The sequence below is a fragment of the Roseinatronobacter ekhonensis genome (genome assembly GCF_900499075.1).
Taxonomy (GTDB): Bacteria; Pseudomonadota; Alphaproteobacteria; order Rhodobacterales; family Rhodobacteraceae; genus Roseinatronobacter; species Roseinatronobacter ekhonensis.
Window position 1 is genome coordinate 1 of record NZ_UIHC01000004.1, and the last position, 56995, is coordinate 56995.

Sequence of the window (56995 nt, forward strand, 5' to 3'; positions counted from 1 at the left end):
TCAATCGTAGCCGGATCAAAGCCGACCGGCGTGTAGTAGATCGAGGAACGGCTGATTTTGAGCAGCTTGCACTGGCGCGTAAGGCTCAAGCCAGTGTTCTCTTTACGGATCATCTTTCGGCGTTCAGACGGGCTCATCGCTTCAGCCCTTGTGACAAAAAATCGTTTTCCACCGCAAGCTTGCCGATCTTGGCGTGAAGCTCTTTGATCTCGCCATCCTTGTTCTCAGCCTTCTTGACCTTGTCTGAGAAAACGCCTGCCATGCCTTCAATCGCTTGCCGTTTCCATGTGCTCACCTGCGTCGGATGCAATTGCCGCTTGGCCGCGATCTCCTGCACCGTCTTGTCACCGCGCAGCGCCTCAAGCGCCACAGCAGCTTTAAACTTGTCTGAAAAGTTCCGTCGCTTTGTCATTCTCGTATCCATTCGTGCGCGTTGGATACATCTTAGCACGCTGTCCAAATTTGCCGGACCACTTCAATAATGCCGATCGAGGAACTCTGCGCACGCGCAATTCAGGAACTGAGAGAGGTTGCCGACGGGCTACGGACCGCCGATATCGCCGCCAATGCGACCGACCGCCGTATGATGCTTCGCTCTTTCGCTTTGCTTTCGGACGGCAAGGCGATCGGAACGGACGGATACCTGCAGCTCGATCCGGTCATTCGCATGCTCGAAGAGCAATTCGATGCTGAGCCAATCGATATCTTTCAAACTTTCGATGGACATAACGATCCCGAAGAAGGTGCGGTCGGAACTGTCGTGACTCACCGTATCATGAGTGATCTCGGCGAGGAAATTGCCATCTGGCTTCGGCGTCTACGCGCTCTGTGTAAGATGTTGCAAGTTGCGGAGTCCCGCATTTCGGCGGAGCGGCTGATCAACCGCCGCATGCAGTTCTGATCGGCAATACTGAGAATTGGCATGGTCGGCGCAACATCGGCGCGCGGTCCGTGCCATTTTTATGAACGAGCGCTGCGCACTGTGTCCGGGGCCCGAGGCATCAACCTTCCGCCCAAGTCTTGCGATGATCCGACGGATGCATGACGCTCTTAGTGTTTGACGTCCCGAACGGTGACGCAGTGCGATGCAGGGCACATCATCGATGATCTGGATGTCGCTGACGTAGAGCTGAAGAATTTCTTCGCTCCGAAGTCCCATGCGCACTGAAATAAGCGATGCCCAAAACATCGGATCACCGGCTTCATCGAGCTGCTCCTGGAAGATCGGTGAGCGAAACAGTCCGTCGAGCTTGCCAGACCACGTCAGGCGCTCATTGTCCTGGGCTAATCCTTCAAAGCACGAACAGCGTGATGAGCCAGGCAGGCCCGAAGCATGAAGCCATTGGTAGAGCATGGACGCTGTTCAGAAATTAGTCATGCAGGGCGAACAGGAAGTCGCGCCAGCAAGAGGGCGTGCCGGTCAGTCTATGAGACCGAGCGTGCGGGCCCGGGTGACTGCCTCGGCGCGGCTGTGGACCCCGAGCTTCTTGTAGGCGCGCTCTGCTCGTTGCTTCGCGGCTGCCCGTGAGATGCCGAGTTTCTCGGCGATGACCGCGAAGGTCAACGGGGTAGGGAGGTAGCGCAGGACCAGTGCCTGAGCCATGGTAATCGATGCCGCCTTGATGGTGGCGGCACCGTCTGCAACAGCCTCGGCGGCTGCTTCGTGGGCAGCGGTAGCGATGAGGTCGGCCGCGATCAAGGCGTCGACGGCCTCGTTGGCGGCTGCTTCCTCCACAAGCCCTGCAGTGATCAGCGCTTGTATGGCGCGTGCGGCGGCAGCACCGCCGATTGCTTCGGAGGCTGCGATAGACTCAGCTGCATGGGTCTGTGCCGCCAAGGCAAGGAGCAATGCGCGGGCTTCGGCGGCCTGTGCTGCAGCAATCTCCGTCGCTGCCTGCTCCATCGCAGCGACCTCAGCGCCGACCAACAGCCCGGTTTCGGGCGTGAGGAATCCGTCTCCCAACAATGTGCCACCGGTCTCGGCGATCACGTTGAACAGTGGCTGAGCCCAACTGTGCTCAATGAGCAGGAATGCGAGTGCCGTACCTGGCGCAAGGGACTCGGTCAGTGCCCAGGCGCCCGCCGCATCGAAGCCCGAGAAGCCATCGCTCTCGTCGGTTTTCACGTGATTGGCACCGTCAAGTGGGATAATGCTCGCCAGGAGAACGCCGAAGTCCTCGTTGTCGCCGATGACGAGGCACTGGATCGTGCCGTCCTCGTCCCTACCAAGGAAGAGCATGTCGATGAGGCGCAACATTCCTCAACCTTGCAGTCGATCAACCTCGGCCAAGACCCGGACTTCGCCGTCGGCGCCGGGACCGAAACCCACCGCGATCACTTGCAACGGACCAGACATTATCAAACTCCACAGCGTGATTGCCGGATATTGCTGGCTGCCCTCTCCGCTCGCCTTGATGCAGATCAGCCTGGGCGCGACGAAACTGAAAGAATGTTTCTATAGACGACTGGCAGTATCATGGGCTGGGAGCACAGCGCCGCCCCGGTCTCGAGATCGCGCTCCAGGGCGATCTTGAAACAGGGATCATGGCGCAGGTCAGCAGCGTCATTGCCGTCTTGATAGCCAGCCGCCATCATCATGATCCGGAAGAGAATGATAGCCTGATTGCTGTGCTGCACCTTGCTTGGATCGCGTGGGTCGTCCATGCAAGAGGCCATCAAGCCCGCCAGACCTTGTCGGCGCTCGATTTGGCAGCCCTTCTTTTCCCGCCATAGGGACCGCAATTTTTGAGGCAGACTTTCAAATTTCCACGTATGCCCTGCTGATGCGAGGAAGTTTGGCCTCGCTATTGCGTAGCATATCTACCTGTTCCTCAATTACTCCTTTCCCGCTTGTCTGCAAATGTTCTGCACGCTGCGCGGTGGCGCTCTTCAATGATGGCGGCAATATCCGAAAGCATCATGAGCCGCGTAGCTTTCTGGCTTTCGTCGAGTCGAAAATACGGTATCCGGACGTCACCAGCGTCAGCTTTCTTGGCCAGTGTATCGGCCTCATATCCCCAGTATTGTGCTGCGGCCTCAAGGGGGATCACAGGGACACCGCCGAAGTGAGCCAAGAGCATTTCGAGTGTTGTCATCGTTGCCTCCGAATGTCTGCTACGGAGGAAGTGGGATCACCCGGATTGACGCGGAAAGGTTTTTCTGGCTTCGGTAGGTAACGTGACGTCACAAGAAGGTATTGTCGGAGCGCCAGGCGCACCGACCTTCGTTGTATTACAAGCAATCAAATGGCAGCCCAGTATTCCAGAACCCAGTCCAGCCAGACCCAATTCTTGAATTTGTCACCCTTCTTTTCGACGTTCACGTAGCGATCCAAGCAGTCGCGCGACTGATGCCCGGAGGTTTTCATGACGAAATGGTCCCGTTTCCCCTTCTCGAACAGGCGGCTGATACCTTCGTGCCGGAGATCATGAAAACGGAGATCGTCGATCTCGGCACGCTGCCGGTGGCGGCGAAAAGCGGTTCCCACCGACCGCGGATTGTAAGGGAAGATGAACTCTGATGTCCTGGGCATGGACAAAATAATTTTCAACGCCTGCGGAGTGAGTTTCACCCAAACATTGTTGACCTTCTTCTTGCGAGGGTGCTTCATCTCCCGAACCAAGATCTTTCGGTCAGTGACGTTGAGGTCGCTCCAGCGAAGACGGCAAATTTCACTGAGGCGGCGACAGGAGAAGATGGCGAACACACTTATGGTGATGACGGGTATTTTTTGCCTCTTGTTCGCGAGGACTGCATCAAAGATCCGGTCAAGCTCTTCGAGCGAGGGACGCCGTTCACGTGCTTCGGACCGTGCCAAGATTTCGTCATGCCACAAGACCTTCATGGCGCGAACGACGGCACCGTAGGGGACATCCTCGTCGCGTTCAGCTGCCCACTTCAACGATGAGGCCAGCATTGTCATGTAGGTCGCGGCGGTTTGCGGCAACATCTCCAACTTGAGCAGGTCCTCTGCGACGTCTTGGAACCATTTTAGGTCAATCGTTGACGCAGGTACCTTGCAGCGTTCGTGATTGATGAGGAAATTGAGATTCTGAGTTGCGCTCGATTCGACGCTTCGCCCCTTGTCCTTCCTCTTCTGGATGAGATCGCAAACAAGGGGTCCCGTTTTCGCACCGTCCTCTTGCGAGGGAGCGAGCAGACCCAGTTGTATCTGGGCCAACGTGTCATCTCGCCACTTCTTGGCGTCCTCAAGGCTTGAGAACGTCTTGCTTACATTGATTGGCCCCTCTTCGGTCCTACGACGAATTTGCGCGCAGTATCTTGGCAGACCGTCCTTCGGATCTCGGGCCGAAATGAAGGGCTCGTCCGAGCAGTCTTCTGCCGCGGGCAGGCTATGCCCTTTCTTCGAAGTTTGAGCCCGCTTGGTCTTATTCGAACTCCGCGATGCACTCTTGTTGCTCTGCCCGGACCTCTCAACAGGTGGCGTTTGGGCGGGCACTCCTACATGTGAGGAAAATGGAGAGCCCGCCGCGCGGCCACGGGAGATTTGCTGGAGCAGAGTTGCGGAGCTAACTTGGGTCGTATGAGACATAGTTGTCCCTCTCTTGTTGATCATCAAGAATTTGGTGTCATTCCGATCTGGCCGAAAACTGCGGGATTAGGGTAAGTTCATGCGCCGCCAGATTCGGACGGTCAGCTTGTCCGTGGCGGGGCTCTGGTTCGGACGTGACGGGCGCGGCGGATGTTGCTACTGGGTAGCAAGCGATGTTGGAAAACCCAGAGAAACCGAGGGAAACCTCCGGGAATCACAAGAAATGCCAGTAGGTGGATGCAAGTCGAGGTGTTGTTTAAGAATATGAAATTAAACGCAAAATCCGCTTCACGGCTTGCCGTGGCACCCATGATGGACTGGACTGACCGGCATTGCCGGTTTTTTCACCGTCAGCTCAGCCGCCATACGCTTTTATACACCGAGATGGTGACTGCGCCGGCGCTGGTGCGCGGGGGGGCGCTGCATTTGCTTGCGCATGACGTGGCAGAGAATCCGGTCGCGTTGCAGCTTGGCGGCAGCGATCCCACCGAGCTGGCGCAGGCAGCGCGGTTGGGGTGGGACGCGGGCTACCCGGAGGTCAACCTGAATTGCGGCTGTCCGTCCGACCGCGTGCAATCGGGCAGTTTCGGCGCGGTGCTGATGGAAAACCCCGCGCTTGTGGCGGAAATCTGCGCCGCCATGATCGCCGCCGGTCCGGCCGAAGTGACGGTCAAATGCCGCATCGGGGTGGATGACCAGACGCCGGAAGAGGTATTGCCGCGCTTTCTGGACGCAATACGCGCGGCCGGTGTGACCCGTGTCACGATCCATGCGCGCAAAGCGTGGTTGCAGGGCCTGAGCCCCAAGGAAAACCGCGATATTCCGCCACTGGATTACGCGCTGGTCACGCATATGAAGGCGACGTTTCCCGACATGCACATTGCCGTCAATGGCGGGGTCGAAGATCTGGACGCCGCGTCCGGTTTTCTGGATGCGGGACTGGACGGCGTGATGGTGGGTCGTGCCGCCTATCACCGGCCATGGGACATTCTGGCCCGCGCCGATAGCCGCATTTTCGGGCAACCCGATCCGGTGCAGACCCGTGCCGACGCTGTGGCCCGGATGCTGCCTTATATCGAGCGGCAGATGGGGCAGGGCACACGTCTGGCACAGGTGACGCGGCATATGCTGGGGCTGTTCGCGGGCCAGCCGGGCGCTCGGCAGTGGCGGCGGGTTCTGTCGGAGAACGCGCACAAGCCCGGCGCGGGGCCGGAGCTGTTGGAAACCGCGCTCGAAGCCGTTGCGCAAACCGTCTAGCGGCGCAGCCGCGCCAGCAAAGCCGCGTTGATATACCCATCGGGCGGCAGACCATTGGCGCGCTGCCACGCTTGCACGGCGGCGACGGTGGCAGGGCCGTGCCGACCGTCTATTCCAGCCGTATCATAGCCTTGCGCGTTCAATATGCGCTGAACTTCGGTGCGTTCGGCCAGCGACAGGGCACGGTCCCCGCGCGGCCATTGGCCTTGAAGCGCGCCGCCGCCCGCCAGCCTGTCGGACAGGTGCCCCAAGGCCAGTACATAGGCGTCGGAAATGTTGTATTCTTTCAGCACGTCGTAATTGCCATAGGCCAGAAAGGCGGGACCGTCTGCGCCGCCGGGCAGGACAAGCCGCGCAGGTGCTTGGGGCAGGCGGTCTTGCACCGGCGCAAGCCCCTGCACGGCCCAGTCGGTGCGGCGCTGGCCGGTCAGCCCAAGGTCAAACCCTTGAGGCAGTTTCACTTCCACCGCCCAAGGCTGGCCACGGGTCCAGCCGCGTTTGGCAAGGTAATTGGCAGCCGAGGCAAGCGCATCGGCCGGGTCATCGGCCCAGACATCGGCGGGGCCAGTGCCATTGGCCGCAACCGCATAGGTCAGGTAGCTTGATGGCATGAATTGCGTATGCCCGAACGCCCCGGCCCAAGACCCGATAAACCGCGCAGGCGTGACCTTGCCCATCTGCACCATACGCAAGGCCGCAATCAACTCCTCCTCGAAGAAATCTGCGCGGCGCCCGTCCTTGGCCAGCGTGGCCAGCGAGGCCAGAATCGGTGTGCCGCCGCGGTTCGCACCATAAGAGGTTTCGATACCCCATATGGCGGTGACAATTTCGGGGGGCACGCCGTAGCGCTGCTCTATCCGGGCCAGCGTGGCCGCATGTCGGGCCATCGCCGCGCGCCCCGCGCTGATCCGCCGGGCGGTCACGGCACCGTCCATATAGTCCCAGACCCGCGCGCCAAACTCGCTTTGGCGGCGGTCCAGCGCGACTGTCTGGGGCAGGTGGCGCAGATAGGGGCGGGCTGTGGCCAGCGTGGCAGGCGTGATCCCTGCGGCTTGCGCGCGCGCCTCCAACCCGGCGCGCCAAGTGCCGAAATCGCCGCTGACGGGCGCGTCTGGCCGCGCTTGCGGGCGCGCCGACCGCTCGACATTGGCGGCGACGCAAGCTGGCAACAAGGCCAGAACAAGGACAGGGAGCAGGGCGCGCATAAAACCTCCGTTCAGATGGCAGAACGATAGCGATATACCGCCGATTAACCAAGGATCGCTTAACACTCCTGCGGTTTTCCGCTACATTGTTTCAAAACATAAACATAGAGCAGCCCAATGATCGTTTCCCGCCGTGTCTTTGTTGCCGGTGCCGCCAGCCTGTCGCTTTCCGCCTGCATGGGCGGTGGTATTCGGGCCACCACGCCGCGCGCCACCAGCCCTATGCGCCCGCAGCCCAATGCCGCTTTTGACGCGTGGCTGAACGCTTATGCAGGCCGCGCACGCAGTGCCGGAATTGCGCCGCAAGTGGTGGACCGCGCTTTGGCAGGCGCGGGGTTTCTGCCCGATGTCATTGCGCGTGACCGCCGCCAGACGGAATTCACCCGCACGCTGGAGGATTATCTGGCCATAGCCGCATCGCCCGAACGGATCGCGGGCGGGCGCGCGGCTTTGGCGCGCCACAGCGCTACCTTGCGCGCCATCGAGGGACGTTACGGCGTACCCGCCGAAGTGTTGACCGCCATCTGGGGGTTGGAATCGCGCTATGGCACTGAAAAGGGTGATATTCCGGCGGTTTCTGCACTGGCCACACTGGCCTTTGACGGGCGGCGCGGTGAGTTCTTCGAAAGCCAGCTCACCGCCGCGCTGCGCATTCTGGAACGCGGTGACACGACTTATGCCAATTTGCGCGGGTCATGGGCGGGGGCAATGGGGCACACCCAGTTCATCCCGACCACATATCAGGCCTATGCGGTGGATTTCACCGGCGACGGGCGGCGCGACATCTGGGCCGATGATCCGACCGATGCGCTGGCATCCGCCGCCAACTACCTGTCGCGCATGGGTTGGCAGACGGGACAGCCTTGGGGGCAAGAGGTGCGCCTGCCGGACGGGTTCAACACCGGGCTGGCCGGGCGTGGCGCCACCCGCGGCGATTGGGCCGCACTTGGCGTGCGCGCGGTCAGCGGCACTTTGGCCAATGCGCCTGCATCGCTTATCCTGCCCGACGGGCCACGTGGGCCGGCTTTTCTGGTCTACCGCAATTTCAGCGTGATCCTGCGCTATAACAATTCCGAGCTTTATGGCATCGGGATTGGCCATCTGTCCGACCGCTTGCGCGGGGGTGGGCCAATTCAGGGTGATTTTCAGCCGGATGCAAACGGGTTGCGCTTGGGCGACCGGCAGGAATTGCAACGCCTGCTGACCCGCGCGGGGTTCGACACCCAAGGCGCGGATGGCGTGATCGGTCCCAATTCCGAAGCCGCGATTCGGGCCTACCAGCGCGCGCGGGGAATGCCGGTCACGGGCCAGCCCTCGCGGGCGCTGCTGGAAGGGTTGCGGCGCGGCGCCTAAATCTGCTTTTGCCACCAGCCGCGCCCGCCGCGCGGGTCCACATAGATCACGATCACGTCGCCCACCGTGTGGGCCAGCGCCAGATCGGGGCGCGAAATCAGGGATTTGCCCGCCAAGCCTGTCGCATCCTGCCATGCCACGCGGTAGCGCGCGCGCCCGTTCACCCGCAGCGGCAGTTTGCGGATTTGCGTGACGCGTGCCTCGCGCACCTCGCCATGCAAAAGCGCGCGCCGGGCAGAGCCGACGCGCCCCCAGCCCCAAACCAGCCCCCCCAGCGCGACCAGATCCAAAACGCCGCCCGCCAGCCCGAAAAACACCACACCCAACATGTCGTGCTTGGGGTCGAGCGTGTTCCGCTCCGGCTGGTTCCAGATATAGGTGACGGGCAGATAATCGCCCTCTTGCGTGGCAAGATACACCCCGCGCCCAACTGACTGGCGCGTGGTGATGACATCGCTATAGCCCTCGGGACGAAAGCTGTGGGTTAGGTAGTAGGTGAGCGTCTGATCCCCGTCGGAATCGCGCCGCCGCACGATCTCGCGCGCGATCACCTCGGTTTCGCCGACCACGCCGTCGCGCTGCAATGCCCGGTAATCGGTCCATGACACCCAGGCGACCACCGTGAACGCCAGCCCCAACACCAGCGGCACCGCCAGCCAAACAAGGCCAAGCCGCCAGAACAGGCGCGGGTAGGAAAGGGGTTTGCGATCCATCATGACGCATATCTTGCCCATACGCGCGCAAAAGCCAAGCGGGGCTTTTCCTTGGCGGCATCGGGCGCTAAACACAGGGCCGAACCGACAGGCAAGGGCGCACCCATGGGCATGGACAAAACATTCGACGCGGCATCGGCAGAGCAACGCATCGCAGCACTTTGGGACCGCGAAGGCGCGTTCAAAGCGGGTGCGAACAAGCGCCGCGACGACAGCTTTTGCGTGATGATCCCGCCGCCCAATGTGACCGGCAGCCTGCATATGGGGCACGCGTTCAACAACACGTTGCAGGATATTCTGGTGCGCTGGCACCGGATGCGCGGGTTCGACACGCTCTGGCAGCCGGGGCAGGACCACGCGGGCATCGCCACGCAAATGGTCGTGGAACGCGGTCTGGCCGCCGAGGGCAAAAAGCGCACCGATTTCACCCGCGAGGCGTTTCTGGCCAAGGTCTGGGAGTGGAAAGCGCAGTCGGGCGGCACCATCATCAACCAGTTGCAACGGCTTGGCGCAAGCTGCGACTGGTCGCGCAATGCCTTTACCATGTCGGGCGCTCCGGGTGCTCCGGCTGGTGAAGACGGCAATTTCCACGATGCCGTCATCAAGGTGTTCGTGGAAATGTACAACAAGGGCCTGATCTATCGGGGCAAGCGGCTGGTCAACTGGGACCCGCATTTCGAGACCGCGATTTCCGATCTGGAAGTCGAGAATATCGAGACTGATGGTCATATGTGGCACTTCAAATACCCGCTCGCGGGCGGGGTCACGTATCGCTATGTCGAGAAGGACGAGGATGGCACGGTCGTGGTTGACGAAGACCGCGATTATATCTCCATCGCCACCACTCGGCCCGAAACCATGCTGGGTGACGGCGCGGTGGCGGTTCATCCGTCGGATGAACGCTATGCGCCAATTGTCGGGAAACTCTGTGAAATTCCGGTTGGGCCGAAAGAGCACCGCCGCCTGATCCCGATCATCACCGATGAGTATCCGGACCCCGAGTTTGGCTCTGGTGCGGTCAAGATCACGGGGGCGCATGACGCCAATGACTATGGCGTCGCCAAGCGCGCGGGCATTCCGATGTACCGGTTGATGGACACGCGCGCGCAGATGCGCAGCGACGGCGCGCCCTATGCCGAGGCGGCGGCAATTGCGGGCGCTGTGGCGCGCGGAGAGCGGGATGTGTCAGAGGCAGAGGCGGATGCGCTCAACCTTGTCCCCGACCACTTGCGCGGATTGGACCGGTATGAGGCCCGCAAGGCGGTTGTTGCGGAAATCACCTCCGAAGGACTGGCGGTGATGACCACGCCCGACGACCCGCGCTTGGGGTCGGCCGCCGCGAAACCCGCCCCGGCCGCAGAGCCGGGGCCTCCGGGGGCTGACCAAGAGGTCCCGGATCAGGTCCGGGACGCGCTGGTGCCTTTGGTCGAGGCGAAGAAGATCATGCAACCCTTTGGGGATCGTTCGAAAACCGTGATCGAGCCGATGCTGACCGACCAGTGGTTTGTCGATGCAGCAGATGATCGTCTTGTAGGCCGTGCGCTGGACGCAGTGCGCGACGGGCGTGTCAAAATCATGCCCGAGAGCGGCGAGAAGACTTATTTTCATTGGCTGGAGAATATCGAACCGTGGTGTATTTCCCGCCAGTTGTGGTGGGGGCACCAGATTCCGGTTTGGTATGGGCCGAAGGTTTCCGATGAGGGCGAACTCATCCGAGATGAGTCCGAGATTTTCTGCGGTGTAGATTTCGAAGAAGTTAAGCTAAATGCAATAGCCTTTTACAAGGATCGTCTCGGCTGGATTGACGAGATTGAGGAGTTTGACAGGGATAAACATCCACACATGTCAGAAGCGTCTACAGCCAATCTATGGAACTTTCTTAAAGTTCCTGAAACTGCGCCAAGACCGCAGCCGAAAAACTGGGCCTTCGCATGGCAAGAAAGGAAGCTTAGGATCGGTCGCGACCCCGACGTCCTCGACACTTGGTTCTCCTCCGGCCTCTGGCCCATCGGCACGCTGGGTTGGCCCGATCAAACCGATGAACTGAAACGTTTTTTCCCCACATCCGTGCTCGTCACCGGCCAAGACATCCTGTTCTTCTGGGTCGCGCGCATGATGATGATGCAGCTTGCCGTAGTGGGCGAGGTGCCGTTCCGCGATGTCTACCTGCACGGGCTGGTCCGCGACGCCAAGGGCAAGAAGATGTCCAAGTCCTTGGGCAATGTCGTCGACCCGCTCGAGATTATCGACGATTACGGCGCCGATGCCCTGCGCTTCACCAATGCCGCCATGGCCAGCCTTGGTGGCGTGCTGAAGCTGGATACGCAGCGCATTGCGGGCTACCGCAACTTTACCACCAAGCTGTGGAACGCCTGCCGCTTTGCCGAGATGAACGGGGTTTGGGAGGGGCATAGCACCCAAGCCGCCGCCCCGCAGGCGCAGGCGACCGTCAACCGCTGGATCATATCCGAGACCGCGAAGGTCCGTGAAACGGTGGATGCCGCGCTGGACGACTACCGCTTCAACGATGCCGCCAGCGCACTATACGGCTTTGTCTGGGGCAAGGTCTGCGACTGGTATGTCGAATTCGCCAAACCGCTCTTCGATGGCGAGGACGCCGCCGAGACGCGCGCGACCATGGCTTGGGTTCTTGACCAATGCATGATCCTGCTGCATCCGATGATGCCGTTTATCACCGAAGAGCTTTGGGGCCTGACCGGCGCGCGCCAGAAGCTGTGCGCCCATGCCGACTGGCCGGAATACGGCGCGGACCTTGTCGATGATGCGGCGCTGCGCGAGATGACATGGGTGATCTCGCTGATTGACGCGATACGCTCTGCGCGGGCGCAGTTGCGGGTGCCGGTCGGGCTGAAGCTGAACATGGTGCAGCTTGATCTGGACGACGCGGGCCGCGCGGCGCTGTCGCGCAACATGGCGCTGGTGATGAAACTGGCGCGCATCGCCTCGCTGGAAGAGGTCGCGGACCTGCCCAAAGGCTCGATCACAGTTGCGGTGGAAGGCGGTAGTTTCGGCCTGCCGCTGGACGGCGTGATCGACATTGCGGCAGAGCGTGCACGGCTTGAAAAGTCGCTCGCCAAGGCCGAGAAAGAGCGCGGAGGGATCGAGGGACGGTTGAAGAACCCGAAATTCGTGGCCTCTGCGCCCGAAGAGGTCGTGACCGAGGCCCGCGAGAATGCGGCGCTGCTGGCGGATGAAATCGCGCGGCTGTCCGAGGCTGTCAGCCGTCTGCGCGAATTGGGCTAGGGTTTGGCCGCCCGGCTTGCCGGGCGGAAGTCGACACAGAAAGCGGCCATGTCGGGCGCAGCCAGCAAGGTTTGCGTGCAGTGGCAATAGGCCTGCGCGCCGCCAGGTTCGCAATGGTCGCAATCCGAACAGGTCCCGAATGTCGGTACGCCGCGCTGCCCCGCGATCTCTGTCACGGCATGGCGCACGGCCTTTGCAAGGCTGTCTTGTTGGTCTGGCGGCAGGCCCGCCAGCACCTTGCGCAACCCACCCAACGGGTCACTGGCCAGCATGGATTGGCCAGCATCCGTCACCTCTATCAGCGCGCTGCGCCCGTCGCTGCCATGGGTTTTGCGTGCCAGCAGCCCCATGCCGACCAGCGCCTTGACGGTTTGCGACGCGGTCCCGCGCGTGGTGGCGTGGAATTCGGAAAACGCAGAGGGCGTGCGCGAGAACGGATTGGCACGCGCGAAATAGCGCAGCGCGGTCCATTGCGCGGCCGTTAATGGGCTGTTGGCCGCGCTTTGGGCGAGGCGGGCCAGATGCACCAGCAGATCAGCCAGATCGTCGGGGGGCGTGTGTGTCATGGCAAGGAGGTAATCCGCAGGCAGGGCGTTGACAAGATCCGCCCGTAACTGATAGCGATACGCTATAATATCGAAACGCTACTACATGGAGCTGCCGCCATGACCGCCGCAAAATCTGCCCGTGACCCGCATACCAGCCGCTATATCCGCACTGCCATGGCAGAAGATATGCTTGACGCAGATACGGAACACGCTTTGGCAATCGCGTGGCGGGACAATCGCGACGAGGCTGCGCTGCACCGCCTGATCACCGCGTATACGCGGCTTGCGGTGTCGGTGGCTGGGCGGTTCCGGCGCTATGGCTTTCCGCTGGATGACCTGATCCAGCAGGGTAATCTTGGGCTGATGCGCGCGGCAGAGAAATACGACCCCGAAAACGGCGCGCGGTTTTCGACCTATGCAGCATGGTGGATCAGGGCGTCGATGCAGGAATATGTCATGCGCAACTGGTCGGTGGTGCGCACCGCCACGAATGCTGCACAGAAAAAACTGTTTTTCCACCTGCGCAAAACGCTCGCCAAGATGGATGATGGCGAAGTGCGGCGCGAAGAGGTGTCTGCCACGGTGGCGCGCGCGCTTGATGTGCCAGAGGAACAGGTGCAGATCATGCTGGGGCGGATGTCGGGCCATGACCTGTCGCTGAACACGCCCCAATCGGGCGAGGATGACGGGCGCGACTGGATGGACACCATTGTCGATGACACCGCACCCACCGAGGACCGTGTGCTGGACGATCTGGAAGGCCGCCGTCGCCGCAAGCTGCTTTACGGCGCGGTCGAGCGTTTGCCTGCGCGCGAACAGCGCATCGTGCTCGAACGACACCTGAGCGATAGCCCACGCACGTTGGCCGAAATCGGTGCGGACATGGGCATATCCAAGGAACGCGTCCGCCAATTGGAAGAGCGCGCCTTGGAACGTGTGACACGGCAGGTCCGGGCCGACAGCACGCCAACAGGGCTTTTTGCTTGACGCGCGTGCCGTATGGCGTAACTGCCGCCTATGAATTTCAGCCATAGCCGAAATAAATGGGTTGGGTTTGCGGCATCTGTGCTGTTGGCGGGGCTTGTGACCGCGTTGCTGCTGATGCCGGTTTCGGGGGGCAAACCCTGGCCGGTGCCCCATGTCGACAAGGCAATCCATGCGGGTTTGTTTTTCGCCGTGGCGCTTCCGGCCATGCTTGTCGCCGTGCCGCGGTTGCACTGGGCGCTGTGGGCTTTGGTCGTTGGCTATAGCGGCGTGACAGAAATTATGCAGCCGTGGTTCGGACGGGGCGCGGACCCGATGGATCTGGCGGCAAACGCGACTGGTGCAGCTTTGGCGCTGGGGGTCGCGCGCTGGCGTTTTCGCTCAAAAGCGGCCAAGGTCGAACAGAACCAGCGGGCCAAGGCTGAGCACTGAGGCATCCATCGCCAGTGGCAAGATCAGGTCATCGCCGTTGCTCATACTGGCTGCCATCATTTGTACCATAGGGGCCTGATCGGGCGGGATCAGCCCTGTTGCTTGCATCTGTGCCAGCATCGTGCGCCATCCCGTCACGGTCAGGGTGATCTGGCCGTCCAGCCGCCTGTCGTCGCGCAGGGTCGCGGTGCCGTCCAGACCAATGCGCGCGCCGTCCCACTCCAGAAAACTGTCTTGCAATGTGATCGTGGCAAGCTGGGCTGTGCCGCGCAAATCCGGGGCGTGGTCAAACTCGAGCATCGCGTCCAGCGTGGCGCGGCGCAAGGGCTGGGGCAGGGCGCTTGAGGTCACGTCTTGCAGCGACAGGGTCAGGTTCCGGCGCGATGGTATGTCAGCGGGTGAGAGCGTCATTTCGAACTGGTCCACCGCGAGTGTTGCGCCGGGTCCGGTCAAACGCAGCGCATCCCCCCGGAGCTGTGCCGCATTCAGACGCAAGGCCGGATCGCTGTTTAGCGAGAAAGGCATGTCGCCCCCGCTGACCTGCCATTCGGTCCCCCGCTGCATCAGCGTCTGGGTGCCGGACAAAACGCCCTCGGCCCGAAACGGCCAATAGCTGGGCAGCGTTGCGCGCAGCCAAGCGGCTGACCAGCCAAGCGCAGGCAGCGCCGGGCGCGCCGCCGTCAGATCAAACCTTAGCGGGAACCCCGTCACCGCCACGTCGGACACCTGCACATCTTTGGCCGCCAAGCGCCCATGTTCGTGGCGCAGCACATAGGACGCGCCGCCCCAATAGGCGCAGAACATCGCACCGATGATGATCAATCCCAGAACGAAGCGCATTGTGCATCCTTTTGACCTTGCCGCGATTCCTGTCTACACCGCGACCCTAGACAGGAGCCAGCCTCATGCCCGACAAGATTTGGATTTTCGGATACGGATCGCTGATCTGGAACCCCGGTTTTGCCCATGGCCAGACCCGCATCGCGCGGCTGGAAGGGTATGAGCGGTCCTTCTGCATGCGCTCCATCCATCATCGGGGCACACCCGCGCACCCCGGACTTGTGCTGGCGCTGGACGCGGGGACGGGCGGGTGCGAGGGGCTGGCCTTCGAAGTGGATGGCCGCATCGGAGAGGAAACGCTGGAATACTTGCGCGCGCGTGAACTGATTTCCGCCGCTTATCTGGAACGCACGGTGCCGGTGGTGTTGCAGGATGGGCCGGTCGTGCAGGCGGTAACCTATGTCATTGACCGCGCGCATGGTCAGTATTGCGGCGGGCTGCCACTGGAAGAACAGGCGCAGATCATCGCGCAAGCTAAGGGCGGGCGCGGCCCCAACCGCGACTACCTTGTAAACACCGCGCGCCATCTGGCCGATCTGGGCCTGCGCGACCCCGATCTGGACTGGCTATCCGCACGGGTGGAAGAGCTTTGCGCCTAGCACTGCCAAAGCCCGCCTTTGGGCGGCTTGGCGAATGGTGGGTTGGGCAGATTCGCCCTGCGGCACAAAAGAATTGACCGCGCTCGCACGCGCTCCCGTAGCGCCGCCCGCCGGGTCGATTTGCGTCCCCCCACTTTCGAACACCGCGATGCCTTCTTATCTGTCGGGAAAGTGAAGGAGGACCGCAATGAGCACAGAGTCAGCAAAACTTCCGCCCGTAGACCCCACCCACGCCGCGATACTGGAAAGGTTTGGTGCCGAAATCAGCGCGCTTGATCCGATCGGTGCGCAGGTTACCGGGGTAGACTTTTCGTCGGCGGACACCTTTCCCGAAGACCTGCGCGAGGTGCTTGAACACGAAATGGCGCTGCGCGGCTTTGTTGTGTTCAAACACGACAAGCCGCTTGATGCCGAAGATTTCCTGCGCGCAAGCTGCCTGTGGGGTGGCCGGGAACTGCACAGCACCCACGGCGTCCACCCGCAGACACCGGGCGGCAATCCGCATATTTTCAGGCTGTCCAATGACAGGGCGCATGGCATTCCCGATGTCGGGCCGCAATGGCACAATGACGGCAGTTTCCTGCCTGCCACGTTCTCGCATTCCGGCTACCAGATCATCCGACCCGCCGAAAAGGGCGGTGGCACGCATTTCGCGCATCAAGGGCTGGCGTTCGAGGCGCTTTCCGAGGATCGCCGCGAACGTTGGCGCCGCCTGTCATCTGTGAATTCTGCATCCGGCGTGGTGCATCCGTTGGTGCACCAGCACCCCGTGACTGGACAAAGCTGTATCTGGCTGCATCTGGGCATGACCGGTGCCGTTATCGAGAAACTTCCCGACCAAGACGGATTCAGTCTGCTGGGTGCGGAGGAAATGCGCGAGCTTTGCCGGGAATACAACGCCATCCTGAATGCCGGGCTGACGGATGGGTATGCCAAGGCTTATGAATATCACGCGAATGATTGCGTCTTTATCGACAATCTAGCGGTCGCGCATCGCGCGGCGCCTGAAGCGCATATGCCGGCTGAACAGCAAGGCTTGCGGATCATGCACCGCACCACCGTAAAAGGAGTGCAGGATCTTGCGCCCGATTTCGGATTGCCGCTGCATGTGAATATCGACGGCCCCAACCCGATCGGAGAGGGCGTCTGGCAAGGCGGCGGTGTGGGCTTTCGCTGGGAAGAAGGCATCCCGATGCGAAACTGATCCGCCCTGCCAGGCTTAGTGTTGCGTTAGTTCCAGCACGACACCAGAACCGTCAGATCACCCGCTATGCGTGTCAGATGCTCTGGCGGCACGGTGACGCCTGCGCGCAGCGTGCCGCTGGACACGCCGTTTGCGCCCAGAAATTCGCGGATCGCCTGCGCAGAGGCCGCGAAATTAACCTCTGGTGGCAGCTGGCGGTTCGCAAGCTCCGGCTGGCCCGACAGTAGCCCCAGCACCGCGCCATTCGCGCCAAAGACAGGCCCGCCCAAATCACCCTGTTCGACAGTGGCGTTCAGGCGCAGGACACCGTCTTCGCCGTTCAGCCCGCCGGTGGCGTCCAGCCGCCCGAAGGTCAGGACGGGACGGGTCAGCATATCCTCGAACGAAAAGCCAGAGATCGTGATTTCCTGCCCCAAGGGCGCGTCCCCTTCGGCAAATTGCGCGAAAGCCAGCGGCACAAGCGGCGTTTCGGGCTCCAGAACCGCAAGGTTCAAGGCCTCGTCCACTGCGCGCACGCGGGCGGTATACGCTTCGTCAATGGTGACACGGTCGCATTGCGCGACGGCCTGCGCGGTGGTCAGCGTGGTGCCCGTGGCGTCGATGTAGAACCCGGAGCGTGAATATTCGGGGCGGCGCACACTCAGCCCTGCCAGCAAGGCACTGCGCGCGACCTGACTGGCCTGCCCAGTGCTTTCGGGCAGGGTGCCGCCGAACGTGCTGAAGCTGTCTTCCATCATCGGCAGAACGCGCGCCATCTGGTCGTCGCGGTCCGGCGTCCAGACAAGCGTATACCCCTTGATCTGCCCGTTGCGGAACTGCGCAAATGTGTGCGAGCGCAATTCGTCATTCTGACCAGTCAGTGTGAAGGAATTCGAGCGGCGTTCGCGCGCGCCTTCCAGCGGAACAATCTCCAGCGTCTGCATGATCTCATACAGGCCGAACAACGTGGCCTGATTGCCCGGCTGCGACAAAAGCAAGACCTGCACCCCGCTGTCATCCTTGGACGGGAAGTGCGAGAAGGGCGCTTCGTGGCGGTCGAATTCGACCATGGCCAAAGGCAGTGCGATCTCGATGCCCGCATCTTCGTCGCGGATGGTCTGCATCCCCAAAGCCGCCAATTCGCCCTGATACTCGGCCAGCAACTCGGCGCGCTGCCGCGTTGTCAGAACGCCGGTGTCGTCATACCCCTTGTCGGCCTGCCATCCGGCCATGGACCGGCGGGTGCCGCCGCCGAATGCGGCGTCGATGCGCTGGGTGTAATACCCGAACCATTGCAATGCGATTTGCAGATCTGCCCGTTGGTCACGGTCAAGCAAGCGTTCGGACGCGCGCGCCTCGCCCAAGGTTTCCTCGGGTTCGGGCTCGGGTTCTGCCACGACCAGTGGTTCGGGTTCCGGCGCAGGGTCTGCATCGGGCAGGGCTTGCGGCGCGACCGCCGTGCCAGCGGTGGGAAAAAACCGTGCACCATAATTTTCGCCATTCGAAACGAACGCATCCGCAGGGATCGTGCGTTCAGCACGCAACTGGCGGCGCACTGCAAACGCGTCGGTATCGGTTTCGAACGGGCCAAGGGCCAGCGCATACCAGTCCGACGGCAGTTGGAACCCGCTGACATTGCCAATGCTCTGCTGGTATTCCTGCGCGCGCTCCAGCGCATCGTCGAACTCTCTATGCGCCTCAAGCTGCACCCAGCGTGCGTCCTGGGCCAAGGCCGGCCCGAATGCCAGTCCCGAAACAGTTGCGACCAGAAATGCTGCCGTGCTGAAATGCCGTGTCATCTTGTCCAATTCCTTCCCCGTGGTTCCATCCCGCGCGCGTCGACCCGGTTTCGGCGTTGACCCTTGTCGGTTGCTTGCCTATGCAGACGCAGCTTTACGAGATTGCGCTGACATGGCAAGGGGCCGACATGGCGGAAGCTGCTGAAAACCGTTCACAAAAGCCACAGAGCTTTCAGGAAATCATCCTGAGGTTGCAAAACTACTGGGCGGCCAAGGGCTGCGCGGTGCTGCAGCCCTATGACATGGAAGTGGGCGCGGGCACGTTTCACCCCGCCACAACGCTGCGCGCGTTGGGGCCGCGCGCTTGGGCGGCGGCCTATGTCCAGCCGTCGCGCCGCCCCACAGACGGGCGCTACGGGGAAAACCCGAACCGATTGCAGCATTATTACCAATATCAGGTCATCATCAAACCCTCGCCGCCCGATCTGCAGGAGCTTTATCTGGGCAGCCTGCGCGCCATCGGCATCGACGATGCGCTGCACGACATCCGCTTTGTCGAGGATGACTGGGAATCCCCCACGCTCGGCGCTTGGGGGCTGGGCTGGGAAGTGTGGTGCGACGGGATGGAAGTGTCGCAATTCACCTATTTCCAGCAGGTCGGCGGGCATGATTGCAAGCCGGTCTCTGGCGAGCTGACCTACGGCTTGGAACGTCTGGCCATGTATGTGCTGGGTGTGGACCATGTCATGGACATGCCGTTCAACGCGCCCGACGCCATGATCCCGCTGAGCTATGGCGATGTCTTCCGCCAGACCGAGCAGGAATATTCGCGTTGGAATTTCGATCAGGCCGACACGGACACCCTCTTGCAGCATTTCAAGGATGCCGAGGCCGAATGCCAGCGCATCATATCCGCAGATGCCACCGACAGCGCAGGCCGCAGCATCATCATGGCGCACCCCGCCTATGACCAATGCATCAAGGCCAGCCATCTCTTTAACCTGCTCGACGCGCGCGGCGTCATTTCCGTGACCGAACGCCAAGCCTATATCGGGCGCGTGCGTGCGCTGGCCAAGATGTGCGCGGATGCTTTTGTGCAGACCGCTGCGGGCAGCGCGTGATGGGGCGGTTTCTGGTGGTCCTGCTGCTGGCCTGTGCCGCGCTTGGCGGCGCTGGCATGTGGTATTTGCAGGTTTACGGCTATTATGATGTGTTGCCCGAGCAAGACAGCATCGCGCTGACCTACGCAGGGGAAACAACGCCGGCCGAAGTGCCTGTGACCGCGTTCGAAGGGATTGACGCGATCAGCTCTCCCATCCGGTTTCGCGCCTGTTTCACGCTGGCAGACCCCGCGTCTGACTTCGCGCCCTATGAGGGTGCCACGCCCCTGAACGCCCCCGGCTGGTTTGACTGCTTCGATGCAGCGGCCATCGGCGCTGCCCTGCGCGCGCGCGAGGCACAGGCGATCACCGCGCAGGCCAATATCACCTACGGCATCGACCGCATTGCTGCCGTCTTCCCCGATGGCCGCGCCTATGCGTGGCACCAGATCAACGCCTGCGGCACCGCCCATTTCGATGGTGATCCGGTGCCGCCGGGCTGCCCCCCTCCGCCGCAACGGACCGAATGACCCATGGCTGACCTACTGATCGAACTCTTCTCCGAGGAAATTCCGGCGCGGATGCAGGCGGGCGCGTCGGATGCGCTGAAAAAGCTTGTCACCGACGGGCTGGTCGACGCCGGGCTGACCTATGCCCATGCCACCGCCTTCGCCACGCCGCGCCGTCTGGCGCTGGCGGTGCAGGGCCTGTCCGACCATAGCCCGACCCTGTGCGAAGAACGGCGCGGGCCCAAGGTGGGCGCGCCCGAAAAGGCGATTGAAGGCTTCCTGCGCTCGACCGGTTTGAGCATGGACGACCTGAGCATTCAGGACGACAAGAAGGGGCAGGTCTATATTGCCCATGTCACGACCGAAGGGCGCGCAGCACCCGTGATCGTGGCCGAAGTGCTGGAACGCACGATCCGCAATTTCCCATGGCCGAAGTCGATGCGCTGGGGCACCGGGTCTTTGCGTTGGGTGCGGCCATTGCATTCGATCCTTTGCATCCTGTCGCAAGAGGATGGCGCGCAGGTGGTGCCGCTGGACGTGGACGGGATCGTCTCGGGCGACACCACGCGCGGGCATCGCTTCATGGTGCCGGATACGTTTTCCGTTGCGAATTTCGAGGATTACGCGGCAAAGCTAAAGCGCGCGAAGGTGATTCTGGACCCGGCGGAACGCGCGGGCCATATCTGGAACGAAGCGAGCCAGTTGGCCTTCGCCCAAGGGCTGGAACTGGTCGAGGACAAGGGCCTGCTGGCAGAAGTCGCGGGGCTGGTCGAATGGCCTGTTGTTCTGATGGGGCGGATCGAGGAGCAGTTTCTGGACCTGCCACCCGAGGTGCTGCAAACCTCTATGAAGGAACACCAGAAGTTCTTTTCCGTGCGCGACCCGAAAGCTGGGCAGATCGTAGGGTTCGTGACGGTCGCGAACCGCGACACGGCGGATCAGGGCGCGACCATTCTGGCGGGGAACCAGAAGGTTCTGGCAGCGCGGCTGTCGGATGCGAAGTTCTTTTGGGACAATGACTTGCGGCTGGTTTCTGATGTGAAGCTGGAAGGCATGGGGGCAGGGCTGTCTGACGTGACCTTCCACAACAAACTTGGCTCGCAGGCCGACCGGATTGAGCGTATCGCGGCACTGGCGCGCGAGATTGCGCCGTTGCTGGGCGCGGATGCCGAAATGGCAGAGCAAGCCGCGCGCGTGGCGAAGGCTGATCTGCGCTCTGGTATGGTCGGCGAATTCCCGGAACTTCAAGGGGTTATGGGGCGCTATTACGCGCTGAAAGGCGGCTACGCGCCAGAGGTGGCCGATGCCTGCCGCGACCATTATTCGCCCCTCGGCCCTTCCGACGACGTGCCCACCGCGCCCGTCACGGTCGCCGTGGCGCTGGCCGACAAGCTGGACACGCTGACCGGGTTCTGGGCGATTGACGAAAAGCCCACCGGCTCGAAAGACCCCTTTGCCCTGCGCCGTGCGGCGTTGGGGGTAATTCGGTTGGTGTTGGGGAATAAAGTGCGCGGTGGCATCACTAGTATGCTAATGAAGCCTATTGTTAATCACATCGTCGATCTGGCGATGAAAAGTAACGAGTATTTTGCCCTAAGTTCGCAAATTCCTGAGTCACAAGATCCTCAGATTCGCCAGATCCTGCTTGAAGCAAAAATGCAGGCAACGAAGGTCGGTATCGAAGCAATAGAGGCGTTAAGGGATGAGAAAACCCTCCAAAATAAGTCCGAGTTTGCAATAAATGATCTTACAAACTTCTTCCACGACCGTCTCAAGGTCTACCTACGTGATCAGGGCGTCCGGCATGACGTGATCGACGCCTGCCTTGCCATGCCCAACAATGACGACCTGACGCTACTGGTCAAACGTGCCGAGGCGTTGTCGGACCTGCTGAAAACCGACGATGGCGAGAACCTGCTGCAAGGGTTCAAGAGGGCGAACAACATCCTGACCCAAGCGGAAGAAAAGGACGGGGTGGAATACAGCTTCGGCCCCGAGCCGAAACTGGCAGAAACCGACGCAGAACGCGCGCTGTTCGCGGCGCTCGACCACGCCGAGGCCGCAATCACCCCCGCCATGGCATCCGAGGATTTCGCCACCGCCATGCACGCCATGGCCGGTCTGCGCGCGCCGATTGATGCGTTTTTTGACGCCGTGCAGATCAATGCCGAGAACCAGATCCTGCGCCGCAACCGCCTGAACCTGCTGCACCGCATTCGCGCGACCTGCTTGCAGGTGGCGGATCTGACCAAGGTGAACGGGTAGGGCCGGCTCAGCCCCTGCGGCACCGCTGATCACCGCCGGCAAACCCCGTTACGCGTTGTAAACGCGCGCGTAACGTGGCCCCAGCCCGGTCAATATCTCATACCCGATGGTGTCGATGATATCGGCCACCGCATCGACCCCCTGATGCGGGCCAAGCAGGTCCAGCCGTTCCACCGGCCCGTCCACCGCGCTGACATCTATGGTCAGCAGGTCCATCGACACGCGCCCGACCAGCGGGCAGGGCACATCGCCCGCCCAGAGCGTGACACGCCCCGACAGCGCGCGCTGGATGCCATCTGCGTAGCCCGCGGCAATGGTGGCCACGGTCATGTCACGCGGGGCGGTAAAGCTGTTGCCATAGCCCACGCTTTCGCCTGCGGCCACGATCCGCGTCTGGATCACCGGGATCGACAGGCGCACGACCGGTTGCGCATCGGCAAAGGGCAAGCCGCCATACAGGCCGATGCCCGGACGTGTCAGGTCGAAATGGTAGTCGCGCCCCAGCAACACCCCGCCAGTGGCCGAGAGCGAGCGCGGCACGCCCGCGCCATCGGTCAGGTCGCGAAAGGTCGCGAGTTGTTGCGCGTTCATCGCGTGGCCCGGGTCGTCCGAACAGGCCAGATGCGACATGATCAGGCTGGGCCCTTCGCCAAGGGCGATTTCGGCGACGCTGGCCCATTCGGCAGGCTCCATCCCCAGCCGGTTCATGCCGGTGTCAAGCTGGATGCCAAAGGGCGCGCCGGGCAGGTTTTCGAACTGCCGCGTCAGTTGCTCGACCGAGTTGAGCATCGGGATCAGCCCTGCATCGCGGATCAGGCCCGCATCGCCCGGCATATGCCCGCCATAGACATGGATCGGCAAGTCGGGGCCAATGGCCGCGCGCACGGCCGCGCCCTCTTCGGCCACAGCCACGAAGAAACGCCTCGCACCGGCATCTGCCAGCGCGCGGGCCACGCGACCGGCGCCCAGCCCGTAGCCATTGGCCTTGACCGTCGCGGCGGTTTCCACCGTTGTCAGTGCATCCAGCGCGCGCCAGTTCGCTTGCAATGCGCCAAGGTCGATCTGTAATTCTGCCTGTGCCATATCTGCCCCTTGCCTGCGCCAGCCGCCCCCGTCAAGCGCCTTTCACGGCCCGCGCCAAAGCGCAGAATTGCTCCAGCCCGATTTCCTCGGCCCGCGCGGTGGGCGCGATGCCGACAGAGTGCAACAGCGGCTCTATCTGCGGGTGCAGCCCCTTCAGCGCCGCGCGCAGCATCTTGCGCCGCTGGTTGAACGCCATGGCCACCACGCGTTCCAGAACGCGTGCGTCGGCGGGAAAGCGCGGTGTGTCCAGCCGCGTGATATGCACCACGGCAGAGCTGACCTTGGGCGGCGGGGTGAACGCCTCTGGCGGCAGGTGCAGCACGATCTTGGCCTCGGCCCGCCATTGCACCATCAGCGCCAGCCGCCCATAGGCTTTGGCCCCCGGCTTCGCGACAATGCGTTCGGCCACTTCGCGCTGAAACATCAGTGTCAGGCTGTCCCAGAAGGGCGGCCATGTTTGCGGCGTCATCCAGCGGATCAGCAATTCGGTGCCGACGTTGTAGGGCAGGTTGGCCACCACCTTCACCGGCGGCGTCAGATGCGCGAGCGGGTCTACCGCCAGTGCATCGCCCGCGATAACGGTCAAGCGGTCGGGATAAGCTTCGCCAATTTCGGCCAGCGCGGGCAGGCACCGCGCGTCTTTTTCAATCGCCAGCACCCGCCGCGCGCCTTCGCTCAGCAAGCCGCGCGTCAGCCCGCCGGGGCCGGGGCCAACCTCCAGCACATCCGACCCCGCCAAGTCCCCCGCCGCCCGCGCAATCCGCGCCGTCAGGTTCAGGTCCAGCAGGAAATTCTGGCCAAAGCTCTTTTTCGCGCGCAGCTCATGCGTGCGGATCACGTCGCGTAGGGGCGGCAGGGTGTCGATCATGCGCCCATGTTCCATGCCATGCGTAGGGCCGCGATCAGGCTGTCGGGCCGCGCCACGCCTTGGCCCGCGATGTCATAGGCCGTGCCATGATCGGGTGACGTTCGCACAAAAGGTAGCCCCAGCGTGACATTCACCCCCTCATCAAAGGCCAGCGTCTTGATCGGGATCAGCGCCTGATCGTGATACATACACACCGCCGCGTCATAGCGCGCGCGGGCGGGCGCGTGGAACATGGTGTCGGCGGGCAGCGGGCCGCGCAGGTCAATCCCTTCGGCGCGCAGCCGCTCCAGCACGGGCGCGATCAGGGTGCCATCCTCATGCCCCATCGTGCCATCCTCGCCCGCATGGGGGTTCAGCCCCGCCACGGCAATGCGCGGGTGCGCGATCTCGAAATCTCGGATAAGGGCGGCATGGGTGATGCGGATGGTGTCTTCCAGCGCATCGGCTGTCAGGGCGCGCGGCACGTCAGATAACGGAATATGGATGGTCACCGGCACCACGCGCAAGGTGTCGCTGGCCAGCATCATCACGACTCGTTTCATCCCGGCCAGATGCGCAAGGTACTCGGTATGGCCAGGAAACCCGAAGCCTGCCCCCGCTTTCAGCGCGGCCTTGTGGATGGGGCAGGTCACAAGCCCCCGCGCGGCACCCGATTGCACCAGCTCTACCCCGCGTCGGACCGCCTCTATCACGCCCGCCGCGTTGGCCGGGTCGGGCTGGCCCGCATGGGCTGCTGCCGCAAATGAGACCGGCAGCACCGGCAGTGCACCACTCGCAGGCGCAGTCAGGTCCGGCACCACCCGGAAATCGCACCCGTCCGGCAGATGTTTGGGATCGCCCAGCCACACAAAGGGGCACTCGCGCCCGATGGCTTCCCACGCCTTCACCGCAATCTCTGGCCCGATCCCGGACGGGTCGCCGCAGGACATCACAAGCGGTCGTTCACCCATGCGCAGCACTCCTTTTCATCTTGCCGGAAATACTCCGCAAGGGGGTGAATGGGCGCGAAAGCGCACAGAGGGGGGCGGCGCACGCCCCCCTTAGCGCCCTTTCCATATCCAGCCGCCGCCGAAAACCCGCGTGCCCTCACCGTCATAAAACACACAGGCTTGTCCGGGGCTGATCCCTTCTTCGGGCGTCAGAAGCTCCACCTCGGCCTCGACCGCCGACAGGGGCCGGATGATCGCGGGCGCGGGCGGTCGGGTCGAGCGCAGCTTGACCGACAGGTGCCATTCCTTCTGGCTCTCGAATGGCGCATCGCCCAGCCAGTTCACCTCGCGCACGGGCACCGTGCGGGTGGCTAAAGCCTCTTTCGGGCCGACGACCACGCGGCGCATGTCAGGGTCAAGCTTGACCACATACAATGGCTCCGTCAGCCCACCGATACCAAGCCCGCGCCGCTGCCCGATCGTGTAATGGATCACGCCCTCATGCGTGCCCAGACAATGGCCGTCCATATCGACAATCTCGCCCGGCTCGCCCGCGCCGGGGCGCAGTTTCTCGATCACGGCGGCATAATTGCCATCGGGCACAAAGCAGATATCCTGGCTGTCGGGCTTGTCGGCCACGGCCAACCTGTGCCTGGCGGCCAGCGCCCGTGTCTCTGCCTTGGTCGCCAGATGGCCCAGCGGGAAGCGCAGGTAGTCCAGTTGCTCTTGCGTGGTCGAGAACAGGAAATAGCTCTGGTCGCGCACGGGGTCTGCGGCGCGGTGCAATTCTGCGCCCAAATCCCCGGCTTTGCGCTGAATGTAATGTCCCGTCGCCATGCAATCCGCGCCCAAGTCCTTGGCGGTTTCCAGCAGGTCGCGGAACTTCACGCGCTCGTTGCAGCGAATGCAGGGCACCGGCGTCGCGCCGCCCAGGTAAGCATCTGCGAATTCGTCGATCACCGCGTCGCGGAATTTCGATTCGTAATCCAGCACATAATGCGGAAAGCCCATTTCCTCGGCGACGCGGCGCGCATCGTGAATGTCGCGGCCCGCGCAGCAGGCACCTTTTTTCGCCAGCGCCGCGCCGTGATCGTAAAGCTGCAAGGTCACGCCGACCACATCATATCCTTCGGCCGCCAATTCGGCAGCCACGACAGAGCTGTCTACCCCGCCCGACATGGCCACGACCACGCGGGTTTCGGCCACCGGCTTGGGCAGCCCGAGCGAATTCAGCGGCGGGTCATAGGGCATTTTACGTCACTCCGGGCGAACAAGCGCGAAATATAAGAAAATGCTGTCTATTCTCAACCCCTCGATTCAACCTCTGCTTAACCCTCCCGCGTAATTCTGGGTCCATACGGGCGATGAACCAAGGAGGGTGCCTTATGTATATCAAGAAAGTGGACGGGCCGCGCGCGGTCAGCCTTGCGGACGGGACGGTTCTGACACTGGCCGATCTGCCACCAACGGACACGCGCCGTTGGGTGGCCAGCCGCAAGGCGGTGGTGGTGCAGGCGGTGGGTGCAGGGCTGTTGTCGCGCAAGGCCGCGCTGGAACGCTACGGTCTGTCAGACGAAGAGTTCGATCTTTGGGCCAATGCGGTGGAAAGCCACGGGATCGAGGCTTTGAAAGTCACGGCATTGCAAAGGTATAGACAACCATAGGGCGAGTATGATCTTTATTGACGCACGGTAACCTAGAATTAACGCTTTTATTCGAAGCTTGGGTCATCGGCGATAATGGAGAACCCAAATGCGCGTGCTGTTTGTTGAAGACGACCCGACCACCGCCCGCTCGATCGAACTGATGCTGACGCATTCGAACTTTAACGTCTATTGCACTGATCTTGGTGAAGACGCGGTCGAACTCAGCAAGCTTTATGATTACGATCTGATTTTGTTGGATCTTAACCTGCCCGACATGGCAGGCTTGGACGTGCTGCGCCAGATCAGGGTCGCGCGGGTAGACACGCCGGTGCTGATTCTGACTGGCGATCTGGACACGGATACCAAACTTCGCGGGTTCGGTGGTGGGGCAGATGACTATCTTACCAAGCCCTTCCACCGCGAAGAACTTGTCGCGCGTATCCACGCCATTATCCGCCGCAGCAAAGGCCATGCACAATCGGTCATCCGCACGGGCCGGTTGAACGTCAACCTTGACGCGAAATCGGTCGAGGTGGATGGCGCGATCGTGCATCTGACCGGCAAGGAATACCAGATGCTCGAATTGCTCAGCCTGCGCAAAGGGACCACGCTGACCAAGGAAATGTTCCTCAATCATCTGTATGGCGGCATGGATGAACCGGAATTGAAGATTATCGACGTTTTCATTTGCAAGTTGCGCAAGAAACTTGCCGAAGCGACCGGCGGGGACAGCCATATCGAAACCGTCTGGGGGCGCGGCTATGTTCTGCGCGATCCTATCGCGCAGTCCGACGTCGCACCGCAAAAGCCGCGCGCCATTTCGGCCTGATCCGGCGGGGCTGGACGCGACACATCCCGCGCCCTATCACGTTGGGCAGCATAACCGAGGCGCGGGGGCTTGCATGTCGGGCGAAATGGCGAAGGACGTGGCACATATCGCGGTGTCCGACCTGACGAAAGATCAGGCGCGCACCGAGCTTGCGCGTCTGGCCGACCATATCTCACGCGCCGATGCGGCCTATCACACCGATGATGCCCCCATTCTGGACGATGCGACGTATGACGCCCTGCGCCAGCGCAATGCCGCGATCGAGGCGCGGTTTCCCGATCTCGTCCGTGCCGACAGCCCATCGGCCCGTGTGGGTGGCGCCGTATCCGAGGCATTCGGCAAAATCCGGCACGCGCGGCGCATGTTGTCGCTGGCCAATGGCTTTTCTGACGAGGATATCGCGGAATTCGTGGCTGGTATCCGTCGTTTCCTGGGCATGCCGGAGGACGCGCCGCTTGCCTTCACCGCCGAACCGAAGATCGACGGGTTGTCACTGTCGCTGCGATACGAACGCGGGCGGCTTGCCCACGCAGCGACCCGCGGCGATGGCGAAACCGGCGAGGACGTGACCGCCAATGCGCGCGAGATCGCGGATATTCCCCAAACACTGCCGGATGCGCCCGAGCTGCTGGAAGTGCGGGGTGAGGTGTATATGGCGCATGACGATTTCACCGCGCTGAATGCCCGCCAAGACGCGCGCGGCGCGAAAACATTTGCCAACCCGCGGAACGCCGCCGCGGGCTCGTTGCGCCAATTGGACCCGGCGATCACGCGCGCGCGGCCCTTGCGGTTCTTTGCCTATGCATGGGGTGAGTTGTCCGCGCCCTTGGCCGACACCCAGATTGACGCGGTGTCCAAACTCGCCACGCTGGGCTTTGCCACCAACCCCGAAATGCGCCGCTGTGCAGGGTTGGACGACATGCTTGCAACCTATGCGCGAATAGAGGCGCAGCGCGCCACGCTCGGCTACGACATTGACGGTGTGGTCTACAAGCTTGACGATCTGGCGCTGCAAGACCGTCTTGGCCTGCGCTCGACCACGCCACGCTGGGCGATTGCGCATAAATTCCCCGCCGAGCGCGCCTGGACCCGTTTGGAAGCCATCGAGATTCAGGTCGGGCGCACCGGCGCACTCAGCCCTGTCGCAAGACTGGCCCCTGTCACGGTCGGCGGTGTTGTCGTGTCGAACGCCACGCTGCACAACGAAGATTACATTGCCGGGCGCGATTCCAAGGGCGCGCCGATTCGCGAAGGCCGCGACATCCGCGCGGGCGATTGGGTCGAGGTGTATCGCGCCGGTGAAGTGATCCCGAAAATCCGCGATGTGGACCTGTCCAAACGGCCCGAACACAGCGCGCCGTACAATTTCCCCGAAACCTGCCCCGACTGCGGCAGCCCCGCCATCCGCGAGCCGGGCGATTCGGTGCGCCGCTGTACCGGCGGGCTGGTCTGCCCCGCCCAAGCAGTTGAACGGCTGAAACACTTTGTCAGCCGTGCCGCCTTTGACATCGAAGGGCTTGGCGCGAAACAGGTCGAGGCGTTCTGGCGCGATGGCTGGATCGCCACGCCGCGCGACATTTTCACGCTGGCCGAGCGGTTCGGCCCCGGTCAGCCTCGCCAGTTGAAAAACCGCGAGGGGTGGGGGGACACGTCTGCCAACAAGCTCTTCGCGGCGATTGACGAGAAACGCACCATCCCGCTGGCGCGGTTCATCTTTGCGCTTGGCATCCGGCATATTGGCGAAACATCTGCCGCGTTGCTGGCCAGCCACTACGGTACATGGCCCGAGTTGCGCGCCGCCATGGCACAGGCGCAGGACGACACCAGCGCGGCCCATGCCGATCTTTTGTCCATCGACGGCGTCGGGCCGGTCATGGCGCGCGCGGCCCTTGCCGCATTCGAGGCCGAAGGCGACGAGATCGACGCGCTTGCAGCGCACTTGACCATCGAGAACGCCGCACGCCCGGTTTCCGACAGCCCCGTCGCCGGCAAAACGCTGGTCTTTACCGGCACGTTGGAGCGGATGACACGGGCCGAGGCGAAGGCGCGCGCCGAAGCCCTGGGCGCCAAGGTCGCGGGGTCCGTTTCGGCCAAGACCGACATTCTGATCGCGGGTCCGGGTGCCGGGTCCAAGGCCACCAAAGCCACGGCGCTCGGGGTCGAGGTGATCGACGAAGATGCCTGGCTGTCGCTGATCGGGGCGCTCTGACATGGCCACGCGGCCCGAAACGTTATTTCCGCTTTTTGGGGCGCTGGACGGGCTGGACGGGATCGGCCCCAAGACCGCGCGCAATTTCGAAGCGCTGGACATCGCAACCCCGCGCGATCTTTTGTTCCACTTGCCGCAGGGCGTGATCGACCGGCGCAGGCGCAACACACTGATGGGATTAGATTTTCCGGCTATTGCCACGGTAGAGGTGCAGGTCGGCACACATCATGCGCCACGCACGCGCGGGCGGCCCTACCGCATATTTGTGCGCGACGCAGAGATGGAATTCCAACTCGTGTTCTTTCACGCGCGCGGCGACTACCTGCAAAAGTTGCTGCCCACAGGTCAGCGGCGCGTGGTGTCGGGCAAGGTCGAACTGTTCGACGGGATCGCACAGATGGTGCATCCCGACCATGTCTTGCGCGCGCAAGAGGCCGAGGCCCTGCCGCAATTTGAAGCGGTGCACGCGCTCTGCGCGGGTGTGTCGCAAAAGCTGATCTCGCGCGCTATTGGCAGTGCGCTCGAACGGCTGCCCGCGCTGGAGGATTGGATCGACCCCGCGCTGAAGGCCCGAAAGGGCTGGCCAGATTGGGCGGATGCAGTGCGCACGGCCCATGCGCCGCAAGGTCTGGGTGATCTTGCGTCAGAAGCGCCTGCGCGCGCCCGGCTGGCCTATGACGAGGTCTTCGCTCATCAACTGACGCTGGCGCTAGCGCGGGCGACAGCGCGCCGCAAACCCGGACGGGTGACGCAGGGCACAGGGGTTTTGCAGCGGCAGGTGCTGGCATCTTTGGGGTTTGCACCCACTGGCGCGCAAACCCGCGCGGTGCAAGAGATTGCCGCCGATATGGCCAGCCCGCGCCGCATGAACCGGCTGTTGCAGGGCGATGTGGGCGCGGGCAAAACGCTGGTCGCAATGCTTTCGCTGCTGATCGCCAACGAGGCGGCCGGGCAGGGCGTGTTGATGGCCCCGACTGAGATCCTTGCGCGTCAGCATCTGGAAAGCCTGACGCCCCTGGCGCAGGCGGCGGGCGTGCGGCTGGAGCTGTTGACCGGTCGCGACAAAGGCGGCGAGCGGGCGACAAAACTGGCCGATCTGGCGGCGGGGCGGATCGACATTCTTGTCGGCACCCATGCAGTGTTCCAGAAAGGCGTCGAGTTTGCCGATCTGCGGCTTGCGGTAGTGGATGAGCAGCACCGTTTCGGCGTCGCGCAGCGCGCCGCATTGGCAGCGAAAGGCGAGGGGGCGGATGTGCTGGTCATGACCGCCACTCCCATTCCGCGGTCGCTATCCTTGGCGCAATACGGCGATATGGATGTGGCGGTGCTGGACGAAAAACCGCCCGGTCGCAAGCCGATCACCACCGCGCTTGTGGCATCGGCGCGGCTGGACGAGGTGGTGGCCAAACTGCGCCACGCCATTGCAGAGGGGCGGCAGGCCTATTGGGTCTGCCCGCTGGTCGAGGATAGCGAGGTCAGCACCCTGACCGCTGCGCAAACCCGCTTCGAACACCTGCGCGCGGCATTCGGTGAAAATGCGGTCGGGCTGGTGCATGGGCAACTGCCGCCCGCCGAGAAAGACGCCGCAATGGCGCGCTTTGCCGCCGGGCAGACGCAGCTTCTGGTCGCCACAACGGTCATCGAAGTGGGCGTGAACGTGCCCAATGCGACCATCATGGTGATCGAGCGCGCCGAGAGTTTCGGGCTGGCGCAATTGCACCAGTTGCGGGGGCGCGTGGGGCGCGGGGGGGATGCCTCGACCTGTTTGCTGATTTATGAGCCGCCGCTGGGAGAGACCGCCGCGCGCCGCTTGAAACTATTGCGCGACACTGAAGACGGGTTTCGCATTGCCGAAGAAGACATGGCCATTCGCGGCGCGGGCGACCTGATCGGCACGGCGCAATCGGGACTTCCGCGCTTTCGCGTGGCCGATCTGGAACGACAGGCCGCGCTGATGGCGCTGGCCCAGTCGGATGCGCGCAAGCTGCTGCATGACGACCCGCAACTGGAAACCCCGCGCGGTCGTGCCGCCCGTGTTGCGCTCTGGCTGATGGAGCAGGACAAGGCGATCCAATATCTGTCAATCGGCTAATGTTCCAATTTGGTTCTTGACTAAAAGTGGAACAAATGTGAACATAAGGTTAACAGAGCAAAGGAGGTAGCCCATGTCATCCCTGCAAAGCAAAGCCGGACGCGCGATGTTTCTGCAAGACCTGTGCGGCGGCGTGTCGCTTGTCGTGCTGGTGGTTGCCGCCTTTCATCTGCCGCTCATTGCCTGAGCCTGAGGGCGTCTGACTGCGCGCCCGACCTGACCTGACTTTCGCCGCCATGCGCCCCCACGCATGCGCGGCGATTTTTTATCCGGCCATTTGCCAAAGCTCTTTGCTGTGGTTATCTGGGGCGAAGCAGGAAAGGGTAGCGCATGGACAAGGTTCTGAACATCGTCGGTGGTGGCATGGCGGGCGCAGAGGCCGCGTGGCAGGCTGCCAATCTGGGTGTGGACGTGGTCATCCACGAAATGCGCCCCGATGTGGGCACGTTCGCGCATCAGACGCAGCATTTGGCGGAGATGGTCTGTTCCAACTCTTTCCGCTCGGATGATGACGAGAATAATGCGGTTGGGCTGCTGCATTGGGAAATGCGCGCCGCTGGCGGGTTGATCATGGAAATGGCCGACGCGCATGCCCTGCCTGCGGGCGGGGCTTTGGCCGTCGACCGCGACGCATTTGCAGCCGATGTAACTGCGCGCCTGCTGGCCCATCCGCGCATTCGCGTACAGCGCGGCGAAGTTACAGCGCTGCCCGATCAGGGTCAGTGGATTTTCGCCACCGGGCCGCTGACATCGGGCGCCTTGGGGCAGGCCATCGCGGCGGAAACCGGCGCAGAGGCGCTCGCGTTCTTCGACGCCATCGCTCCCATCGTTTATTTCGACAGCATCGACATGTCGAAAGCGTGGTTCCAGTCACGCTACGACAAGGGAGAGACCGAGGAACAACGCCGCGCCTATCTGAACTGTCCGATGGACCGTGATCAGTATGAGGCGTTTATCGACGCGCTGCTTGCGGCGGAAAAGACTGAATTCCACGAGGGTGAAACCGCCGGTTATTTCGACGGCTGCCTGCCGATCGAGGTCATGGCCGAACGGGGCCGCGAGACATTGCGCCATGGTCCGATGAAACCCGTCGGGCTAACCAACCCGCATATGCCGGACGTGAAACCCTACGCCGTGGTGCAATTGCGCCGCGACAATGCGCTTGGCACCTTGTACAATATCGTGGGGTTCCAGACCAAGATGAAGTATGGCGCGCAAGCCTCTGTTTTCAAGTCAATTCCGGGTCTAGAAGAGGCGTCTTTTGCGCGCCTTGGCGGCATTCACCGCAACACATTTCTGAATTCACCGACCCTGCTGGATGACCAGTTGCGCTTGCGCAAGCGTCCGAACCTACGGTTTGCGGGGCAGATAACGGGGGTCGAAGGATATGTCGAATCTGCCGCGATGGGCCTGCTTGCCGGGCGCATGGCGGCGGCGGACTTGCTGGGCAGCCATGTGCCCGCCCCGCCCGGTGACACCGCGATGGGGGCGCTGATCCACCACATTACCGGGGGCGCAGAGGCCAAGACTTTTCAGCCGATGAACGTGAATTTCGGGCTGTTCCCTCCGATAGAGGCGCGCGGTGGGCGGCGCGGACGGCGCGAACGCTACAAGGCGTATACTGACCGGGCCAAGGCCACGTTCCGCAACTGGCTGGCCGCGCAGGCGCGCCCCGATGCCGCCTGAGGGCGCGGTCACACGCTTCGCCCCGTCGCCCACTGGCCCGCTGCATCTGGGCCATGCCTATGCCGCGCTTGTCGCCGCGGGACGGGCAGGGCCATCGGGCAAGTTCTTGTTGCGTATAGAGGACATCGACCGCGAAAGGTGCCGCGAAAGTTATATTCGCGCGATTGTTGATGATCTGACATGGCTTGGTCTGACTTGGCACGGGCCCGTCTGGCGGCAATCCGACCATCTGGCCGCCCATCGCGCGGCGCTGAAACGGTTGGCGGCGGACGGGCTTTTGTATCCCTGTCGCTGCACGCGCGGCGATATTCGCGCGGCACTTTCGGCGCCGCAAGAGGGGGCGCCGGTGATCGGGCCTGACGGTTTCGTCTATCCCGGGGCCTGTCGCGGTCGCACCATGGCCGAAGCCGGCGCGCAAGATGCCCTGCGTCTGGACATGCGCCGCGCGCTGGCCCGCGTCGGGCAACTCTCTTTCACAGAAAACGGCCCGCTAAGGGGTGGGCATCATCGGATCGACCCGGATTGGATGATCGCCAATGTCGGCGATGTGGTTCTGTCGCGCCGTGATATGGGGACTAGCTACCACCTGTCGGTGGTCATGGATGATGCGGCCCAAGGCATAACCGAAATCACCCGTGGCGTCGATCTGTTCGATGCCACCGGAATCCATGTTCTGCTTCAGGCATTGCTGGAGCTTCCGTCCGTAACTTATTGGCATCATGACCTTATACGTGATGATGCGGGCAAGCGACTGGCCAAGCGCGATGATGCGCGCGCGCTGTCGACACTGCGCGACCAAGGCGCGACACCCGCGGGCATTCGCGCTAATCTGGGTCTGCCACCGGCGCCATGATTTCCACTTCGGCCCCGTCCCGCAGGGCGGTGTAAAAGCACGATCGCCGGTTGGTATGGCAGGCCGGTCCGGTCTGGTCCACCAGCACCAGCAGGCAGTCGCGGTCGCAATCCACGCGCATGTCGACCAGATGCTGCACATGGCCCGAACTTTCGCCCTTGACCCAGAACGCCTGCCGCGACCGGGACCAATAGGTTACACGGCGCGTCTGAAGTGTGCGCGCGACCGCGTCGGCGTTCATCCACGCCATCATCAGCACATCGCCGTTCTCGGCGTCCTGCGCGATGGCCGGAATCAGCCCGCGCTCATCATATCGTAGGGTTTGCGGATCGAAATTCATGGGCTATGTCCTCTTGCAGACAGCAATACCCTGCCACGCCGCCAAGGAAAAGCCATGAGCGACAACGCCGAGATGATGAAGCTCTATTCCGCCCGCATTCTGGCGCTTGCGGCCGATATTCCCCATCAGGGGCGGATGGATGCCCCGCAGACCAGCGTCAAGCGCCGTTCGCCGCTATGCGGGTCGACCGTCACTGTCGATCTGGACATGGCGGGTGGTCGGATATCCGGTTTTGCGCAAGAGGTGAAAGCCTGTGCGCTGGGGCAGGCTGCCGCCGCGATCCTAGGGCAGGTCGTGATCGGGCGCAGTGCGGAGGAACTTGCGACCGCGCGCGCGCAACTCCACAGCATGCTGACAGCCGATGGTCCCGTGCCCGATGCCCCGTTCGACGGGTATGAAGTGCTTTTGCCCGCGCGCGAGTATCGCAACCGCCACGCGTCGATCCTGCTCGCGCTGGATGCGACGCTGGAGGCCAGCCAGACCCTGACCCAAGACGCCCCGACCTGATTTCATCCTTGCCCAAATATCCTGGGGTGAATGGGGCCAAAGGCCCCAGAGGGGCAACGCCCCTCAGGTCACGACATCGGGCGTCTCGCGTCCCAGCCGGGTCTTGATCCCGGCAAGGGCTTCGGCGGCTGCAATCACATCGACCAGCGCCGCTTGCGGGTCCATCCCGAAATCCGCGCTTTCGAAGTTTTCCATGTAAACACGCAAGGTCGCGCCGTCGGTGCCCGTGCCCGACAGCCGCAGCACAAGCCGCGCGCCCCCCTCAAACATGATCTGGATGCCTTGCGCCGCGGTCACGGACCCGTCGACCGGATCGGTATACGAAAAATCCTCGGCCTCGCTGACCACCAAGGGGCCCGCGGGCAGGTCTGCCAGCTTGTCCAGTTGCGCCCGCAAATCCGCAATCAGCGATTCGGCGGCGGTCTTGTCCACGCCTTCGTAATCGTGGCGGGAATAATAGTTGCGACCGAATTCGGCCCAATGCGCGGCCATCACCTCTGCCACTGACAGGCGTTTCGCGGCCAGAATGTTCAGCCACATCAGCACCGCCCAAAGCCCGTCTTTCTCGCGCACATGGTCAGAGCCGGTGCCCGCAGATTCCTCGCCGCAAAGCGTGGCGCGGCCCGCGTCCAGCAGGTTGCCGAAAAACTTCCAGCCCGTGGGCGTGGCGTAGCAGGGCAGGTCGCGCGCTTGGGCCACGCGGTCCAGCGCCGCGCTTGTTGGCATTGACCGGGCCACACCGGCCAGCCCGCGTGCATATCCCGGTGCGACATGGGCATTTGCCGCGATCACCGCCAGCGAATCAGAAGGTGTGACGTAGGTGCCGCGCCCCACGATCATGTTGCGGTCGCCATCGCCGTCAGAGGCGGCGCCGAAATCGGGCGCATCATCGCCCATCATCAGCCCCATCAGTTCATGCGCCCAGACCGGGTTCGGGTCGGGGTGGCCGCCGCCGAAATCAGGCAGGGGGGTCGCGTTCATCACCGCGCTTTCGGGCGCGCCCAGTCGGTTAACCAAGATCTCGCGCGCATAAGGTCCGGTGATCGCGTGCATCGCGTCAAAGCGCAGGGTAAAGCCGCTGGTCATCAGCGCGCGGATCGCATCGAAATCGAAAAGCTGCTCCATCAGGGTGGCGTAATCCGCGACGGGGTCCACTACTTCTACGGTCATGTCGCCCAAGGTGGTTGTGCCAAGTGCGCCAAGGTCCAGATCCGCGCTGTCGAGGATGTGGTATTCCGTCACGGCTTCGCTGGCTTTGAAGATCGCATTCGTCACGCTTTCGGGCGCGGGGCCGCCATTGGCGGTGTTGTATTTCACGCCGAAATCGCCATCGTCGCCGCCGGGGTTATGGCTGGCCGACAGGATGATCCCGCCATCCGCGCCGCGCGTGCGGATCAGGTTCGATGCCGCCGGGGTTGAGAGCAGTCCGTTTTGCCCCACGATCACCTTGGCTGCCCCGCTGGCGGCGGCCATTTTCAGAATGGTTTGCGTGGCGTCCACATTGAACGCGCGCCCGTCGCCGCCCAGCACCAGTGTTTTGCCTGCGACCCCGCCGATCCCCGTCCAGATGCTTTGCACGAAATTTTCCAGGTAGCGCAGCGCGCGGAACTGGGCGGTCTTCTTGCGCAGGCCCGATGTGCCCGGTTTTTGACCTTCGATCGGCGTGGTTGGGATGGTCTGGATCATACTGCCCTCGGGGTTTTGGTTTTTCTTATCATCCCGTATTGCGGCTTTATGTCAAATTGTTGAAGTCTTCTTGCAATATTGGGGCGCAAAGACTTGGCAATGAAGGGCATATTATGCGGATACTGGTGTTTAACGCGGGCAGTTCGTCGCTGAAATTCGGGGTGTTCGACCTGTCGGGCCAGTCTTTGGCGGGGGCGCAGGAACGGTTGCGCGGCACGCTGGACAGGTTTTCGTCCGAAGGGTGCGATCTGAAACTGGCAGACATGGCCAAGACCCGCGCCACGCCGCGCGATCTGGCGCAGGCCACCGCGTATGTGCCAAAGCTGCTGGCCCAAGCGGGGCTGGACGGTTTTGACGCGATTGCCCACCGCATTGCCCATGGTGGCGACCGGTTTGACCGCGCGACACGTCTGGACCCCGCCACGCTGGACCAGATTCGCGCCCTGACTCCGCTGGCGCCTTTGCACAACCCCGCCAACCTGTCCGGTGTAGAGATGGCGCAAACCCTCTGGCCCGATGTGGCGCAATGGGGTGTGTTCGATACGGCCTTTCACCTGAGCAACCCCGCCCGCGCGACCACATATGCCGTGCCACAGTCGTGGCGCGATGCGGGGCTGCGGCGCTACGGGTTTCACGGCACGTCGCATAAATATGTGGCGCACCGCGCGGCGGATGCGTTGCAAACCCCGCTGCGCGCGTTGCGGCTGGTCAGCCTGCATCTGGGCAACGGGGCTAGCGCCTGCGCCATTGCGGGCGGGCAATCCGTTGACAGCTCGATGGGGCTGACGCCGCTCGAAGGGTTGGTCATGGGCACCCGGTCGGGCGATGTGGACCCCGGTCTGTTCGGGTTCCTGCACAGAGAGATGGAGTTGAGCGCGCCGCAGGTCGAGGACGCGCTCTATCGCGACAGTGGCCTGAAGGCGCTGGCGGGCGTCGCCGATATGCGCGAGGTGGAGGCCCGCGCAGCGGCAGGCGATGCTGCGGCGCAACTGGCGATCAACCTGTATGCCTACCGCGCGCGCAAATATGTCGGCGCCTATGCGGCGGCGATGGGGGGCCTGGATGCGCTGGTCTTTACCGGCGGCATTGGTGAAAACTCGGCCTCTATGCGGCGGCGCATTTGTGACGGGCTGGAATTTCTGGGGCTGCGTCTGGATGACGACCGCAATGCGACCGTGGCGCTAGGGCATCGCGCCGCGCCGCAAATTCAGGCGTACGGTGCGCGGGTAAATGTGCTGGTCACGCAGACTGCTGAGCAGTTGATGATCGCGCAAGAGGTGGCGTCTGCCCTGCGCGTGGCGCGTCCTGCGCCCGCGCGGCGCTTGCCGGTTGCGGTGTCGGCGCGGCATGTGCATCTGGACCGCGTGGCGGTCGATGCGTTGTTCGGGGCCGGATACGACCTGACCCCCGCGCGCCCCTTGCGCCAGAAAGGGCATTGGTCCGCGGAAGAACGGGTTTCGCTGGAAGGGCCGAAAGGGCGGCTGGAACATGTCGCCATTCTTGGCCCCTTGCGCTCGCATACTCAGGCCGAGATTTCGCGCACCGACAGTTTCGCGCTGGGGGTGGATGCGCCGGTGCGACAGTCGGGCGATCTGTCGGGCGCAGCGCGTATCCGGCTGCACGGGCCTGCTGGAACTTATGACACGAACGGCCTGATCGTTGCTGCGCGTCATATCCATATGTCCAGCGACGATGCGCAGGCATGGGGGCTGTCGGATGGTGATATGGTCGATGTCAGTCTGGACGGGGCCGCGCGCGGGCTGACCTTTACCCATGTTCTGCTGCGTGTGTCCGACAAGGCCACGACCGAAATGCACATAGATACCGACGAGGCAAATGCCGCGGGCATTCGCGGCGCGGTCGAGGGAGAGATCATGGGCGATGTGCAGATCACCCAGCGGCATGGCTGACTGGCTGGCGCAAGCCGGTTAGGCCGCGGCAACCGTGCCATGCATGGATTGCACAGAGACGGACGCGGAACTGACCGTCCCGCCCTGATTGGCCATGACCTGTTCGACCGCATACATATGGTCGACCATCAAGCCGGCAATGCGGGTATTGCCTTGGTCCAGATATCTTTGCGCTGCCCGCGCATAATTATCATAGTTGTTTTGAAGCTGGGCGTTCGTGTGGTTCCAGTTGGAGATCTGTTCTACAAGACCGCCCGGCCCCTCGATCCATTCCCGCGTTGTGAACAAGCCGGTGAATTCCCAGCCGCCTCCAAGACCGCCAAGTTCGCCGAGTGAGGCAACTTCCACACCGCTCAGCGCGGCTTGTGTGTCCGCGCCAAGATCATTCGTGCCGGTGCGAACAGAGATAACGCTGGCCATCCCGATCCCGACAATAGCGGCCCCAAGTATGACCCAATCAACGGTAACAGCACCGGATTGGTCGTGGATGAAATTGTTTTTCCGTTTCATGGCAAAAATCCCGCACCGCAATCACGATGCAAGATCATCCTTAAAAATGGCAAAATTCGATCAGAAATCAGTTTTTTTGGCTAAATCAGGGGGCTGCGCTGTCCAGCCAGATCGTGACCGGCCCGTCATTGACCAGATGCACGGCCATCTCTGCCCCGAATTCTCCGGTTTCCACGGCCACGCCCAACCCGCGCAGGGTTTGCGCGAAATGCAGATACAGGCGTTCCGCCTCGGCGGGCGGCGCGGCGGTGGAAAAGCCGGGGCGGTTGCCGCTGCGCGTATCGGCGGCCAGCGTGAACTGGCTGACCACCAATGCGCCGCCGCCGGTGTCTTTCAGCGCAAGGTTCATTTTGCCAGCACCGTCGCGGAACATGCGCAGCTTATGGATTTTCGCGGCCATCTTTTCGGCATCGACGACCGTGTCGCCCTGCATGGCACAGATCAGTATCAGGGCACCGGGGCCGGTCTGGCCAATAAGGCTGCCATCAACCTCGACCCGCGCCTGTGCGACCCGCTGGATCAGCGCGCGCATGGGTTACAATTCTGCCCGTGTCGGCGGGTTAGCGCCCGCCCGCGCGACCGTCACGGCGGCCGCTTTTGCCCCAAGGGCAAGGGCGGTCTGAAGCGCCTCTGCGTCCAGCGTCGCCACGGCATCGCGGGTCAAAAGCCCTGCGTCGTCCAGTGCAGCCAGAAAGCCCGCATTGAACGTGTCGCCCGCGCCGACGGTGTCGACCACCTCGACCCGGTTTGCCGCGGCATGCGCCACGCCGCCCGCGTGGAACGCGCGCGCGCCACTGGCCCCTTCGGTCACGATGACCACGCGCGGGCCGCGCGTGCGCAGCCCTTCGGCCAGATCGGCAATCTCGCCCGTGCCCATCAGCCAGTGCAGGTCTTCGTCGGATACTTTGACAATATCGGCCCGCGCCAGCATCGCATCCAATCGCGCGCGATAGCCGCTTTCGTCCCGGATAAAGCCGGGGCGGATGTTGGGGTCCATCATCACGACACGGTCGCCCGCATGCGCGCACAACGTCGCAAAGCCGGTGCCACAAGGGTCGCTGACCAATGAAATACCGCCAAAGAACAGCGCCTGCACGCTGTCATCCAGCACCGGCAATTCGGCCAGCGCCATCTCGCGCAGTGCTGTGCCGGTGTCGTAGAAAGCGTATTGCGCCTGTCCGTTGGTCAACGTCACGAAGGCCAGCGTGCAGGGCCGGTCCACAGCGGGGGAGAGCGCATGCGCCACGCCCGCCCCATCCAGTGCCGCGCGCAGGCGCTGGCCGAACATGTCATCCGACATCGGGCAGAAGAACCCCGTGCGCACCCCCAGCCGTCCCAGCGCAATGGCCGTGTTGAACACCGCGCCACCGGGGTAGGGGGTGAAAGCATCCTCGCCCGCACCGGTTTCGCGCGGTAGCATGTCAATCAATGCTTCGCCGCAACACAGGATCATGGCTTGGCCCCTTTTCAAAATCCGCCCATCTCTGCGACATAAAAGGCGCCCGCCACGAAAACTAGCCCCAATGTTACCGCAAACGCAATCTTCCATGCCGAATAAGGCCGTTCGCCCTGCACGCGACCTGACTGGCCATTGACGATGAAACGGTAACTTTTGTCTTTGTAGCGATACGCGGCCATCCAGATCGGCAACAGCACATGCTTGAACCGCTCATCGGCATAATCGGTGTCAACGCTGTCGATGCGCTGCTCGTCGCCGCCAATGTCGCGTCGGATATCCGCCGCAATCACATCGGCCATACGTTCCTTTCCGATCTCAAAACCGGGGGCCAGATCGACGGTGTAGCCCTCGGCGCGAAAGCCCGACAGGTAGTCGGTGGCATAGGGGGCCAGCTCGCCCAGTGTCCAAGGTTCCAGCGCGCGCAGGTTCTTGCGCGGAAGTGACTCGCTCGCGACCACCAGAACATCGCTGAACTGCCGGGCCACGCGGCCAGAGGCGCGTGTCCAACGGGTCCGCCGCACGGTGCGTTTGTCCTTGCCGCTGCCCACGGTCACATAATAATGCGTTCCGCGCTGGCCGCTGTAGCGGGTGTGGGTGTCGGCATCAAAAGCCCAATAGGGCAGGTATAGCCCGTTCAACTTTCCGGTCTGCCGAGCGTATTGCGCCAGCCCGTTGGGGGCGAACCACAGGCTTTTCAGCCATTTGGTCATCTTGGCATGGGCGTCATCCTGGCCCAATTTGAACGGCAGCAGCGCCTGCGGCTTGATATGTCGGTGCGCGCCGGTATCAGCCACCACGGGGCTGGCGCAGAACGGGCATTCGGTGGAATGGATATTTGGGTCGAACTGCACTTCGGCCCCACATGTATCGCAATGCGACACACGGGTTTCTTCCATCGCATCCGGGGCCAGTTTTTCAGCCAGCGCCGCGTGCAGATCCAGCGTTTGCAACGCGTCGGCGCGCGCATCCTCGGACACTTCCGGTACGGGCTGGGCAAAACCGCAATATTCGCAGGTCAGGCTGCCTTGTCCCGGTGTGAACCGCAACGATGCCCCACATTGCCCGCAGGGGAAGCGATGTTCTGTCGTCGCGTCCGTCATCGGCCCCGCTCTAGCTGCGTGCGTCGCGAACGGGAACGGTTTCGCCAACCGGCCGCGACTTCATCTTGCCCGAAATACTCAAAAACCGGACATCTCTCACATCGTGACCGGCGGGGGTGGGGGCGGCATGGCCGAAAACAGGCTGCGCAACGCCGGCACATCGCCCGCCTTGGCCCAGCCGCTTTGCCCTTCGGTCCAGACCAGCGTGTCGCGCGTGATCTGGGCTGCAAGCTGGCTCTGCGGGATGGGCCCACGGGTCTGTCCGTTCTCGGCGATATGCCACATGGTTTCCGACGGGGGCGGCGGCGGTGGGGGCGGCGCGGCAGCCTGTGCGGGCTGGCCAAAGCCCTGCGCCATCCCCATGCCCATCGCCATGCCCATCCCGGCGCCCAAGCCCTGACCCATGCCGCTATCGCCCGCCTCTGCGGCCTTGGACATCGCTTGTGCGGCGGAAAACTGGCTGTATTTGTTCAGATCGCCGACGATTCCCATGCCGGTGCGCTGGTCCAGAACCTTTTCCACCTCTGACGGCAGAGAGATGTTCTCGATGTACAGCTCCGGCATCTCCAGCCCGTAGGCGCTGATCGTGGGGGCGACGGCTTCGGCCACCACGCGCGACAGGTCCATGGTGTTTGCCGCCATGTCCAGCGCGGGAATACCGCTGGCCGCCAGCACGCGGCTGACCTTTTGCACCACGATATTGCGAATCTGGCCCGCGATCTCATCTTGGGTAAACTCGCCATCGGTGCCGACGATCTCTGTCATGAAGCGCGGCGCATCCGTCACCCGCATGGTGTACGACCCGAACGCGCGCAGCCGCAATGGCCCGAATTCAGGATCGCGCAGCATCACGGGGTTCTGCGTGCCCCATTTCAGGCCCGGAAAACGCCGCGTGTTGACGAAATAGATTTCCGACTTGAACGGCGAAGAAAAGCCGTGATCCCAATGCTGCAAGCTGGTCAGGATCGGCATGTTGTTGGTTTCCAACATATACAGGCCCGGCCCGAACACATCGGCCAACTGCCCTTCATGCACGAACACCGCGACCTGCCCCTCGCGCACCGTCAGCTTCGCGCCATACTTGATCTCGTTGCCATAACGCTCGAAGCGATACACCATCGTGTCGCGGGACTCGTCGGTCCAGTCGATCACGTCGATGAACTGACCCTTCAGGAAACTGAAAACCATGTCTTTGCTCCTTGGCCCCGATGTTGGGGCAAATATTGCCTAACTCTGCCCGCCGATCAACTCTGCCGCGATGCGCCGGACGATGGGGCGGGCCTGTTCGGCGGTCATGCCGGGGCGCAGGCGCGGGTCATAGAGCACGCGCAGAAGCTGCTCGTCCAGCACCGTCAGCACGGCGAATTCTGCGCTGTCATTGAACAGCGACGGGCGCGCGACGGGGCTGTCATTGGCTAGCCCCAGCCCTTGGGCGATCTCCTCAGAGTAGCACATGTCGCGGGTCCGGTCCGGCAGTTCGGCGCGGATGATCGCCACCGCGTCGGAATAGACATTGGTGCCGCTGCGCGAGAAGGCCAACACAAGGCAGGATACACTCAGCGGCAGATCCTGCACCAGCGTCTGACTGGCCCGGTCTATCCCCGGCACCAAAGCACGCAGACGCGGCGCAATGGCGCGGCGCTCGCCTTCATCCAGCACCAGAACCGTGAAATTCCCGCGCTCATCCGTGGTCGTGACGGGATGGTCGGCCACGCGCGACAGCCGCGCCGCAAGCTGTCTGACAACGCGGGTATCGCGCTGGCGCTGCGGGGCAGCGGTGGTGTCGCCAAATTCCAGTGCGATCCGCACCGGTGCATCCCAGCGGCGCAAGGGCGCTTGATCGCTGCGCTGCACAATGCTGTCGCGCTCAAACTGGTATTCATCGCGCAAGGCGACTTCGGCAAAGGCGCGCTCTATCAGGCGGGCATTGACCGGCAGGTCGCGGGGCGCACGCTCCAGTCGCAACAAGCCCTGCGTGATCCGGCGTTGCTGTTCATTTGCGAAATACGTGGCCACCGCGCTTTGCGGCGTCTGCGATTGCTCTGCCTGGGCCGATGTGTCGGGGGGTGGAGCAGGCGCGGTTGCAAGGGGCGCTTGCAGCGCACACCCCGCAACCGCCATGACGGCCGCGCAGGCCAGCCCGGTCACACCCTTCTTGCTGGCCCTCGCCTGCATCCGACGTTACCCTTGCTCTGCGACGTCCCCGGACTTGGCGCGCGCCGTCGCAGAGGATAGCGATTTGCGCAGCTCCACTTCCATCTTGCCCAATTCTTCTTCTGCAGCCGCTCGTTTGGCGCGGCCCGCATCGGCAATTTGCAGACTGTCTTCGATGGTGGCGATCAGTGTCTCGTTGGCCTTCTTGACCGCCTCGATATCGAACACGCCGCGCTCTATTTCCTCGCGCACTTCGCGGTTGGCTTCGCGCAGGTTGTCGGCATTGGCGTTCAGCAGGTCGTTGGTCAGGTCGTTGGCTGCCCGCACCGAAGCCGCTGCCTCGCGCGACCGCTGGATTGTCAGTGCCTGCGCAAGCTGGGTTTCCCATAGCGGTACGGTGTTGACGAGCGTCGAGTTGATCTTGGTGACCAGCGATTTGTCGTTTTCCTGCACCAACCGGATCGACGGTAGCGATTGCATTGTCACCTGACGCGTCAGTTTCAGGTCATGCACGCGGCGTTCTAGATCATCCCGCGCGGCGCGCAGATCACGCAATTCCTGCGCCTTCAGGATCTTGTCGGCGTCTGGTGCTGCCTCGACCTCGGCTTCCTTGGCCGGAATATCGGTCGCGTCCAGTTCCTTCAGCTTGGCTTCGCCCGCGGCAATGTACAGCGCAAGCTCGTGATAGAAATCGAGCGTCTTCTCGTACAGTTTGTCGAGCGACTTGATGTCTTTCAGCAGCGTCGTCTCATGCTCCAGCAGGTTATCGCTGATGCGGTCGATCTGGTCCTGAACGTTATTGTAACGTTCCTGGAATTTCACGATGGGCGCGGCGCGGCCCAACAGTTTTTCCCACCAGCTGCGCTTGCGGCGGGTGTCCAGCTCGCTGACCGAAAAGCCGCGCAGCGTTGTCACCATGCTGCGCAGCCCGTCGCCGGCCGGGCCCAGGTCCTTGTTTTTCACATCCGCCAGCATGGACTGGCTGATCTGCTGCAATTCCATCTGCGCGCGAGAGCCGAACCCGATAATGCTGGATGTCTCGCCCATGTCGATTTCACTCATCCGCGTGCGGATTGCGGCGACCTCTGGCTCCGGGGCTTCGTCGATCGTGACCACCGCATTCGCGGGCTCGACAAGCGGGCGGGCCACGATCTCGTCTATTTCCTTGGTCAGCCCTTCGGCCTTGGTACGAATAGTCTGTGACATGGGTTCCCTTTCCCCGATGTTAATCTCTACATACCGTGGCCCTCAGGCCTCGCGGCGCAATCCTTCGCGGTCCAGCCTTTCGCGCAAAACCTCGATTTCAATTTCCAGATCGGTGCGGTTGTCTTCCAGCAGCGCCTCGCGCCGCAGGGCGAACTGGCTTTCCAGATCGTCCAGCAGTGCCTCATACTCGTCGCGCGCCTGCGGGTCGCGCCCGCGCGCATAGAAATCTGCAAATTTCACCGTCGCGTCGCGCGCGCCGGTCAGATACACGCCCAGATAACGGCGGGCGGCGTTCAACTGGCGCGGATCGTCCTGCACAGTGCGAAACAGCGGGCGGATATTTCCGGCAAAGACAGCGACACGGTCGACCAACTGCCGGTCGCCTGCGCGGCGGATCGCATCGGCCATCTCTGAAAGCGTTTCTTCGGCATCTTCTACGGCGCGCGCGGCGCGGTCGGTCTGGTGGGCGTCGATCCCCTCCATCCCCTTGTTGCGCAGCGGGTCCGCGCCAAAGGCGGCAAAATGCAGCCCCGCGCCCAGAACGCCAAAGATCACGGCCTCGACCATGCCACCGGCAAGCCCGGCCAGCCCAAGCCCCGCGCCCGTCAGCACAGACCCGAATATCTTGCGTGGAATGGCCGGACGGCGCGCGACCTTTCGGGCGTCATATGCCGCCTGCGCCAGCATCCCCTCGCGCGTCAGCCAAGCCGCCAGCATCAGAACTGCAAAGGCAGCCAGGTTCAACGCCAGCCCGACCGGGTCGTTGAAAAACGCGCGCAGGGCAAAGGCGAAGGGCAGCACGAATAACAGGTTCACACGCGCGCCCACAGGGTGCTTGCGGGCCATTGCAGGCGTGACTGCCGGAATGTCAGCGGCATGTGCGCCCGCCGCGCCGGGGCTGTAGCGCCCGCCAAACCGTTGCCCCATGCCCTCAGCCTCCGATGATCGCGACGTATAGCATCAGGGCCACCAGCAGCGCATAAGAGGTTTTCTGCAACCCTGTCGATGTCATGACCCCAACGCCTTCTCACCATCTAATACCTTCGTAGATATATGGGATCGCCGCGCATATTAAAAGACAAAGCCCGGCCCAGCTCTCGAAAAAGCTGTGGGGGCAGTGCTAGCTGGTGCGGCGCGGCGGTTTGCGTGGTGTCGTCTGGGCGGGGCGCGGGCCTTTCGGTTTGCCGCGCGGGGCTGCGGGTTTCGCAGATCCGGTGCGCTTTGCCTCCCCGTCGGGTGCGTCCTCTCCCAGTTGCTCGCGCAGAACCTTGGGTTTGACCTGCTCTACCGCGCCGCGTTTCAGGGTGCCAAGCTGGAACGGGCCGTAACTCACGCGAATCAGCCGGTTCACACTCAGCCCCACATGGTCCAGCGCGCGGCGGATTTCGCGGTTGCGGCCCTCGCGGATGCCGATGGTCAGCCACGCATTGGCGCCTTGCTGGCGGTCGATGGACACCTCCATCGGCTGGAACCGCTCGCCCTCGACAGTTGCGCCGTTGCGCAGCGGCGCCAGAACAGCGTCGGTCGGCGTGCCATTCACCCGCGCCCGGTAGCGCCGCAGCCAGCCGGTGCTGGGCAGTTCCAGCCGCCGCTTCAACGCGCCGTCATTGGTCAGCAGCAGCAAGCCTTCGGAATTGAGGTCCAGCCGCCCCACCGACATCACCCGCCCCAATTCGGGCGGCAAAGCGTCAAATACCGTGGGCCGTCCCTGCTCGTCGCTGGCGGTTGTCACCAGCCCCAATGGTTTGTGATACATCCACAGCTTGGTGGGGTCTGCCTGGGGCAGGGGTTTTCCATCCACCATCACACGGTCGCGTGGCCCGACATTCAGCGCAGGGCTGTCGATCACCTGGCCATTAACCTTAACGCGCCCCTCGACGATCATAATCTCGGCGCCGCGCCGCGATGCAACACCGGCCCGCGCCAGAACCTTGGCAATCCGCTCTCCCGGCCTCACATCATCTGCCATGATACAACCTGTCTTTCATCCTTGCCCAAATATCCTGGGGTGAATGGGGCCAAAGGCCCCAGAGGGGCAAAGCCCCTGAAACTGGCCCAATCAGGGCCGCCAGCGCAGGAAATTCGCGATGATCCGCAAGCCCGTTGCCTGCGATTTCTCGGGGTGGAACTGCGTGCCCAGGACATTGCCGCGCGCCACGATGGCCGTGACCGTGCCGCCATAGGCGACATGCGCCAAACGGTCATTCGTGTCTGTGACATCGAACTGGTAGCTATGCACGAAATAGGCGTGATCGCCCGTGCTCACGCCGTCCAGCACCGGGTGCGGGCGCGCGACCACCAGGTCGTTCCAGCCCATATGCGGCACTTTCAGTGTCGTATCTTCGGGCGCGATCCGCACGACCTCGCCGCCAATCCAGTCCAGCCCCGCGACATCCTCGTATTCGCGGCCCCGCGTGGCCAGCATCTGCATGCCGACACAAATGCCCATGAAGGGCACGGCACGGGTCTGCACGGCCTCGCTCAGCGCCTCGACCATTCCGTCCACAGCGCCCAAGGCCCGGCGGCAGGCCGGAAACGCGCCATCGCCCGGCAGCACAACGCGGTCGGCGCGCGCCACATCTTCGGGGCGCGAGGACACGATCACAGCGCCGCCATCCACCTCGGCGGCCATGCGCTCGAACGCCTTTTGCGCGGAATGCAGGTTGCCGCTGTCGTAATCGACCAGAACCGTCAGCATGCCGGCCTCACAACGCGCCCTTGGTGGACGGGATCGCATCCGCCTGCCGTGGGTCGGGCTCCACCGCCATGCGCAGCGCCCGCGCCAGCGCCTTGTAGGCCGCTTCGGCAATGTGGTGGCTGTTGATCCCGTGTACGCGGTCCATATGCAGGGTTATGCCGCCATGCGTGCTGATCGCCTGAAAGAACTCGCGGACCAATTCGGTATCGAACGTGCCGATCTTCTGTGTCGGGAACTCGACATTCCACACCAGATAGGGCCGCCCCGACAGGTCCAGCGCGCAAAGCAGTTGCGCGTCATCCATCGCCAGCCGGCATTCGCCGTAGCGCCGGATACCGCGCTTGGTCGCCAAAGCCTGCGCCAGCGCCTGACCAAGGGCGATGCCCACATCCTCGACCGTGTGGTGGTCGTCGATATGCAGATCGCCCTTGGCGCGCACGGTGATATCAATCATCGAATGCCGCGCCAATTGATCCAGCATATGGTCAAAGAAGCCGACGCCGGTCTGGCAGTCGTAGATGCCGGTGCCATCCAGATTTACGCTCACCGAAATCTCGGTTTCTGCGGTTTTGCGGGAAATCTCTGCCTTGCGCATGCTGTCACCTGTCTGTCGCTTGGGGCAGGGTATAGGCGCTTGCGTGCGGCGGGGGAAGGGGGCAATCATGCGCCCAAAGAAGGAGTGTTTCATGACCATCCATATCGGGGCCGAGCCGGGCCAGATTGCCGAAACCGTCCTGATGCCGGGCGATCCCCTGCGCGCGAAATGGGCGGCCCAGACGTTTCTCGACGCGCCCGAATGCGTCAACGAGGTGCGCGGCATGCTGGGCTATACCGGCACATGGCGGGGCAACCGGGTCACGATCCACGGCTCTGGCATGGGCATGCCGTCGCTGTCGATCTATGCCAATGAGTTGATCCGCGACTATGGGGCCAAGCGGCTGATCCGTGTCGGCTCGGCGGGTGCGATGCAGCCGGATGTCGCGGTGCGCGACATCGTACTGGCGCAGGGCTGCACGGCGATCTCCACCCCCTCACGCGGGATATTGCGCGAAGTGAACCTTGCACCGCTGGCCGATTTCGACCTGCTGCTGGCCGCGCACAAGGCCGCCAAGGATACCGGCGCACAAGTGCATGTCGGCAACATCTATTCCTCGGACGTGTTCTATGACGAACGGCCCGATCTGAACGAGATCATGCAGCGCCATGGCGTTCTGTGTGTCGAGATGGAAGCCGCAGAGCTTTACACCCTCGCCGCGCGCCACGGCGTACAGGCGCTGGCGGTCCTGACAATCTCCGATCACCTGCTGACCGGCGACGCATTGCCTGCCTCGGAGCGCGAACAAAGCTTCGGCCAGATGATCGAAATCGCGCTGAAGGCGGCGTTCGAGGAGTAGGCGCGCTTGGGTGGCCTAGGTGGCACATTCGCCACAGGGCGCGGGTGCCGGGAAAGGCAGGGGCGTTCGGCGCTGGATCAATCTGTCGGATTCGCGGTATCCACGGCTTGAGGCAGGCAAAAACAGGCAACCACAATAGGTTGCACCATGAACTTCATCTCTCGGCGCGGGTTTATCGCGTCTGCGACATCCGCGATTGCACTGGCCGGTTGCCAGAGCACCACGCAATCCGGCACCACCACGCGCACCACGGCGGACGGTCGCCCCATCGCCACAACCCGGGCTGAGCCGTTGAACGCGGTTGCGGCGCGCTTCGGGATAGAGCCGGTCAATTACGCCGCCCGCCCAGATGGCCCGCACGAGATGCAGGCGGCAGGTGTCAGCATGCTTGCGCCCGAACATCACCGCCAGGTCGTGCCTTACAGTGGTCCTTACAAGCAGGGCACCCTTGTCATCGACAACGGCAAGCGGCAGTTGTTCCTGATCCTGAGCGAGGGCCACGCGCTGCGCTACGGCATTTCCGTGGGGCGCGAAGGGTTCACATGGCGCGGCAGGGGCACGATCTACCGCCGGGCGCACTGGCCCACATGGACACCCACGGCGAACATGATCCGCCGCACCCCGGCGCTGCGCGAATATGCGGGCGGTTATCCGGGCGGGCCAAGTAACCCGCTGGGCGCGCGCGCGCTGTATTTGCTGACGGGCGGTGCGGATCGCGGCTACCGTATTCACGGCACGCCGGAATGGTGGCTGATCGGGCAATATGTGTCCTCTGGTTGCATTCGCATGATCAATCAGGACGTCGCGGATCTGTATGAACGCGTGCCCAACGGCGCGCGGGTCATCACGATCTGACACACGCAACGGTCCCGAAAGGGTTTGGTGCAAGATGGCTGCCGGGGTCGGGATCGCGCACGGGCGCGGCACCGCTTTCTGTTGAAATCTACGGAACAGACGGTGGTGCTCCCTGCGACGTCGGGTGTCGCAACGGCTAAAGCGCGGGCGTGACGCTGCCGTAACATTCGCTTGAGTTCCTTGCCCGAGCGCCTATCCTGCGGCGCAGCATCAAAGGGGCTAGAATGCCGAAATACCTCACCCTCACCGATTATGCCTTGATCACCAATTCCGCCCCGATCAAGCGACAGACGCATGGCTGGCGGGCCAAGTGCCTGCAACGGCTTGTCCGGCTGGACATGCCGGTGCCGCTGACCATTGCGCTGTCATTCGGTGTGGTGCGCGAGATCGCAACTGGCGCACAGATGAACCTGCGGCATTTGCTGGGGCATTTTCCCGAAGGACAGCTTTTGTCGGTGCGTCCGAGCGCCGAACTGCCCCAATGGGGCGGGCCGGCGGCAGTGCTGAATATCGGGATGAATGACGCGATGCACGAAAAGCTGTCGGCCAGCCATGGTGAAGATGTGGCGACCGCGCTTTACCTGCGTTTTGTGCAGTCCTTTGCGCAGCATGTCGCCCGTCTGGACCCGGACATGTTCGATGTCGATGTCCCGACGCGTGCGGCGCTCGATGCGGCGCTGCGGGCCTACGAGGATGAGATGGAAGACCCGTTTCCGCAATCGGTTGCGCAACAACTGGCCGATGTCCTGCGCTCCATGGCGCGCGCGTGGGAAGGGACATCTGCGCGGCTGTTGCGGCAGGCCAAGGGCGCCCCGGTCGATGCGGGGCTGGGGCTTGTCGTGCAGGCCATGGCCGGTGGTATGGGCGTGGGCTACGGCACGACGGATGAGTGTGGCGTGGGCATGATCCGTTTCATCGACACCACGACAGGTGCTCCGCAGGTGATGGGCCGGTTTCGGCCTGACCGCGAGCGCCAGGACGACGAGGTATTGTTCCTGACCAAGGATGCGCGTGGCCCATCGCTGGAAGAGCGAAGCCCCGATGCTTTCGCGCAATTGCTGGAATACGGCGCGAATGCTCGCAAGCGCCTGCGCGAGGAGATGGAGATCGAATTCACGCTGGAAGATGGCAAGCTGTGGATACTCGACGCGGTCACGGTGCCGCGGTCGTCGCGCGCCGCGGTCCGCGTGGTGGTCGATCTGGCCAATGACGGTGTTATCCTGAGAGACGAGGCGCTGAGCCGGATCGCGCCGAAGGCATTGGGCGAATTGCTGCATCGTCAGGTCGATACCAAGGCCCGCCCGACCGTTCTGGGGCGCGGGATTGCCGCCAGCCCCGGTGCGGCTGTGGGGCGTCTGGTATTCACCTCTGCCGCAGCCCAGGCGAGTGCGGCGCGGGACGAGCCCTGCATTCTGGCCCGGCGCGAGACCACGCCGGAAGATATTCGCGGCATGCATGCCGCCAGTGCCGTGCTGACCGAACGCGGCGGCATGACCAGCCACGCCGCCGTTATCGGGCGCGGATTGGGCGTGCCGTGTGTGGTGGGCGCATCGCAAATCACCATTGATGCGCGGCGCAAGATCCTGCGCTCCAACGGGCATACCTTGGCAGAGGGCGATCTGATCACCATTGACGGCACGAACGGGCTGGCACTGGCAGGCGAGGTGGCGCTGCTTGAACCCGCGCTGGATGACCGCTTCACCACATTGCTGGACTGGGCGGATGCGCGGCGCGATATCGGCATCCGTGCCAATGCCGACACCCCCGCCGACGCGCGGATCGCGCGCGAGTTCCGCGCCCAAGGCATCGGGCTGTGCCGGACAGAGCACATGTTCTTCGAGGAAGACCGCCTGACGCTGATGCGCGAGATGATCTTTGCGGATACGTCAGAGGACCGACGCGACGCGCTGGACCGCTTGTTGCCCATGCAGCGTGCCGATTTCATCGACCTGTTCGAGATTATGCAAGGCCAGCCTGTCTGCATCCGGCTGTTCGATCCGCCCTTGCACGAATTCCTGCCGCATTCGCGCGAGGGGATGCGCTTTCTGGCCGATGCGCTGGACAAACCCTTGTCCGAAATCACCCGGCGGGCCGAGGCGCTGGCCGAATTCAACCCCATGCTGGGCATGCGCGGGGTGCGGCTTGGAATTACCATCCCAGAGATCTACGAAATGCAGGCCCGCGCCATATTCGAGGCCACGATCGAGGTGACGCGCCGGGGCGCGCCTATCGTGCCAGAGATCATGATCCCGCTGGTATCTGCCATGCGCGAGGTCGAACTTGTTAAATCGCGCATTGACGCCTGTGCCGCGCAGGTGCGCGGGCGCGCAGGTGTTGATTTTGATTACAAACTGGGCGTTATGGTCGAAACTCCGCGTGCGGCGCTGCGCGCCGATGACATCGCCCAACACGCGGCGTTTTTATCCTTTGGCACCAACGACCTGACGCAGATGACCTATGGTCTGTCGCGCGATGATGCGGGGCGTTTCATGTCGGATTATGTGCAACAGGGCGTGTTTGCCGAAGATCCGTTCCATACCCTAGACGAGGACGGGGTCGGCGAGCTGCTGCGCTTGGGTGCCGCGCGCGGTCGCAAGTCGCGTGACGATCTGACGCTGTCCATCTGTGGCGAGCATGGCGGAAGCCCCGAAGCGATCCGTTTTTGCCGTGATCTGGGCTTTGATTACGTCTCTTGTTCACCGTTCCGGGTGCCGGTGGCACGACTGGCGGCGGCACAGCTTGTCATCGCAGAGCAGGGCTAGGCCACCGGGCTGGACTTTTCCCGCGTTTTTCGGTATCCCTCAACATAATGTGATGCTGCAAACAAAATGGGCGGGACGCGCACATCCGGTGCGCCATGATGATGTATGGGTTTTCGACTGCTGAACAATCTGCACTCCGAGCGTTTACGCGCAGTTTTCGGGGCGGCACCTTTGGGTGCGGTCAAGGGGCGTGACGCGGCACGGGCGTTGGCGGCGCGGCGCTGGTATCGGACCCCGACTCTGATCGGCGTCTGGACGATTTCGCTTTTAGCGGCAATGCCCGGCATGGGATCATCTGTTGCGGATGCCACGTTGAACGACCGTGCGCGCAGTGCGCTTGTATTGGCCTCTATGGCAAACACCAATCCGGCCACACGCGTCATGACGCAGGTTGCCCCCGATGCAGCCCCGGTGGTGCGCATGGTGCGGCTGGACAGCCCCGATATTGGCTATACCGTCGGCGATGCCCCCGGCGCGCTGATGTGGTTGCAAGACGACATGACGGCACCGTCCCCGAAAGAGGTTGATCTGAGCCGTTTGCACGCCGCGTGGCTCTCGGCCTTCGCGCCCGAAGGCACGCTGCGCCCCAAGGCCCGCCCCGAGCAGGCGGCGCCCAGCCTGTCCACCAGCGGTGTGATCGCGGCCCCGGATGCCGTGACACCGGATTTCGTCGCCTTGGATAAAAGTCTGATGCCTGTAGCGCGCCCCGAGGGGCTGTCGCGCCGCGCGATAAAGTATTCGCGCGACTGGCTGCGCCGCGTCGCCCTGCGCGCTCCGTCCGAGCAAGAGGCTTGTCTTGCCACCGCGATTTACCACGAAGCGCGGGGCGAAACGCTGAAAGGTCAGTTTGCGGTGGCAGAAGTAATCCTGAACCGCGTCGGGTCGCGCAAGTTTCCAAACAGCATTTGCGGCGTCGTGTTTCAGGGCGTCAAAGCGGGCCGCTATGGCGGATGCCAGTTCAGCTTTGCCTGTGACCGCAAAACCGACGCCTTGCGCAATGGGTCCGCCGCCGATCTGGCGAAACGCATCGCGCAGGTCATGGCCGATGGCGGGCATCGCGGTCTGACATCCGGCGCGCTTTACTTCCACACCACGGCGGTCAGCCCGTCCTGGTCGCGCCGCTTTACCCAGACCACCCAAATCGGCGCGCATCTGTTCTATCGCGGCTGAAACGGTGTCAGCCCGGCGGGCGGCGGTGTCGCATTGGCGCACTCATGCGGCGTAATCACATGTTGCCGGTGCGGTCGTGGCGGTTAAGACTGCCGCTATGACAGATGCTGAAAGCCCGACCGCATGAGCACCGATATCCGACTGGCCTTTGCCCATCCCGAAGCCCGCGCCGAGGCGTCTGCTCCTGCTGACCCGCGGGACCGCATTTCGCTGCGCGACCATCTGGCAGAGGTCGAGATCGGTGCGTTTCAGGCGGAACGCGGGGTGCGCCAGCGCCTGCGGTTCAATGTCGTGGTGGAATTGCGCCCGCATCCCGAACCGCTGGAGGATGATGTCGACCGCATTCTGTCCTACGACCGGATAACAGAAGCGATTGCCGCCGCGCTGGCCGAAGAACGCCTGAACCTGCTGGAAACGCTGGCGGAGCGCGTTGCGGCGCGCATTCTTCATGAGCCGCAGGCCATGCGGGTCTTTGTGCGCGTTGAAAAACTGGATCGCGGTCCCGGTGCGCTTGGCGTGGAAATCGTGCGCACCCGCGCGGCGGTGCCGCTGCGAGAGGTGACGTCTTCGGGGCAAGAAGAGGCGGTGCATCCGCTTGTGGTTTATCTGGACAACGCCACGATTGCGGGATCGGCGCTAGCGGCCACGCTGGACGGGCTGGAAGCACGCGGATTGCCGGTTATCCTGTGCGTGGGCATGCCGCCAGAGGGCGCGCCCGAAGTAGCGCTGCGCGCGGTGCAGCGCCGGATAGACCTGTTGGCAATAGAGCAGAATGCTTGGCGTCTGGCCGCGCTGGATGCGCGTTGCGTGGTCGTGGCCAGCCGCACCGAGATTGACTGGGCGATGAAGCAGGGCCAGACCATTGTCTGGGCGCCGTCGAAGCTGATCCTCGATTCGACAGACAGCCCCGATTGCAGCCCACGCGACGGGGCGGCCCTTGCGCTCTGGCTGGCCGAGCATATGGCCGCCGACCGGTTTCTGGCCCCCAGCGGTCTGGCTGTGCCGCCGGGCAGCCATATGGTGCTTGAGCGCTTCTGAGCGGGGTTGCGCCTGCGCCGCTGCTGCGGCAACAGATAACCTATGACCTATACCCTGCCGATCTTGCGCCCCGCCGCAACAGCCCCCGATGATGCGCCCACCTTTCGGGGCCAGAGCGCGTTACGGCTGGTGGGGGTGCAAGACCTGTCGCGCGACGGCACGCTGACAGAGCGGGCGGTCGATGCAAATCGGGACGCTGTCTTTCTGGCCGCGCCTGCGCCGCTTGCCGGTCTGGCCATGACCCGCCCCGCGATCATGGGGATCGTGAATGTCACACCCGACAGTTTTTCGGATGGCGGGCGTTATGCTAGCCATGACCGCGCGCTGGCCCATGCGCGGCTGTTGCTGCAAGAGGGGGCGGATATACTGGATATCGGCGGCGAATCCACGCGCCCCGGCGCGGTCGAGGTCGCGGTAGAGGATGAAATAGCCCGCACAGCGCCTGTCATCGCGGCATTGCGGGCCAACGACGTGCGCGCCCCGATTTCGATCGACACGCGCAAAGCCGCCGTGGCGCGTGCGGCACTAAAGGCGGGCGCCGATATCGTGAACGATGTGTCAGCCCTGACATGGGATCGTGACATGGGCCCTCTGGTGGCGGATGCGGGCGTTCCGGTGTGCCTGATGCATGCCCAAGGCACCCCCCAGACTATGCAAAAAAACCCTAAATACAATGATGTACGCTTTGATGTTCATGACCGGTTGATAGGTGCTTTGCGCCGCGCAGAGGCAGCGGGAATCGCGCGCGGGAATGTCATACTCGACCCCGGAATCGGGTTTGGCAAAACCGTTGGGCATAATCTTGCGCTTCTGTCACATCTGGCAATGCTGCATTCTGCGGGCTGTGCTATACTTTTAGGCGCATCGCGCAAAAGATTCATCGGCACGATTTCCGGCGCGGATGATACCGACGCGCGTCTTGCCGGATCGCTGGCGGTCGCGTTACAGGGTGCGGCGCAGGGTGCGCAGATTTTGCGTGTGCATGATGTAATTGAAACACGGCAGGCATTGTCAGTATGGCAGGCCCTAAGTGAAAACCAAGAAAACGGCGGGACATGACGAAAAAACTGTTCGGAACCGATGGGGTGCGCGGCACCGCAAACACCTATCCGATGACGGCTGAAAACGCGTTGCGCATTGGCGCGGCGGCGGGGCGGTATTTTCGCCGCGATGGCAGCAATGGGCACAGGGTGGTCATTGGCAAGGACACGCGTCTGTCGGGCTATATGATCGAAAACGCGCTGACAGCGGGGCTGACCAGCACCGGGATGAACGTGCTGCTGCTGGGACCGTTGCCGACACCTGCTGTCGGGTTCCTGACGCGGTCCATGCGGGCGGATCTGGGGATCATGATTTCAGCCAGCCATAATGGCCATCAGGACAACGGGATCAAGTTTTTCGGACCTGACGGGTTCAAACTGTCGGACGACGCCGAGGCCGAGATCGAGGCGATCATCGCCGGAGATAT

General features: G+C 63.0%; 52 protein-coding genes and 1 pseudogene (1 of these 53 cut by a window edge). 26 read left to right on the forward strand and 27 right to left on the reverse strand.

Translation table 11 applies throughout. The features are described 5' to 3' along the window. Nucleotides 1–133 precede the first annotated feature (133 nt). Entirely contained in the window at nt 134–412 is a 279-nt protein-coding gene (locus ROE7235_RS02795) for a transposase (RefSeq protein WP_183073294.1), read from the reverse strand. 69 nt (nt 413–481) lie between these two features. On the opposite strand from ROE7235_RS02795, the gene ROE7235_RS02800 reads away from it, so the two are divergent. After that, nucleotides 482–901 carry a hypothetical protein gene (locus ROE7235_RS02800; protein ID WP_121093154.1) on the forward strand — a complete coding sequence of 140 codons (420 nt, stop codon included), beginning with the start codon at nt 482–484 and terminating at the stop codon, nt 899–901. A 519-nt stretch (nt 902–1420) separates the two neighbouring features. Here the strand turns inward: ROE7235_RS02800 and ROE7235_RS02805 are convergent. The 4 genes and pseudogenes from ROE7235_RS02805 to ROE7235_RS02820 form a co-directional block, all read right to left on the reverse strand. Next, the gene (locus tag ROE7235_RS02805) at nt 1421–2257 is read right to left on the reverse strand and encodes a helix-turn-helix transcriptional regulator (RefSeq protein ID WP_121093155.1); all 837 of its coding nucleotides are present in this window, start codon (nt 2255–2257) and stop codon (nt 1421–1423) included. A gap of 215 nt (nt 2258–2472) precedes the next feature. Further along, a pseudogene (locus tag ROE7235_RS02810) lies at nt 2473–2709 on the reverse strand (transposase); the annotation flags it as partial. Nucleotides 2710–2831: 122 nt separating this feature from the next. Continuing rightward, the gene (locus ROE7235_RS02815; RefSeq protein ID WP_121093156.1) at nt 2832–3095 is read right to left on the reverse strand and encodes a pyocin activator PrtN family protein; all 264 of its coding nucleotides are present in this window, start codon (nt 3093–3095) and stop codon (nt 2832–2834) included. A gap of 146 nt (nt 3096–3241) precedes the next feature. Next, nucleotides 3242–4552, reverse strand: coding sequence for a site-specific integrase (locus ROE7235_RS02820; RefSeq protein WP_121093262.1), 1311 nt, complete (start codon nt 4550–4552; stop codon nt 3242–3244). 264 nt (nt 4553–4816) lie between these two features. On the opposite strand from ROE7235_RS02820, the gene dusA reads away from it, so the two are divergent. Next, nucleotides 4817–5809 carry a tRNA dihydrouridine(20/20a) synthase DusA gene (gene dusA / locus ROE7235_RS02825; RefSeq protein ID WP_121093263.1) on the forward strand — a complete coding sequence of 331 codons (993 nt, stop codon included), beginning with the start codon at nt 4817–4819 and terminating at the stop codon, nt 5807–5809. Here dusA and ROE7235_RS02830 read toward each other — a convergent pair. Next, nucleotides 5806–7014, reverse strand: coding sequence for a lytic murein transglycosylase (locus tag ROE7235_RS02830; protein WP_121093157.1), 1209 nt, complete (start codon nt 7012–7014; stop codon nt 5806–5808). The two genes, dusA and ROE7235_RS02830, sit on opposite strands and share 4 nt — an antisense overlap. 117 nt (nt 7015–7131) lie before the next feature. Here ROE7235_RS02830 and ROE7235_RS02835 point away from each other — a divergent pair, with 117 nt between their 5' ends. Further along, complete coding sequence (locus ROE7235_RS02835) at nt 7132–8367, forward strand: lytic murein transglycosylase (protein WP_121093158.1); 1236 nt, start codon at nt 7132–7134, stop codon at nt 8365–8367. Here ROE7235_RS02835 and ROE7235_RS02840 read toward each other — a convergent pair. Continuing rightward, on the reverse strand, nt 8364–9083 hold the full coding sequence (locus ROE7235_RS02840; RefSeq protein ID WP_147434159.1) for a DUF3592 domain-containing protein: 720 nt from the start codon (nt 9081–9083) through the stop codon (nt 8364–8366). The genes ROE7235_RS02835 and ROE7235_RS02840 overlap by 4 nt on opposite strands. 102 nt (nt 9084–9185) lie before the next feature. Between ROE7235_RS02840 and ROE7235_RS02845 the strand changes: the two genes are divergently transcribed. After that, nucleotides 9186–12344, forward strand: a complete 3159-nt coding sequence (locus ROE7235_RS02845; protein WP_121093160.1) for a valine--tRNA ligase — start codon at nt 9186–9188, stop codon at nt 12342–12344. Here the strand turns inward: ROE7235_RS02845 and ROE7235_RS02850 are convergent. Continuing rightward, complete coding sequence (locus ROE7235_RS02850; RefSeq protein ID WP_121093161.1) at nt 12341–12910, reverse strand: MarR family winged helix-turn-helix transcriptional regulator; 570 nt, start codon at nt 12908–12910, stop codon at nt 12341–12343. The genes ROE7235_RS02845 and ROE7235_RS02850 overlap by 4 nt on opposite strands. Nucleotides 12911–13009: 99 nt before the next feature. Here ROE7235_RS02850 and ROE7235_RS02855 point away from each other — a divergent pair, with 99 nt between their 5' ends. Next, nucleotides 13010–13879, forward strand: coding sequence for an RNA polymerase factor sigma-32 (locus ROE7235_RS02855; protein ID WP_121093162.1), 870 nt, complete (start codon nt 13010–13012; stop codon nt 13877–13879). A gap of 30 nt (nt 13880–13909) precedes the next feature. Then, nucleotides 13910–14308, forward strand: coding sequence for a VanZ family protein (locus ROE7235_RS02860; RefSeq protein WP_121093163.1), 399 nt, complete (start codon nt 13910–13912; stop codon nt 14306–14308). Here the strand turns inward: ROE7235_RS02860 and ROE7235_RS02865 are convergent. Beyond that, on the reverse strand, nt 14258–15148 hold the full coding sequence (locus tag ROE7235_RS02865) for a DUF2125 domain-containing protein (RefSeq protein ID WP_121093164.1): 891 nt from the start codon (nt 15146–15148) through the stop codon (nt 14258–14260). The genes ROE7235_RS02860 and ROE7235_RS02865 overlap by 51 nt on opposite strands. A 65-nt stretch (nt 15149–15213) precedes the next feature. Between ROE7235_RS02865 and ROE7235_RS02870 the strand changes: the two genes are divergently transcribed. Both ROE7235_RS02870 and ROE7235_RS02875 read left to right on the forward strand, forming a co-directional pair. Further along, nucleotides 15214–15747, forward strand: a complete 534-nt coding sequence (locus ROE7235_RS02870; RefSeq protein ID WP_121093165.1) for a gamma-glutamylcyclotransferase — start codon at nt 15214–15216, stop codon at nt 15745–15747. Nucleotides 15748–15934: 187 nt separating this feature from the next. Then, entirely contained in the window at nt 15935–16951 is a 1017-nt protein-coding gene (locus tag ROE7235_RS02875; protein ID WP_121093166.1) for a TauD/TfdA dioxygenase family protein, read from the forward strand. A 26-nt stretch (nt 16952–16977) separates the two neighbouring features. Here ROE7235_RS02875 and ROE7235_RS02880 read toward each other — a convergent pair whose 3' ends face one another. Next, complete coding sequence (locus ROE7235_RS02880) at nt 16978–18729, reverse strand: serine protease (protein ID WP_121093167.1); 1752 nt, start codon at nt 18727–18729, stop codon at nt 16978–16980. A gap of 128 nt (nt 18730–18857) precedes the next feature. Between ROE7235_RS02880 and ROE7235_RS02885 the strand changes: the two genes are divergently transcribed. From ROE7235_RS02885 to glyS, 3 genes are read left to right on the forward strand one after another with little or no spacing between them, the layout of a single operon-like run. Continuing rightward, entirely contained in the window at nt 18858–19790 is a 933-nt protein-coding gene (locus ROE7235_RS02885) for a glycine--tRNA ligase subunit alpha (protein ID WP_121093264.1), read from the forward strand. Continuing rightward, complete coding sequence (locus tag ROE7235_RS02890; RefSeq protein WP_121093168.1) at nt 19790–20299, forward strand: DUF6446 family protein; 510 nt, start codon at nt 19790–19792, stop codon at nt 20297–20299. The genes ROE7235_RS02885 and ROE7235_RS02890 overlap by 1 nt, the downstream gene beginning before the upstream one ends. Nucleotides 20300–20302: 3 nt before the next feature. Then, a complete protein-coding gene (glyS, locus tag ROE7235_RS02895) occupies nt 20303–22543 on the forward strand; it encodes a glycine--tRNA ligase subunit beta (RefSeq protein WP_121093169.1) in 2241 nt (746 codons plus the stop codon). A gap of 48 nt (nt 22544–22591) precedes the next feature. On the opposite strand, the gene alr is transcribed toward glyS, so the two are convergent. From alr to mnmA, 4 genes are all read right to left on the reverse strand, one after another. Beyond that, nucleotides 22592–23626, reverse strand: coding sequence for an alanine racemase (gene alr / locus ROE7235_RS02900; RefSeq protein ID WP_121093170.1), 1035 nt, complete (start codon nt 23624–23626; stop codon nt 22592–22594). A gap of 31 nt (nt 23627–23657) precedes the next feature. Further along, nucleotides 23658–24494, reverse strand: coding sequence for a 16S rRNA (adenine(1518)-N(6)/adenine(1519)-N(6))-dimethyltransferase RsmA (rsmA, locus tag ROE7235_RS02905; protein WP_121093265.1), 837 nt, complete (start codon nt 24492–24494; stop codon nt 23658–23660). Further along, nucleotides 24491–25444 carry a 4-hydroxythreonine-4-phosphate dehydrogenase PdxA gene (gene pdxA, locus ROE7235_RS02910; protein WP_121093171.1) on the reverse strand — a complete coding sequence of 318 codons (954 nt, stop codon included), beginning with the start codon at nt 25442–25444 and terminating at the stop codon, nt 24491–24493. Before pdxA ends, rsmA begins: the two co-directional genes overlap by 4 nt. A gap of 90 nt (nt 25445–25534) precedes the next feature. Continuing rightward, nucleotides 25535–26674, reverse strand: a complete 1140-nt coding sequence (gene mnmA, locus ROE7235_RS02915) for a tRNA 2-thiouridine(34) synthase MnmA (protein WP_121093172.1) — start codon at nt 26672–26674, stop codon at nt 25535–25537. Between the two features lie 134 nt (nt 26675–26808). Between mnmA and sciP the strand changes: the two genes are divergently transcribed. From sciP to gluQRS, 6 genes are all read left to right on the forward strand, one after another. Further along, nucleotides 26809–27087 (forward strand): CtrA inhibitor SciP, encoded by a 279-nt coding sequence (sciP, locus tag ROE7235_RS02920; protein WP_121093173.1) that lies wholly within the window; start codon nt 26809–26811, stop codon nt 27085–27087. A gap of 88 nt (nt 27088–27175) precedes the next feature. Beyond that, entirely contained in the window at nt 27176–27898 is a 723-nt protein-coding gene (gene ctrA / locus ROE7235_RS02925; RefSeq protein WP_121093174.1) for a response regulator transcription factor CtrA, read from the forward strand. Between the two features lie 73 nt (nt 27899–27971). Continuing rightward, nucleotides 27972–30107 (forward strand): NAD-dependent DNA ligase LigA, encoded by a 2136-nt coding sequence (ligA, locus tag ROE7235_RS02930; RefSeq protein WP_121093175.1) that lies wholly within the window; start codon nt 27972–27974, stop codon nt 30105–30107. A gap of 1 nt (nt 30108) precedes the next feature. Beyond that, nucleotides 30109–32199, forward strand: coding sequence for an ATP-dependent DNA helicase RecG (recG, locus tag ROE7235_RS02935; protein ID WP_121093176.1), 2091 nt, complete (start codon nt 30109–30111; stop codon nt 32197–32199). Between the two features lie 330 nt (nt 32200–32529). Next, nucleotides 32530–33885: a methylenetetrahydrofolate--tRNA-(uracil(54)-C(5))-methyltransferase (FADH(2)-oxidizing) TrmFO gene (trmFO, locus tag ROE7235_RS02940; RefSeq protein ID WP_121093177.1), complete on the forward strand. Its 1356-nt coding sequence runs from the start codon at nt 32530–32532 to the stop codon at nt 33883–33885. Continuing rightward, nucleotides 33875–34738, forward strand: a complete 864-nt coding sequence (gene gluQRS / locus ROE7235_RS02945; protein WP_121093178.1) for a tRNA glutamyl-Q(34) synthetase GluQRS — start codon at nt 33875–33877, stop codon at nt 34736–34738. The genes trmFO and gluQRS overlap by 11 nt, the downstream gene beginning before the upstream one ends. Here the strand turns inward: gluQRS and hisI are convergent. Further along, complete coding sequence (gene hisI / locus ROE7235_RS02950) at nt 34710–35078, reverse strand: phosphoribosyl-AMP cyclohydrolase (RefSeq protein ID WP_121093179.1); 369 nt, start codon at nt 35076–35078, stop codon at nt 34710–34712. The genes gluQRS and hisI overlap by 29 nt on opposite strands. A 54-nt stretch (nt 35079–35132) precedes the next feature. Here hisI and ROE7235_RS02955 point away from each other — a divergent pair, with 54 nt between their 5' ends. Next, nucleotides 35133–35585: an iron-sulfur cluster assembly scaffold protein gene (locus ROE7235_RS02955; RefSeq protein WP_121093180.1), complete on the forward strand. Its 453-nt coding sequence runs from the start codon at nt 35133–35135 to the stop codon at nt 35583–35585. Nucleotides 35586–35648: 63 nt separating this feature from the next. Here ROE7235_RS02955 and ROE7235_RS02960 read toward each other — a convergent pair whose 3' ends face one another. Continuing rightward, the gene (locus ROE7235_RS02960; RefSeq protein ID WP_121093181.1) at nt 35649–37271 is read right to left on the reverse strand and encodes an alpha-D-glucose phosphate-specific phosphoglucomutase; all 1623 of its coding nucleotides are present in this window, start codon (nt 37269–37271) and stop codon (nt 35649–35651) included. A 113-nt stretch (nt 37272–37384) separates the two neighbouring features. Between ROE7235_RS02960 and ROE7235_RS20495 the strand changes: the two genes are divergently transcribed. Then, nucleotides 37385–39181, forward strand: a complete 1797-nt coding sequence (locus tag ROE7235_RS20495; RefSeq protein WP_121093266.1) for an acetate/propionate family kinase — start codon at nt 37385–37387, stop codon at nt 39179–39181. Nucleotides 39182–39199: 18 nt separating this feature from the next. Here the strand turns inward: ROE7235_RS20495 and ROE7235_RS02970 are convergent, their stop codons facing one another. The 11 genes from ROE7235_RS02970 to hisB all read right to left on the reverse strand — a co-directional run bounded on the left by ROE7235_RS02970 (nt 39200) and on the right by hisB (nt 48903). Beyond that, a complete protein-coding gene (locus ROE7235_RS02970) occupies nt 39200–39691 on the reverse strand; it encodes a hypothetical protein (RefSeq protein WP_121093182.1) in 492 nt (163 codons plus the stop codon). 85 nt (nt 39692–39776) lie between these two features. Next, nucleotides 39777–40223, reverse strand: coding sequence for a D-aminoacyl-tRNA deacylase (dtd, locus tag ROE7235_RS02975; RefSeq protein WP_121093183.1), 447 nt, complete (start codon nt 40221–40223; stop codon nt 39777–39779). 3 nt (nt 40224–40226) lie between these two features. Next, complete coding sequence (locus tag ROE7235_RS02980) at nt 40227–41144, reverse strand: carbohydrate kinase family protein (protein WP_121093184.1); 918 nt, start codon at nt 41142–41144, stop codon at nt 40227–40229. A 14-nt stretch (nt 41145–41158) separates the two neighbouring features. Continuing rightward, on the reverse strand, nt 41159–42250 hold the full coding sequence (locus tag ROE7235_RS02985) for a TFIIB-type zinc ribbon-containing protein (RefSeq protein WP_121093185.1): 1092 nt from the start codon (nt 42248–42250) through the stop codon (nt 41159–41161). 96 nt (nt 42251–42346) lie between these two features. Beyond that, nucleotides 42347–43438 (reverse strand): SPFH domain-containing protein, encoded by a 1092-nt coding sequence (locus tag ROE7235_RS02990; RefSeq protein WP_121093186.1) that lies wholly within the window; start codon nt 43436–43438, stop codon nt 42347–42349. 39 nt (nt 43439–43477) lie between these two features. Beyond that, the gene (locus ROE7235_RS02995) at nt 43478–44425 is read right to left on the reverse strand and encodes a DUF2927 domain-containing protein (RefSeq protein ID WP_121093187.1); all 948 of its coding nucleotides are present in this window, start codon (nt 44423–44425) and stop codon (nt 43478–43480) included. Nucleotides 44426–44431: 6 nt separating this feature from the next. Beyond that, nucleotides 44432–45610 carry a toxic anion resistance protein gene (locus ROE7235_RS03000; protein ID WP_121093188.1) on the reverse strand — a complete coding sequence of 393 codons (1179 nt, stop codon included), beginning with the start codon at nt 45608–45610 and terminating at the stop codon, nt 44432–44434. A gap of 42 nt (nt 45611–45652) precedes the next feature. Next, a complete protein-coding gene (locus ROE7235_RS03005; RefSeq protein WP_121093189.1) occupies nt 45653–46537 on the reverse strand; it encodes a 5-bromo-4-chloroindolyl phosphate hydrolysis family protein in 885 nt (294 codons plus the stop codon). 193 nt (nt 46538–46730) lie between these two features. Beyond that, nucleotides 46731–47579, reverse strand: coding sequence for a pseudouridine synthase (locus tag ROE7235_RS03010; protein WP_121093190.1), 849 nt, complete (start codon nt 47577–47579; stop codon nt 46731–46733). A gap of 90 nt (nt 47580–47669) precedes the next feature. Continuing rightward, on the reverse strand, nt 47670–48308 hold the full coding sequence (hisH, locus tag ROE7235_RS03015; RefSeq protein ID WP_121093191.1) for an imidazole glycerol phosphate synthase subunit HisH: 639 nt from the start codon (nt 48306–48308) through the stop codon (nt 47670–47672). A gap of 7 nt (nt 48309–48315) precedes the next feature. Continuing rightward, nucleotides 48316–48903, reverse strand: a complete 588-nt coding sequence (hisB, locus tag ROE7235_RS03020) for an imidazoleglycerol-phosphate dehydratase HisB (RefSeq protein ID WP_121093267.1) — start codon at nt 48901–48903, stop codon at nt 48316–48318. A gap of 91 nt (nt 48904–48994) precedes the next feature. Here hisB and deoD point away from each other — a divergent pair, with 91 nt between their 5' ends. From deoD to glmM, 7 genes are all read left to right on the forward strand, one after another. Then, on the forward strand, nt 48995–49702 hold the full coding sequence (deoD, locus tag ROE7235_RS03025) for a purine-nucleoside phosphorylase (protein WP_121093192.1): 708 nt from the start codon (nt 48995–48997) through the stop codon (nt 49700–49702). Nucleotides 49703–49849: 147 nt separating this feature from the next. Next, complete coding sequence (locus tag ROE7235_RS03030) at nt 49850–50557, forward strand: L,D-transpeptidase (RefSeq protein WP_220669532.1); 708 nt, start codon at nt 49850–49852, stop codon at nt 50555–50557. 224 nt (nt 50558–50781) lie between these two features. Then, the gene (locus tag ROE7235_RS03035; RefSeq protein WP_121093193.1) at nt 50782–53319 is read left to right on the forward strand and encodes a putative PEP-binding protein; all 2538 of its coding nucleotides are present in this window, start codon (nt 50782–50784) and stop codon (nt 53317–53319) included. Between the two features lie 105 nt (nt 53320–53424). After that, nucleotides 53425–54489: a cell wall hydrolase gene (locus ROE7235_RS20500; protein ID WP_245963865.1), complete on the forward strand. Its 1065-nt coding sequence runs from the start codon at nt 53425–53427 to the stop codon at nt 54487–54489. Nucleotides 54490–54612: 123 nt separating this feature from the next. Further along, nucleotides 54613–55527 carry a dihydroneopterin aldolase gene (locus ROE7235_RS03045; RefSeq protein ID WP_121093194.1) on the forward strand — a complete coding sequence of 305 codons (915 nt, stop codon included), beginning with the start codon at nt 54613–54615 and terminating at the stop codon, nt 55525–55527. 42 nt (nt 55528–55569) lie between these two features. Further along, nucleotides 55570–56586: a dihydropteroate synthase gene (gene folP / locus ROE7235_RS03050; RefSeq protein WP_121093195.1), complete on the forward strand. Its 1017-nt coding sequence runs from the start codon at nt 55570–55572 to the stop codon at nt 56584–56586. After that, nucleotides 56583–56995: the 5' portion of a phosphoglucosamine mutase gene (glmM, locus tag ROE7235_RS03055; protein WP_121093196.1), read on the forward strand. 931 nt of this gene lie beyond the right edge of the window; the window shows 413 of its 1344 coding nt (coding positions 1–413); it begins with the start codon at nt 56583–56585; the stop codon falls past the right edge of the window. The genes folP and glmM overlap by 4 nt, the downstream gene beginning before the upstream one ends.

Coding starts and splice junctions, on each gene's coding strand:
- ctrA (WP_121093174.1), top strand. CDS start 27,176: ATGCGCGTGCTGTTTGTTGAAGACGACCCGACCACCGCCCGCTCGATC.
- ROE7235_RS02850 (WP_121093161.1), bottom strand. CDS start 12,910: ATGACACACACGCCCCCCGACGATCTGGCTGATCTGCTGGTGCATCTG.
- ROE7235_RS02815 (WP_121093156.1), bottom strand. CDS start 3,095: ATGACAACACTCGAAATGCTCTTGGCTCACTTCGGCGGTGTCCCTGTG.
- ROE7235_RS02840 (WP_147434159.1), bottom strand. CDS start 9,083: ATGATGGATCGCAAACCCCTTTCCTACCCGCGCCTGTTCTGGCGGCTT.
- ROE7235_RS20500 (WP_245963865.1), top strand. CDS start 53,425: ATGGGTTTTCGACTGCTGAACAATCTGCACTCCGAGCGTTTACGCGCA.
- ROE7235_RS03000 (WP_121093188.1), bottom strand. CDS start 45,610: ATGTCACAGACTATTCGTACCAAGGCCGAAGGGCTGACCAAGGAAATA.
- ROE7235_RS02865 (WP_121093164.1), bottom strand. CDS start 15,148: ATGCGCTTCGTTCTGGGATTGATCATCATCGGTGCGATGTTCTGCGCC.
- hisI (WP_121093179.1), bottom strand. CDS start 35,078: ATGAATTTCGATCCGCAAACCCTACGATATGATGAGCGCGGGCTGATT.
- ROE7235_RS02955 (WP_121093180.1), top strand. CDS start 35,133: ATGAGCGACAACGCCGAGATGATGAAGCTCTATTCCGCCCGCATTCTG.
- ROE7235_RS02880 (WP_121093167.1), bottom strand. CDS start 18,729: ATGACACGGCATTTCAGCACGGCAGCATTTCTGGTCGCAACTGTTTCG.
- ROE7235_RS02860 (WP_121093163.1), top strand. CDS start 13,910: ATGAATTTCAGCCATAGCCGAAATAAATGGGTTGGGTTTGCGGCATCT.
- hisH (WP_121093191.1), bottom strand. CDS start 48,308: ATGCTGACGGTTCTGGTCGATTACGACAGCGGCAACCTGCATTCCGCG.
- trmFO (WP_121093177.1), top strand. CDS start 32,530: ATGGACAAGGTTCTGAACATCGTCGGTGGTGGCATGGCGGGCGCAGAG.
- ROE7235_RS03030 (WP_220669532.1), top strand. CDS start 49,850: ATGAACTTCATCTCTCGGCGCGGGTTTATCGCGTCTGCGACATCCGCG.
- alr (WP_121093170.1), bottom strand. CDS start 23,626: ATGGCACAGGCAGAATTACAGATCGACCTTGGCGCATTGCAAGCGAAC.
- mnmA (WP_121093172.1), bottom strand. CDS start 26,674: ATGCCCTATGACCCGCCGCTGAATTCGCTCGGGCTGCCCAAGCCGGTG.
- ROE7235_RS02830 (WP_121093157.1), bottom strand. CDS start 7,014: ATGCGCGCCCTGCTCCCTGTCCTTGTTCTGGCCTTGTTGCCAGCTTGC.
- folP (WP_121093195.1), top strand. CDS start 55,570: ATGACCTATACCCTGCCGATCTTGCGCCCCGCCGCAACAGCCCCCGAT.
- recG (WP_121093176.1), top strand. CDS start 30,109: ATGGCCACGCGGCCCGAAACGTTATTTCCGCTTTTTGGGGCGCTGGAC.
- ROE7235_RS02870 (WP_121093165.1), top strand. CDS start 15,214: ATGCCCGACAAGATTTGGATTTTCGGATACGGATCGCTGATCTGGAAC.
- pdxA (WP_121093171.1), bottom strand. CDS start 25,444: ATGGGTGAACGACCGCTTGTGATGTCCTGCGGCGACCCGTCCGGGATC.
- gluQRS (WP_121093178.1), top strand. CDS start 33,875: ATGCCGCCTGAGGGCGCGGTCACACGCTTCGCCCCGTCGCCCACTGGC.
- ROE7235_RS02800 (WP_121093154.1), top strand. CDS start 482: ATGCCGATCGAGGAACTCTGCGCACGCGCAATTCAGGAACTGAGAGAG.
- ROE7235_RS03005 (WP_121093189.1), bottom strand. CDS start 46,537: ATGGGGCAACGGTTTGGCGGGCGCTACAGCCCCGGCGCGGCGGGCGCA.
- ROE7235_RS02795 (WP_183073294.1), bottom strand. CDS start 412: ATGACAAAGCGACGGAACTTTTCAGACAAGTTTAAAGCTGCTGTGGCG.
- ROE7235_RS02995 (WP_121093187.1), bottom strand. CDS start 44,425: ATGCAGGCGAGGGCCAGCAAGAAGGGTGTGACCGGGCTGGCCTGCGCG.
- ROE7235_RS02835 (WP_121093158.1), top strand. CDS start 7,132: ATGATCGTTTCCCGCCGTGTCTTTGTTGCCGGTGCCGCCAGCCTGTCG.
- ROE7235_RS20495 (WP_121093266.1), top strand. CDS start 37,385: ATGCGGATACTGGTGTTTAACGCGGGCAGTTCGTCGCTGAAATTCGGG.
- dusA (WP_121093263.1), top strand. CDS start 4,817: ATGAAATTAAACGCAAAATCCGCTTCACGGCTTGCCGTGGCACCCATG.
- ligA (WP_121093175.1), top strand. CDS start 27,972: ATGTCGGGCGAAATGGCGAAGGACGTGGCACATATCGCGGTGTCCGAC.
- ROE7235_RS02890 (WP_121093168.1), top strand. CDS start 19,790: ATGGGGCGGTTTCTGGTGGTCCTGCTGCTGGCCTGTGCCGCGCTTGGC.
- ROE7235_RS02970 (WP_121093182.1), bottom strand. CDS start 39,691: ATGAAACGGAAAAACAATTTCATCCACGACCAATCCGGTGCTGTTACC.
- ROE7235_RS02820 (WP_121093262.1), bottom strand. CDS start 4,552: ATGTCTCATACGACCCAAGTTAGCTCCGCAACTCTGCTCCAGCAAATC.
- ROE7235_RS02845 (WP_121093160.1), top strand. CDS start 9,186: ATGGGCATGGACAAAACATTCGACGCGGCATCGGCAGAGCAACGCATC.
- ROE7235_RS02885 (WP_121093264.1), top strand. CDS start 18,858: ATGGCGGAAGCTGCTGAAAACCGTTCACAAAAGCCACAGAGCTTTCAG.
- ROE7235_RS02990 (WP_121093186.1), bottom strand. CDS start 43,438: ATGGTTTTCAGTTTCCTGAAGGGTCAGTTCATCGACGTGATCGACTGG.
- sciP (WP_121093173.1), top strand. CDS start 26,809: ATGTATATCAAGAAAGTGGACGGGCCGCGCGCGGTCAGCCTTGCGGAC.
- rsmA (WP_121093265.1), bottom strand. CDS start 24,494: ATGATCGACACCCTGCCGCCCCTACGCGACGTGATCCGCACGCATGAG.
- ROE7235_RS02980 (WP_121093184.1), bottom strand. CDS start 41,144: ATGATCCTGTGTTGCGGCGAAGCATTGATTGACATGCTACCGCGCGAA.
- deoD (WP_121093192.1), top strand. CDS start 48,995: ATGACCATCCATATCGGGGCCGAGCCGGGCCAGATTGCCGAAACCGTC.
- ROE7235_RS02960 (WP_121093181.1), bottom strand. CDS start 37,271: ATGATCCAGACCATCCCAACCACGCCGATCGAAGGTCAAAAACCGGGC.
- glyS (WP_121093169.1), top strand. CDS start 20,303: ATGGCTGACCTACTGATCGAACTCTTCTCCGAGGAAATTCCGGCGCGG.
- ROE7235_RS02985 (WP_121093185.1), bottom strand. CDS start 42,250: ATGACGGACGCGACGACAGAACATCGCTTCCCCTGCGGGCAATGTGGG.
- ROE7235_RS02805 (WP_121093155.1), bottom strand. CDS start 2,257: ATGTTGCGCCTCATCGACATGCTCTTCCTTGGTAGGGACGAGGACGGC.
- ROE7235_RS03010 (WP_121093190.1), bottom strand. CDS start 47,579: ATGGCAGATGATGTGAGGCCGGGAGAGCGGATTGCCAAGGTTCTGGCG.
- ROE7235_RS02875 (WP_121093166.1), top strand. CDS start 15,935: ATGAGCACAGAGTCAGCAAAACTTCCGCCCGTAGACCCCACCCACGCC.
- ROE7235_RS03045 (WP_121093194.1), top strand. CDS start 54,613: ATGAGCACCGATATCCGACTGGCCTTTGCCCATCCCGAAGCCCGCGCC.
- dtd (WP_121093183.1), bottom strand. CDS start 40,223: ATGCGCGCGCTGATCCAGCGGGTCGCACAGGCGCGGGTCGAGGTTGAT.
- hisB (WP_121093267.1), bottom strand. CDS start 48,903: ATGCGCAAGGCAGAGATTTCCCGCAAAACCGCAGAAACCGAGATTTCG.
- ROE7235_RS02855 (WP_121093162.1), top strand. CDS start 13,010: ATGACCGCCGCAAAATCTGCCCGTGACCCGCATACCAGCCGCTATATC.
- ROE7235_RS03035 (WP_121093193.1), top strand. CDS start 50,782: ATGCCGAAATACCTCACCCTCACCGATTATGCCTTGATCACCAATTCC.